General features: G+C 72.6%; 54 protein-coding genes, 1 tRNA gene and 1 riboswitch (2 of these 56 running past the window's edge). Of the genes, 28 read left to right on the top strand and 27 right to left on the bottom strand.

Going from position 1 to position 55,744, the window contains the following annotated elements:
• From P3H78_RS04985 to P3H78_RS04975, 3 genes are all read left to right on the top strand, one after another.
• On the top strand, positions 1–2,894 hold the 3' portion of the coding sequence (locus P3H78_RS04985; RefSeq protein ID WP_276107530.1) for a UPF0182 family membrane protein. 82 nt of this gene lie to the left of the window's left edge; 2,894 of the gene's 2,976 nt are visible here — the last part of the coding sequence; its start codon lies off the left edge, out of view; the stop codon is at positions 2,892–2,894.
• A 235-nt stretch (positions 2,895–3,129) separates the two neighbouring features.
• Positions 3,130–4,962, top strand: coding sequence for a tetratricopeptide repeat protein (locus P3H78_RS04980; RefSeq protein WP_276107529.1), 1,833 nt, complete (start codon positions 3,130–3,132; stop codon positions 4,960–4,962).
• A 77-nt stretch (positions 4,963–5,039) separates the two neighbouring features.
• A tRNA-Met gene (locus P3H78_RS04975) sits at positions 5,040–5,113 on the top strand.
• A gap of 178 nt (positions 5,114–5,291) precedes the next feature.
• Here the strand turns inward: P3H78_RS04975 and P3H78_RS04970 are convergent.
• From P3H78_RS04970 to hisN, 3 genes are all read right to left on the bottom strand, one after another.
• Positions 5,292–5,708, bottom strand: a complete 417-nt coding sequence (locus P3H78_RS04970) for a Fur family transcriptional regulator (RefSeq protein ID WP_276107528.1) — start codon at positions 5,706–5,708, stop codon at positions 5,292–5,294.
• Between the two features lie 163 nt (positions 5,709–5,871).
• A complete protein-coding gene (locus P3H78_RS04965) occupies positions 5,872–6,273 on the bottom strand; it encodes a CBS domain-containing protein (protein WP_276107527.1) in 402 nt (133 codons plus the stop codon).
• 189 nt (positions 6,274–6,462) lie between these two features.
• Positions 6,463–7,263, bottom strand: coding sequence for a histidinol-phosphatase (gene hisN, locus P3H78_RS04960; RefSeq protein WP_276107526.1), 801 nt, complete (start codon positions 7,261–7,263; stop codon positions 6,463–6,465).
• Positions 7,264–7,415: 152 nt separating this feature from the next.
• On the opposite strand from hisN, the gene P3H78_RS04955 reads away from it, so the two are divergent.
• On the top strand, positions 7,416–8,030 hold the full coding sequence (locus tag P3H78_RS04955; protein WP_276107525.1) for a TetR/AcrR family transcriptional regulator: 615 nt from the start codon (positions 7,416–7,418) through the stop codon (positions 8,028–8,030).
• 37 nt (positions 8,031–8,067) lie between these two features.
• Here the strand turns inward: P3H78_RS04955 and P3H78_RS04950 are convergent, their stop codons facing one another.
• From P3H78_RS04950 to P3H78_RS04935, 4 genes are all read right to left on the bottom strand, one after another.
• Positions 8,068–8,391 carry a DMT family transporter gene (locus tag P3H78_RS04950; protein ID WP_276107524.1) on the bottom strand — a complete coding sequence of 108 codons (324 nt, stop codon included), beginning with the start codon at positions 8,389–8,391 and terminating at the stop codon, positions 8,068–8,070.
• 121 nt (positions 8,392–8,512) lie between these two features.
• Positions 8,513–9,532: a ribosome small subunit-dependent GTPase A gene (gene rsgA / locus P3H78_RS04945; RefSeq protein ID WP_276107523.1), complete on the bottom strand. Its 1,020-nt coding sequence runs from the start codon at positions 9,530–9,532 to the stop codon at positions 8,513–8,515.
• Between the two features lie 10 nt (positions 9,533–9,542).
• On the bottom strand, positions 9,543–10,874 hold the full coding sequence (gene aroA, locus P3H78_RS04940) for a 3-phosphoshikimate 1-carboxyvinyltransferase (protein WP_276107522.1): 1,332 nt from the start codon (positions 10,872–10,874) through the stop codon (positions 9,543–9,545).
• 97 nt (positions 10,875–10,971) lie between these two features.
• Entirely contained in the window at positions 10,972–11,694 is a 723-nt protein-coding gene (locus P3H78_RS04935) for a M50 family metallopeptidase (RefSeq protein ID WP_276107521.1), read from the bottom strand.
• 50 nt (positions 11,695–11,744) lie between these two features.
• Here P3H78_RS04935 and P3H78_RS04930 point away from each other — a divergent pair, with 50 nt between their 5' ends.
• The 10 genes from P3H78_RS04930 (at position 11,745) to P3H78_RS04885 (ending at position 21,939) form a co-directional block, all read left to right on the top strand.
• Entirely contained in the window at positions 11,745–12,602 is an 858-nt protein-coding gene (locus tag P3H78_RS04930; protein WP_276107520.1) for an SOS response-associated peptidase, read from the top strand.
• Positions 12,603–12,612: 10 nt separating this feature from the next.
• Positions 12,613–13,251 (top strand): alpha/beta hydrolase family protein, encoded by a 639-nt coding sequence (locus P3H78_RS04925; RefSeq protein WP_276107848.1) that lies wholly within the window; start codon positions 12,613–12,615, stop codon positions 13,249–13,251.
• A gap of 307 nt (positions 13,252–13,558) precedes the next feature.
• Positions 13,559–14,242: an RNA polymerase sigma factor SigR gene (gene sigR, locus P3H78_RS04920; RefSeq protein ID WP_276107519.1), complete on the top strand. Its 684-nt coding sequence runs from the start codon at positions 13,559–13,561 to the stop codon at positions 14,240–14,242.
• On the top strand, positions 14,239–14,547 hold the full coding sequence (gene rsrA, locus P3H78_RS04915) for a mycothiol system anti-sigma-R factor (protein ID WP_276107518.1): 309 nt from the start codon (positions 14,239–14,241) through the stop codon (positions 14,545–14,547). Before sigR ends, rsrA begins: the two co-directional genes overlap by 4 nt.
• A 209-nt stretch (positions 14,548–14,756) precedes the next feature.
• A complete protein-coding gene (locus P3H78_RS04910) occupies positions 14,757–16,091 on the top strand; it encodes an HD-GYP domain-containing protein (RefSeq protein WP_276107517.1) in 1,335 nt (444 codons plus the stop codon).
• Positions 16,088–17,326, top strand: coding sequence for an HD domain-containing protein (locus tag P3H78_RS04905; protein ID WP_276107516.1), 1,239 nt, complete (start codon positions 16,088–16,090; stop codon positions 17,324–17,326). The genes P3H78_RS04910 and P3H78_RS04905 overlap by 4 nt, the downstream gene beginning before the upstream one ends.
• Positions 17,327–17,431: 105 nt before the next feature.
• Positions 17,432–18,412: a tetratricopeptide repeat protein gene (locus tag P3H78_RS04900; protein ID WP_276107515.1), complete on the top strand. Its 981-nt coding sequence runs from the start codon at positions 17,432–17,434 to the stop codon at positions 18,410–18,412.
• A gap of 116 nt (positions 18,413–18,528) precedes the next feature.
• Positions 18,529–19,179 (top strand): peptide deformylase, encoded by a 651-nt coding sequence (def, locus tag P3H78_RS04895; protein WP_276107514.1) that lies wholly within the window; start codon positions 18,529–18,531, stop codon positions 19,177–19,179.
• Positions 19,180–19,474: 295 nt separating this feature from the next.
• The gene (gene cyc1, locus P3H78_RS04890; RefSeq protein ID WP_276107513.1) at positions 19,475–20,566 is read left to right on the top strand and encodes an epi-isozizaene synthase; all 1,092 of its coding nucleotides are present in this window, start codon (positions 19,475–19,477) and stop codon (positions 20,564–20,566) included.
• Positions 20,563–21,939 (top strand): bifunctional albaflavenone monooxygenase/terpene synthase, encoded by a 1,377-nt coding sequence (locus P3H78_RS04885; RefSeq protein WP_276107512.1) that lies wholly within the window; start codon positions 20,563–20,565, stop codon positions 21,937–21,939. Before cyc1 ends, P3H78_RS04885 begins: the two co-directional genes overlap by 4 nt.
• A 16-nt stretch (positions 21,940–21,955) precedes the next feature.
• Here P3H78_RS04885 and P3H78_RS04880 read toward each other — a convergent pair whose 3' ends face one another.
• A complete protein-coding gene (locus P3H78_RS04880; protein ID WP_276107511.1) occupies positions 21,956–22,921 on the bottom strand; it encodes a helix-turn-helix domain-containing protein in 966 nt (321 codons plus the stop codon).
• Between the two features lie 93 nt (positions 22,922–23,014).
• Between P3H78_RS04880 and P3H78_RS04875 the strand changes: the two genes are divergently transcribed.
• Positions 23,015–23,281 carry a hypothetical protein gene (locus P3H78_RS04875; RefSeq protein WP_276107510.1) on the top strand — a complete coding sequence of 89 codons (267 nt, stop codon included), beginning with the start codon at positions 23,015–23,017 and terminating at the stop codon, positions 23,279–23,281.
• Here P3H78_RS04875 and P3H78_RS04870 read toward each other — a convergent pair.
• The 5 genes from P3H78_RS04870 to P3H78_RS04850 all read right to left on the bottom strand — a co-directional run bounded on the left by P3H78_RS04870 (position 23,194) and on the right by P3H78_RS04850 (position 29,865).
• Complete coding sequence (locus P3H78_RS04870) at positions 23,194–24,207, bottom strand: ribonucleotide-diphosphate reductase subunit beta (protein WP_276107509.1); 1,014 nt, start codon at positions 24,205–24,207, stop codon at positions 23,194–23,196. The genes P3H78_RS04875 and P3H78_RS04870 overlap by 88 nt on opposite strands.
• The gene (locus P3H78_RS04865; RefSeq protein ID WP_276107508.1) at positions 24,207–26,582 is read right to left on the bottom strand and encodes a ribonucleoside-diphosphate reductase subunit alpha; all 2,376 of its coding nucleotides are present in this window, start codon (positions 26,580–26,582) and stop codon (positions 24,207–24,209) included. The genes P3H78_RS04870 and P3H78_RS04865 overlap by 1 nt, the downstream gene beginning before the upstream one ends.
• Before the next feature lie 124 nt (positions 26,583–26,706).
• Positions 26,707–26,845, bottom strand: a riboswitch (cobalamin riboswitch).
• A 167-nt stretch (positions 26,846–27,012) separates the two neighbouring features.
• Positions 27,013–28,641, bottom strand: a complete 1,629-nt coding sequence (gene mctP, locus P3H78_RS04860) for a monocarboxylate uptake permease MctP (RefSeq protein ID WP_276107507.1) — start codon at positions 28,639–28,641, stop codon at positions 27,013–27,015.
• On the bottom strand, positions 28,638–28,907 hold the full coding sequence (locus tag P3H78_RS04855) for a DUF3311 domain-containing protein (protein ID WP_276107506.1): 270 nt from the start codon (positions 28,905–28,907) through the stop codon (positions 28,638–28,640). Before P3H78_RS04855 ends, mctP begins: the two co-directional genes overlap by 4 nt.
• A gap of 193 nt (positions 28,908–29,100) precedes the next feature.
• Complete coding sequence (locus P3H78_RS04850) at positions 29,101–29,865, bottom strand: GntR family transcriptional regulator (protein WP_276107505.1); 765 nt, start codon at positions 29,863–29,865, stop codon at positions 29,101–29,103.
• Between the two features lie 449 nt (positions 29,866–30,314).
• Here P3H78_RS04850 and P3H78_RS04845 point away from each other — a divergent pair, with 449 nt between their 5' ends.
• The 4 genes from P3H78_RS04845 (at position 30,315) to P3H78_RS04830 (ending at position 35,011) form a co-directional block, all read left to right on the top strand.
• Positions 30,315–31,595 (top strand): extracellular solute-binding protein, encoded by a 1,281-nt coding sequence (locus P3H78_RS04845; RefSeq protein ID WP_276107504.1) that lies wholly within the window; start codon positions 30,315–30,317, stop codon positions 31,593–31,595.
• Between the two features lie 75 nt (positions 31,596–31,670).
• On the top strand, positions 31,671–32,657 hold the full coding sequence (locus tag P3H78_RS04840) for a carbohydrate ABC transporter permease (RefSeq protein WP_276107503.1): 987 nt from the start codon (positions 31,671–31,673) through the stop codon (positions 32,655–32,657).
• The gene (locus P3H78_RS04835; protein ID WP_276107502.1) at positions 32,654–33,496 is read left to right on the top strand and encodes a carbohydrate ABC transporter permease; all 843 of its coding nucleotides are present in this window, start codon (positions 32,654–32,656) and stop codon (positions 33,494–33,496) included. The genes P3H78_RS04840 and P3H78_RS04835 overlap by 4 nt, the downstream gene beginning before the upstream one ends.
• 9 nt (positions 33,497–33,505) lie before the next feature.
• Positions 33,506–35,011 carry a glycoside hydrolase family 3 protein gene (locus tag P3H78_RS04830; protein WP_276107501.1) on the top strand — a complete coding sequence of 502 codons (1,506 nt, stop codon included), beginning with the start codon at positions 33,506–33,508 and terminating at the stop codon, positions 35,009–35,011.
• Between the two features lie 58 nt (positions 35,012–35,069).
• On the opposite strand, the gene nagB is transcribed toward P3H78_RS04830, so the two are convergent.
• The gene (gene nagB / locus P3H78_RS04825; protein ID WP_276107500.1) at positions 35,070–35,855 is read right to left on the bottom strand and encodes a glucosamine-6-phosphate deaminase; all 786 of its coding nucleotides are present in this window, start codon (positions 35,853–35,855) and stop codon (positions 35,070–35,072) included.
• A gap of 650 nt (positions 35,856–36,505) precedes the next feature.
• On the opposite strand from nagB, the gene P3H78_RS04820 reads away from it, so the two are divergent.
• Complete coding sequence (locus P3H78_RS04820) at positions 36,506–37,972, top strand: sensor histidine kinase (protein ID WP_276107847.1); 1,467 nt, start codon at positions 36,506–36,508, stop codon at positions 37,970–37,972.
• 194 nt (positions 37,973–38,166) lie between these two features.
• Here P3H78_RS04820 and P3H78_RS04815 read toward each other — a convergent pair whose 3' ends face one another.
• Together P3H78_RS04815 and P3H78_RS04810 are read right to left on the bottom strand one after the other, a co-directional pair.
• Positions 38,167–38,424 carry a WhiB family transcriptional regulator gene (locus tag P3H78_RS04815; RefSeq protein ID WP_016639615.1) on the bottom strand — a complete coding sequence of 86 codons (258 nt, stop codon included), beginning with the start codon at positions 38,422–38,424 and terminating at the stop codon, positions 38,167–38,169.
• A 320-nt stretch (positions 38,425–38,744) separates the two neighbouring features.
• Entirely contained in the window at positions 38,745–39,713 is a 969-nt protein-coding gene (locus P3H78_RS04810; protein WP_276107499.1) for a diacylglycerol/lipid kinase family protein, read from the bottom strand.
• A 133-nt stretch (positions 39,714–39,846) separates the two neighbouring features.
• Between P3H78_RS04810 and P3H78_RS04805 the strand changes: the two genes are divergently transcribed.
• Positions 39,847–40,314, top strand: coding sequence for a hypothetical protein (locus P3H78_RS04805; RefSeq protein ID WP_276107498.1), 468 nt, complete (start codon positions 39,847–39,849; stop codon positions 40,312–40,314).
• A 31-nt stretch (positions 40,315–40,345) separates the two neighbouring features.
• On the opposite strand, the gene P3H78_RS04800 is transcribed toward P3H78_RS04805, so the two are convergent.
• The 3 genes from P3H78_RS04800 to P3H78_RS04790 form a co-directional block, all read right to left on the bottom strand.
• Positions 40,346–41,515 (bottom strand): RNA polymerase sigma factor SigF, encoded by a 1,170-nt coding sequence (locus tag P3H78_RS04800; protein ID WP_276107846.1) that lies wholly within the window; start codon positions 41,513–41,515, stop codon positions 40,346–40,348.
• A 17-nt stretch (positions 41,516–41,532) separates the two neighbouring features.
• Positions 41,533–41,946: an ATP-binding protein gene (locus tag P3H78_RS04795; protein WP_276107497.1), complete on the bottom strand. Its 414-nt coding sequence runs from the start codon at positions 41,944–41,946 to the stop codon at positions 41,533–41,535.
• Positions 41,947–42,193: 247 nt separating this feature from the next.
• A complete protein-coding gene (locus P3H78_RS04790) occupies positions 42,194–42,454 on the bottom strand; it encodes a UBP-type zinc finger domain-containing protein (RefSeq protein WP_276107496.1) in 261 nt (86 codons plus the stop codon).
• Between the two features lie 62 nt (positions 42,455–42,516).
• Here P3H78_RS04790 and P3H78_RS04785 point away from each other — a divergent pair, with 62 nt between their 5' ends.
• The gene (locus P3H78_RS04785) at positions 42,517–44,112 is read left to right on the top strand and encodes a Na+/H+ antiporter (RefSeq protein WP_276107495.1); all 1,596 of its coding nucleotides are present in this window, start codon (positions 42,517–42,519) and stop codon (positions 44,110–44,112) included.
• 133 nt (positions 44,113–44,245) lie between these two features.
• Here the strand turns inward: P3H78_RS04785 and P3H78_RS04780 are convergent, their stop codons facing one another.
• The gene (locus P3H78_RS04780) at positions 44,246–45,163 is read right to left on the bottom strand and encodes a 1-aminocyclopropane-1-carboxylate deaminase/D-cysteine desulfhydrase (protein WP_276107494.1); all 918 of its coding nucleotides are present in this window, start codon (positions 45,161–45,163) and stop codon (positions 44,246–44,248) included.
• A 298-nt stretch (positions 45,164–45,461) separates the two neighbouring features.
• Between P3H78_RS04780 and P3H78_RS04775 the strand changes: the two genes are divergently transcribed.
• The 4 genes from P3H78_RS04775 (at position 45,462) to P3H78_RS04760 (ending at position 49,489) form a co-directional block, all read left to right on the top strand.
• Positions 45,462–46,868 carry a family 2B encapsulin nanocompartment shell protein gene (locus tag P3H78_RS04775; RefSeq protein WP_276107493.1) on the top strand — a complete coding sequence of 469 codons (1,407 nt, stop codon included), beginning with the start codon at positions 45,462–45,464 and terminating at the stop codon, positions 46,866–46,868.
• Between the two features lie 115 nt (positions 46,869–46,983).
• On the top strand, positions 46,984–48,156 hold the full coding sequence (locus P3H78_RS04770; RefSeq protein ID WP_276107492.1) for a family 2 encapsulin nanocompartment cargo protein polyprenyl transferase: 1,173 nt from the start codon (positions 46,984–46,986) through the stop codon (positions 48,154–48,156).
• Positions 48,157–48,387: 231 nt separating this feature from the next.
• Positions 48,388–49,038: a GNAT family N-acetyltransferase gene (locus P3H78_RS04765; protein ID WP_276107491.1), complete on the top strand. Its 651-nt coding sequence runs from the start codon at positions 48,388–48,390 to the stop codon at positions 49,036–49,038.
• 226 nt (positions 49,039–49,264) lie between these two features.
• Entirely contained in the window at positions 49,265–49,489 is a 225-nt protein-coding gene (locus P3H78_RS04760) for a hypothetical protein (RefSeq protein ID WP_276107490.1), read from the top strand.
• A gap of 23 nt (positions 49,490–49,512) precedes the next feature.
• Here P3H78_RS04760 and P3H78_RS04755 read toward each other — a convergent pair whose 3' ends face one another.
• The 3 genes from P3H78_RS04755 to sodN all read right to left on the bottom strand — a co-directional run bounded on the left by P3H78_RS04755 (position 49,513) and on the right by sodN (position 51,208).
• A complete protein-coding gene (locus P3H78_RS04755) occupies positions 49,513–49,929 on the bottom strand; it encodes a VOC family protein (protein ID WP_276107489.1) in 417 nt (138 codons plus the stop codon).
• Positions 49,930–50,177: 248 nt separating this feature from the next.
• Positions 50,178–50,588, bottom strand: a complete 411-nt coding sequence (locus tag P3H78_RS04750) for a helix-turn-helix transcriptional regulator (protein ID WP_276107488.1) — start codon at positions 50,586–50,588, stop codon at positions 50,178–50,180.
• 224 nt (positions 50,589–50,812) lie between these two features.
• Positions 50,813–51,208, bottom strand: a complete 396-nt coding sequence (sodN, locus tag P3H78_RS04745) for a superoxide dismutase, Ni (protein ID WP_276107487.1) — start codon at positions 51,206–51,208, stop codon at positions 50,813–50,815.
• A gap of 145 nt (positions 51,209–51,353) precedes the next feature.
• On the opposite strand from sodN, the gene sodX reads away from it, so the two are divergent.
• Positions 51,354–51,788, top strand: a complete 435-nt coding sequence (sodX, locus tag P3H78_RS04740; RefSeq protein ID WP_276107486.1) for a nickel-type superoxide dismutase maturation protease — start codon at positions 51,354–51,356, stop codon at positions 51,786–51,788.
• Here sodX and P3H78_RS04735 read toward each other — a convergent pair.
• On the bottom strand, positions 51,692–52,321 hold the full coding sequence (locus P3H78_RS04735; RefSeq protein ID WP_276107485.1) for a CGNR zinc finger domain-containing protein: 630 nt from the start codon (positions 52,319–52,321) through the stop codon (positions 51,692–51,694). The two genes, sodX and P3H78_RS04735, sit on opposite strands and share 97 nt — an antisense overlap.
• A 100-nt stretch (positions 52,322–52,421) precedes the next feature.
• Between P3H78_RS04735 and P3H78_RS04730 the strand changes: the two genes are divergently transcribed.
• Positions 52,422–53,198 (top strand): class I SAM-dependent methyltransferase, encoded by a 777-nt coding sequence (locus P3H78_RS04730; protein WP_276107484.1) that lies wholly within the window; start codon positions 52,422–52,424, stop codon positions 53,196–53,198.
• Positions 53,199–53,257: 59 nt separating this feature from the next.
• Here P3H78_RS04730 and P3H78_RS04725 read toward each other — a convergent pair whose 3' ends face one another.
• The 3 genes in view from P3H78_RS04725 to P3H78_RS04715 are tightly spaced (at most 50 nt apart) and all read right to left on the bottom strand, a layout consistent with a single transcriptional unit that may run on beyond the window.
• A complete protein-coding gene (locus P3H78_RS04725; RefSeq protein WP_276107845.1) occupies positions 53,258–54,010 on the bottom strand; it encodes an amino acid ABC transporter ATP-binding protein in 753 nt (250 codons plus the stop codon).
• A gap of 50 nt (positions 54,011–54,060) precedes the next feature.
• A complete protein-coding gene (locus P3H78_RS04720) occupies positions 54,061–54,996 on the bottom strand; it encodes an amino acid ABC transporter permease (RefSeq protein ID WP_276107483.1) in 936 nt (311 codons plus the stop codon).
• A 33-nt stretch (positions 54,997–55,029) separates the two neighbouring features.
• Positions 55,030–55,744, bottom strand: partial view of an ABC transporter substrate-binding protein gene (locus tag P3H78_RS04715; protein ID WP_276107482.1) — the 3' portion only. Its footprint extends 239 nt past the window's final position; the window shows 715 of its 954 coding nt (coding positions 240–954); its start codon lies beyond the right edge, outside the window; the stop codon is at positions 55,030–55,032.

Genomic DNA, 55,744 nt, shown 5'->3' with positions numbered 1-55,744 from the left:
GCGCCAGGACCCTGCTGACGACGCTCGGGGTCCTGGCCGTCCTGGGCATGGCGTTCACCATGTTCGCGGGCTTCTGGACGGACTGGCTGTGGTACCGCTCCGTGCACTACTCGTCCGTGTTCACGACCACCCTGTGGACCAAGATCGGGCTGTTCGCCGTCTTCGGCCTGCTGATGGCGGCCGCGGTCGGCTTCAACATCTGGCTGGCGCACCGTATGCGGCCCCCGCTGAGCGCGATGTCCACGGAGCAGCAGAGCCTGGACCGGTACCGCATGGGCATCGCGCCTTTCAAACGGTGGCTGCTGTGCGGGATCACCGCGCTGGTGGGCCTGGTCGCGGGCGCCTCGGCCGCGAGCCAGTGGCGCACCTGGCTGATGTGGGTCAACGGCGTGCCCTTCCACCAGCAGGACCCGCAGTTCCACCTCGACGTCTCCTTCTACGCCTTCGACCTGCCCTGGTACCGGTTCCTGATCGGCTTCGGCTTCGCCGCCACGATCCTGTCCCTGATCGCGGCCGCGCTCACGCACTACCTGTACGGCGGGCTGCGCGTGACCAGCCCCGGCGCGCGCGCCACGTCCGCGGCGACCGGGCACCTGTCGGTGCTGCTCGGCGTCTTCGTGGCCCTGAAGGCGGTGGCGTACTGGCTCGACCGGTACGGGCTCGCGGTGAAGTCCAGCGACTTCAAGGCCGCCGGCAACTGGACGGGCCTGCGGTACGTCGACGCCAACGCCTACCTGCCCGCCAAGACCATCCTCTTCTGCATCGCCGTCATCTGCGCGCTGCTGTTCTTCGCGGCCCTGTGGCGGCGCACCTGGCAGCTGCCCGTGATCGGCTTCGGCCTGATGGTGCTGTCGGCGGTCCTCATCGGCGGCCTCTACCCGGCGATCGTCCAGAAGTTCCAGGTCCAGCCGAACGAGCAGGCCAAGGAGGCCCCGTACGTCGCCAAGAACATCAAGGCGACGCGTGAGGCGTACGGCATCGACGACACCAAGGTGTCCGAGTACGCCGGCGAGAGCGCCACCAAGGACAGGACGAAGCTGCGCGACGACGTCGACTCGGCGGCCAGCATCCGCATCCTCGACCCGAACATCGTCTCGCCCACGTTCCAGCAGCTCCAGCAGATGCGGAACTACTACACCTTCCCCAACAACCTGGACGTCGACCGCTACACGAAGGACGGCAAGGTCCAGGACACGGTGGTCGGCCTGCGCGAGCTGAACCTCGCGGGCATCCCGAAGAAGAACTGGATCAACAACCACTTCCGGTACACGCACGGCTACGGCGTGGTCGCGGCCAAGGGCACGGAGGCGGACGCCAACGGCCGGCCCGTCTTCACCGAGTCCGACCTGCCCTCCACCGGGCAGCTCGGGACGTACCAGCAGCGGGTCTACTACGGCGAGAAGACCACCACCTACTCCATCGTCGGCGGTCCCCAGAAGGAGATCGACTACTCCGACGACAACGGCGAGAAGACCACCAGCTACCGGGAGAAGAGCGGCGTCAGCCTCTCCAGTCCGGTCAACCGCGCCGCGTACGCGGTGGCCCTCGGGGAGCCGCAGATCCTCTACTCCGGTGCGATCGGAGAGGGCTCGCGGATCCTGTACAACCGCACCCCCAAGGAGCGTGTCGAGGCGGTCGCCCCGTGGCTGACCATCGACGGCGACGCCTACCCCGCGGTGGTCGACGGCCGGATCCAGTGGATCGTCGACGCCTACACGACGACGAACGGCTATCCGTACGCCTCCCGCACCACCCTGGGCGACACCACGGCCGACTCGCTGACGTACAACAACAACCAGCGCGCGGTCGTCGCCCAGCAGAACCAGGTCAACTACATCCGCAACTCGGTCAAGGCCACCGTCGACGCCTACACCGGACAGGTCAAGCTCTACCAGTGGGACACCGAGGACCCCGTCCTGAAGACCTGGATGAAGGCGTTCCCCGGCACGGTGCATCCCAAGGGCGCCATCTCGCCGGAGCTGATGGCCCATCTCCGGTACCCGCAGGACCTGTTCAAGGTCCAGCGCGAGTTGCTCACCCGCTACCACGTGCAGGACGCGCAGACCTTCCTCAGCGGCAGCGAGGTGTGGCAGGTGCCGAACGACCCGACGAACAAGTCGGGCAACGCGGTGCCGCCGTACTACCTGACCATGAAGATGCCCGACCAGACGGCCCAGGCGTTCTCGCTGACGACCACCTTCACCCCGAACGGCCGGGACAACCTCAGCTCCTTCATGGCCGTCGACTCGCAGGCCGGCACCCGGGACTACGGCCAGATCAGAGTCCTCAAGCTGCCGACGAGCAAGACCGTCGACGGGCCGAAGCAGGTGCAGAGCCAGTTCAACTCGAACTCGCAGCAGAACATCGCCGAGTTCGTCCGCCTCATCCGGGGCGGCGACTCCGAGATCGAGTACGGCAACCTGCTGACGGTCCCGCTCGACGGAGGACTGCTCTACGTGGAGCCGGTCTACGTACGCGGCGGTGGACTCAAGTACCCGCTGCTGCGCAAGGTGCTGGTCACCTACGGCGGCAGCACGGCCTTCGAGGACACCCTCGGCAAGGCGCTCGACGCGGTGTTCGGCGCGGAGGGGCCGCCCGCGGACACCGGCACGGGCCGACCACCCTCCGCGGGCAACCCGACCGCCGAACAGGCCCTGCAGGACGCCCAGAAGGCGTTCGACGACGGTCAGGCGGCCCTGAAGAAGGGCGACTGGCAGGCGTACGGCCAGGCCCAGCAGGACCTCCAGGACGCGCTCAAGCGGGCCCAGCAGGCGCAGTCCCGGGCGGACAGGACCGCGGGAGGCAGCGGGGGCAGTGCCGGCAAGGGCGGTGGGACCCCCTCGGCCACCCCGGCCCCGGGCCGCAGCCCGGGTGCCGCACCGAGCGGCGGCTGAACCGCGCCGACCGGCCGGGCCGCCGGCCGGCGGCGCGCAGGGCCCGGATCCCCGAGGGGATCCGGGCCCTCCGCTTGTGCGAACGGATGTGCCGACCTGCCGAGCGGCCGCGCCGGTGTGGGGAGTTGGGCCATCTGTGTTTGACTTGTCTCTCTGTGGGCATGTCGACAAAACGCTGAAGTGACCTCGATGGCTGCGGTATACCAGGTGTACCCGGGTTGCGGGTGGTGCGACGATGGACGTTATGGGGGACAAGGCAACTCTGTTCGAGACAGGGCGATTTGTGCAGCCTTCCGATCCTGACGAGATCGGGGGCGAGAACCGGGACGAGACCGGTGAGGCCGCCGACGAGGCCGCCGAGGAGGTGCGCCGTCGGCTCGCCGCCGAGGCCGGCGACGTCGAGGCCATGAGCGTGCTCGGCGCCATGCTGCTGCGCCGGGGCGACCTCGACGCGGCCGAGCCGCACCTGCGGGCCGCCACCGCCGCGGGCGACCGGGCCGCGGCCAACAACCTGGGGGTCCTCCTGCACTCCCGCGGCTACGCCGACGAGGCCGCGGGATGGTGGCGGATCGCCGCCGTCGCCGGCTCGGCGGCGGCGGCGCACGCGCTCGGCCGGCACCACCGCGAGCGCGGCGACGAGCCGGCCGCGGAGTACTGGCTGCGCCAGTCCGCCCAGCAGGGCCACGTGCTGGGCGCCTACGCGCTCGCCGACCTCCTGGAGCACCGCGGGGACGCCGGCGCCGAGCGCTGGCTGCGGGTGGCCGCCGAGTGCGGGCACCGCGAGGCCGCGTACCGGCTGGCCCGGGAGCTGGACCGCAGGGCCGCGGGGGACTGCGAAGGTGACAACGGTGTCGGCCGCGCCGAGGAGGCCGAGCAGTGGTACCGGCAGGCCGCCGCGCGCGGCCACCGGCAGGCCGCGCTGCACCTCGGCACGATCCTGGAGCGGCGCGGCGACCTCAAGGAGGCCGGGCGCTGGTACCTGACCTCCGCCAAGGACGGCGAGGCGCGGGCCGCCTGCGCGCTCGGCTTCCTGCTCCGCGACGCCGGGGACGGCGACAGCGCCGCCGTGTGGTGGCTGCGGGCCGCCCAGGACGGCGACGGCAACGCGGCGAACGCACTGGGCGCGCTGCACGCCGAGCGCGGCGAGACGCAGACCGCCGAGCGCTGGTACCGGGCCGCCCTGGACGCGGGCGACGTGAACGGCGCCCACAACCTCGGGCTGCTCTGCGCCGAGCAGGGCCGGACCGGCCAGGCCGAGCAGTGGTACCGGCGGGCGGCCTACGCGGGCCACCGCGAGGCGGCGAACGCGCTCGCGATCCTGCTGCTCCAGGGCGCGGACACGGCGGGCGCCGAGCCGTGGTTCTCCAAGGCCGCGGAGGCGGGCAGCGTCGACGCCGCGTTCAACCTCGGGATCCTCCACGCCGGGCGGGGCGCGGACGCCGAGGCGCTGCGGTGGTACGAGCGGGCGGCCGCGTCCGGCCACACCGAGGCGGCGCTCCAGGTGGGCATGGCCCGGTTGCACGAGGGCGACGAGCGCGAGGCCGAGCGGCATCTGCGGTGCGCGGCCGGCGGCGGGAGCGCGGAGGCCGCGTACCGGCTGGCGGCCGTGCTCGACGCCCGCCGCCCGCCGGTGCCCGCCCATGAGCTCGGCGAGTCCGCGGTGCACGAGAAGACCGAGTGCGAGGAGTGGTACGAGCGGGCGGCCTCCCAGGGGCACCGGCGGGCCCAGGTGCGCGTGGGCATGCTGGCCGCGGCCCGGGGGGACGTCGTCGAGGCGGCGCGGTGGTACCGGGAGGCGGCGGAGGCCGGCTCCCGCAACGGCGCGTTCAACCTCGGGCTGCTGCTCGCACGCGAGGGCAGCGAGCCGGAGGCCGCCGTGTGGTGGACGCGGGCCGCCGAGGCCGGACACGGCCGCGCGGCGCTGCGTCTGGCCCTCGTGTACGCCCGGCGCGGCGAGCTGTCCGAGGGGCAGCGGTGGGCCGACCAGGCGGTGCGGCTCGGCCCGGCCGAGGTCGCGGAGCGCGCGGCACGCCTGCGGGACGCCCTCAAGGAGGAGCTGTCGGCGTAGCGCCGGCTCCCGCGGACGGTCCCCGGGGAAGCGATTTGCATCCCGCGCCGACGATCACGTAGTGTTCCATCTGTCGACGCGGGGTGGAGCAGCTCGGTAGCTCGCTGGGCTCATAACCCAGAGGTCGCAGGTTCAAATCCTGTCCCCGCTACTGAAGGCCGAGGGCCGGAATCCGAAAGGGTTCCGGCCCTCGGTCGTTCCCGGCGTCCTCCATGCCCGTGCCGGAGTCGCCCCCGTCCGCACGCAGCGTGGACGGGCCGCGCACAGCACGGAACCCCGGCTCCTCGCGGGTGCCGGGGTTCTTCGTCGGAGCCGGGGGTGGTGGCCCGCTAGGCCGAGGCGCAGTCCGGGCACAGGCCGCGGTAGGTGACCTCGACGTCCGAGACGCTGAAGCCGAAGCGCTCCGAGTCGGGGAGGTCCGTGAGCGGGTCGCCCGTCGGGTGGACGTCACGGATCGCGCCGCAGCGTGCGCAGACCAGGTGGTGGTGCGGCCGGTGCGCGTTCGGGTCGTAGCGCTTGGCGCGCCGGTCGGTGGAGACCTCGAGGACCTCGCCCAGCGAGACCAGCTCGCCCAGCGTGTTGTACACGGTCGCCCGGGAGATCTCGGGCAGCTTGGCGGCGGCCCGGGAATGGACCTCGTCGGCCGTCAGATGGACGTGGTCGCCGTCGAGGACCTCGGCCACCACGCGCCGCTGCGCGGTCATGCGCCATCCGCGTCCACGCAGCCGTTCCAGAAGGTCACTCATGCCGTCCAGACTAGCAGGAGGCGGGTCAGATCCCGAACGGGTGTGATTTTGGAGAACGCCTCGAATTAGACACGATCCATGTCGATCCGGGTCGTGTTCCGGGCGGGCCGGAGCCCGTGGTGGGGCCCGGCCCGCCCGGCCGGTCAGAGGGTCGCCCGGCCGGTCAGAGGGCCGCCGCGGCGGCCGGCCGGTGGGCCGGGGCCCAGCAGCGGATGACGTCGCGGACCGAGACGATGCCCGCCGGCTCGTCCCGGTCGAGGACGACGAGATGGCGGAAGCCGCCGTGCGTCATCGCGCGGGCCGCCTCCTCCAGGGTCCAGGAGGGGGAGGCGAAGACGACCTCGGTGGTGGTGTGGGCGTGGACGTGCTCCCGGTCCGGGTCCTGGCCCAGCCCGACGGAGTTGAGGATGTCGCGTTCGGTGAGGATGCCGATGCCGCCGGCGTCGGGGTCGAGCACCACGGCCGCGCCGACGCGGCGTGCGGACATCAGGGCGGCTGCCTGGCGGAGGGTGTGTGCGGGGCCGACGGTGAGGATCACCGTGCTCATGGCGTCACGGACGAGCATGGACTGGAGCCACCTCCTACCGGAACCCGCGCACGCGGGCGTGTGGCCGCACGTGCGCGGATTCACAAGTTCACAAGTGAGGGAACTCTCAGAGTCGCAGGAACCTCAGACCTCAACAAGAGGGCGCGCGTGGCCGGCCGGGGGCGCGCGACGCACGGGTGTACCGCTCAGCGGCGCCCCGAGTACCGCTCAGCGGTGCGTGCCGAGCGCGGCCAGCAGTTCGTCGTGGAGGAGGCCGTTCGACGCGGCCGCGTTGCCGCTGTGCGGGCCCGGCCGTCCGTCGAGGCCGGTGAAGGTGCCGCCCGCCTCCGTGACCACGATCGCGTTCGCGGCCATGTCCCACAGCGACAGCTCCGGCTCGGCGCAGAGGTCCACGGACCCCTCGGCGACCATCATGTACGGCCAGAAGTCCCCGTAGGCGCGGGTGCGCCACACCTGTCGGCTCAGGTCCAGGAAGTCGTCGAGCCGGCCCCGCTCCTCCCAGCCGCCGAGCGAGGAGTACGCGAAGGAGGCGTCCGCCATCCGCGCGACACGGGACACGTGCAGGCGGGAGGCCTGCGACAGGCTGCGCCCCGCGAAGGCGCCGTGGCCCTTGGCGGCCCACCAGCGGCGGCCCAGCGCCGGCGCCGACACCACGCCCACGACCGGCTGGTAGCCGCCCGCGCCGGCCTCCATCAGCGCGATCAGCGTCGCCCACACGGGGACCCCGCGGACGTAGTTCTTGGTGCCGTCGATCGGGTCGACGACCCAGCGGCGGGGGCCGGTGCCCTCGACGCCGTACTCCTCGCCGAGGACGGCGTCGCGGGGGCGGGCGCGCTGCAGATGACCGCGGATGATCTCCTCCGCCGCCTTGTCCGCCTCGCTCACCGGAGTCATGTCCGGCTTGGTCTCCACCTTGAGGTCGAGGGCCTTGAAGCGGTCCATGGTCGCGGCGTCGGCGGCGTCCGCGAGGACATGGGCCAGACGCAGGTCGTCGAGGTAGTCGGGCATGTGACGAACCGTATCCGCCCCGGTCCGGGCAGGGCCACACCGGGCCGCCGCCCGCGCGTGCGGACCGCCCGCGCTCCACCGCGCCCGCGAACCCTTGACAGTGCTGCCGGGCGCGTCAAATCTGGGCGCAGAGCCGCTCGCCCGGGGAGGCGATGATGCCTGCAGCGCGGGAATCCCTGCTGGACGCCGCCCGCACGGCGCTGGTACGCCGCCCGTGGTCCGCCGTGCGCATGGTGGAGGTGGCGGCCGCGGCCGGGGTCTCCCGGCAGACGCTCTACAACGAGTTCGGCAGCAAGGAGGGCCTGGGCCGCGCCCTGGTGCGCCGGGAGGCCGACGCCTATCTCGCCGGCGTCGAGCGCGCCCTCGCCGCCCCCGTCGACCCCGGGGAGCGGCTCGTCGCGGCGGCCGAGTGGACCACGGCGGCCGCCCGGGACAACGCGCTGGTCCGGGCCGCGCTCACCGGCTGCTGGAGCGCGCGGATGCCGGCCCCCACGCTGTCGGCGGTGCCGTCGGCCGCCGCCGCGGTTCCCGCGCAGCGCCGGGCGGACGGACCGCTGCCGTCGCCCACCGACCTCGTGGCGCTGGTCCGTGACCGCGCCGTGGCCCACCTGGCCGGGGCGGGCGGGTCCGGGGCGGACACCGCCGACCTGGCCCGCACCTGCGAGCTGGTGGTCCGGCTGGCCCTGTCGTGCGTGGCGGCCCCGCCGCCCGGCGAGGGCGGGGTGGCCGAGCTGGTGCGCGGCACGCTGCACCGGCGGCCGGTCTGAGCGGTCCGGGCAGTCCGTGCGGGCGGGGCCGGTCCGGTCAGTGCGCGGAGCCGGACAGCTGGAGACCGATCACGCCCATGATCACCAGGCTGATCGAGACGATCTTCAGCGTGGACACCAGGTCGCCGAGGAAGACCATGCCGTAGATGGCCGTGCCCGCCGCCCCGATGCCGGTCCACACCGCGTAGGCGGGGCCGACGTCGAGCTTCTTGAGGGAGAGGGTGAGCAGGCCGAAGCTGCCGAGGGCGAAGCAGGCGAAGGCGACCGTCGGCCAGAACCGCGTGAAGCCGTGGGACAGCTTCAGGCAGACCGCGAAGCCGGTCTCCAGGATCCCGGCCACGATGACCAGCAGCCACGCCATGTGCTGTCCTCCCGTACGTCCGCGACCCGTGACCGCTGCGCCGGGCCGGGCGGGCAGGCCTGATCGGGCTCCGTGCGATTATGCACTTGCCGGGCGCGGACCCCGACAAACAACGCGGAGGTCAGTCGCCCTCCTTGCGCTCCCGGGTGGCCAGCAGCCGGCGCAGCGAGTAGAGGCGCGCGGGGTCCGCACGGCCCTCGGCGACCCACTCGTCCAGCGCGCAGTCCGGCTCGTCGTGGCCGCACGCCCGGGGGCAGCCCTCGGTGCCCGGCTCCAGGTCCGGGAAGGCGTGGATGACCCGGGACGGGTCGATGTGGGCGAGGCCGAAGGACCGGACGCCCGGCGTGTCGACGACCCAGCCGCCGTCGGCCGCGGCGCCGCCGAGCGGGAGCGCGAGGGCCGAGGTGGTGGTGTGCCGGCCGCGGCCCGTCACCGCGTTCACATGGCCCGTCGTCCGCCGCCGGTCCTCGGGCACCAGCGCGTTGACCAGGGTCGTCTTGCCGACGCCGGAGTGGCCGACGAAGGCGGTGACCTGGCCGGTGAGATGCTCGCGGACCCGGTCCGCGGCGCCGCCGCTCGCCAGCTCCTCGCGGCTGGTGACGACGTAGGGGATGTCCAGGTCGCCGTAGAGCTCCAGGAGCTTGTCCGGCGGGGCCAGGTCCGACTTGGTCAGCACCAGCAGCGGGGTGAGGCCGCCGTCGTAGGCGGCCACCAGGCAGCGGTCGATCAGGCGCGGCCGCGGCTCGGGGTCGGCGAGCGCGGTGACCACGGCGAGCTGGTCGGCGTTGGCGACGACGACGCGCTCGTAGGGGTCGTCGTCGTCCGCGGTGCGGCGCAGGACCGACGTCCGCTCCTCGATGCGCACGATGCGCGCGAGGGTGTCCTTGTCCCCGGACAGGTCGCCGACCAGGGCGACCCGGTCGCCCACGACGGCCGCCTTGCGGCCCAGCTCGCGGGCCTTCATCGCCATCACCGTGCGGCCGTCGACCAGGCAGGTCAGCCGGCCCCGGTCGACGGTGAGCACCATGCCCTCGGCAGCGTCCTCGTGCTTGGGGCGGATGTGGGTGCGGGGCCGGTTGCCGCGGCGGTTGGGGCGGCTGCGGATGTCGTCCTCGTCGGTGTGCTTGCCGTAGCGGCGCATGGCGTCGGTCCTATGCCCCGAGCATCCCGGCCCACAGCTCCGGGAAGTCCGGGAGCGTCTTGGCCGTCGTCGCCACGTTCTCGATGCGGACGCCGTCGACCGCCAGGCCGATGATCGCGCCGGCGGTCGCCATGCGGTGGTCCTCGTACGTGTGGAAGACCCCGCCGTGCAGGGGCCGCGGGCGGATGTGCAGGCCGTCGGCGGTCTCGGTGACGTCGCCGCCGAGCTCGTTGATCTCCTTGGTCAGCGCGGCCAGCCGGTCCGTCTCGTGCAGCCGCAGGTGGGCCACGCCCCGCAGGGTGGAGGGGGAGTCCGCGAGCGCGGCGACCGCCGCGATGCCCGGGGTCAGCTCGCCGACCTCGCTCAGGTCCACGTCGATGCCGTGCACCGCGCCCGAGCCGGTGAACTCCAGCCCCCGCTCGGACAGTTCGCAGGAACCGCCCATCTCGGTGAAGATCTGCCGCAGCCGGTCACCCGGCTGGGTCGTCCGCGCCGGCCAGTCCGGGACGACCACCCGGCCGCCGGTGACCAGGGCCGCCGCCAGGAACGGCTGCGCGTTGGACAGGTCCGGCTCCACGGTGAGGTCCCGGCCGAGCAGGGCACCGGGCGTGACCCGCCACACGTCCGGCTCGCCGCCCGACTCCGGGGTGTCCACCTGGGCGCCGACCGCGCGCAGCATGTCGACCGTCATCCGGATGTGCGGCATCGACGGCAGCGCCGAGCCGACGTGGTGGACCTCCACCCCCTGGTTGAAGCGCGGACCGGACAGCAGCAGGGCGCTGACGAACTGCGACGAGGAGGAGGCGTCGACGTCGACGCGGCCGCCCTCCAGGGCGCCGCCGCCGTGCACGGTCAGCGGCAGCGCGCCGCGGCCGTCGTCGTCGATCCGCGCACCGAGGTCGCGCAGCGCGTCGATCACACCGTGCAGCGGCCGCTCGTACGACCGAGGGTCGCCGTCGAAGCGGACGGGGCCGTCGGCCAGCGCGGCGACCGGCGGAAGGAAGCGCATGACCGTGCCCGCGTTGCCGACGTCGACCGTCGCCGGGCCGTGCAGGCCGGCCGGGATCACCCGCCAGGCCTCGCCGGATCCGCCCGGACCGGAGGAGCTGGAGGACACCGTCTCCTCGATGCCGACACCCATGGCCCGCAGGGCGCCCGCCATCAGCAGCGTGTCCCGGGAGCGCAGCGGACGGCGCAGCCAGCCCGGCTCGGAGGCGAGCGCGGCGAGCACCAGGGCGCGGTTGGTGACCGACTTGGACCCGGGCACGTGGACCGTCGCGTCGACGGCTCCGCTCGCGTGGGGGGCGGGCCAGAGGGCGGTGTGTGCGGGGTTTACGGTCATGGACCCACTTTAGTGGCAGGCGGCGACCGGAAATCCTGGCCCGCGGGCCCTGCACCGTGCGGGAACGCGGCCCCGGTGCCCCGTTCCGCTGGGGCCCTCACCCCTGGAGCAGCCAGCGGCCCCCGCCGATCAGCGAGCACAGCGACACCGTGTGGAACAGGAACAGCCACAGCGCCGCCGGGACGTTCGTCAGGCGCGACAGCTGGTCCGCGTCGGAGTCGCCGGCGCCCCCGCGGGCCCGCTTGGCCTGGAGCTCGAACGCCGGCCGCACCCCGCCCAGCAGCAGGAACCACACCACCGCGTACGCGAACGCCGCCTGCACCTGCGGCCCGGTCTGCCACGAAACCAGCACGAAGGTGCCGCCGGCCACCAGCACGGTCAGCGCCCCGTAGGCATTGCGGATCATCATCAGCATCGCCACCAGGAGTGCCGTGGCCAGCCACAGCAGCAGCGTGGTGCGGCCCGCGGACAGCAGGGCCGCGCCGCCGAGGCCGAGCAGCGGGGGAGCGGTGTAGCCGGCCGCCGCGGTCAGGATCATGCCGATCCCGTGCGGCTTGCCGCGGCTGACCGTCAGGCCGCTGGTGTCGGAGTGCAGGCGTATGCCGGTGAGGGTGCGGCCGGTGAGCAGGGCCACCAGCCCGTGGCCGCCCTCGTGGGCGATCGTGATCGCGTTGCGCGAGATCCGCCACAGCGTGTGCGGCACGACGACGACGAGCGCGGCGACCATGGTGGCGATCACCACCCACAGGGCGGGGGCGGGCTGGGTGCCGGTGAGGCGGTCCCATATGCCGGGCAGCGCTGTCGAGGCGAGGCTGTCCATGGATGCGAGTGGCTCCCTCGGGTCGGGTGAAGTCTGGCAGTGTTGCATGCATGTGCGGACGGTATGCAGCGAGTCGCGGACCAGAGGATCTCGCGGACGTCTTCGGGATCGGGACGGGGGGCCCCGTGTCGTCCCCGTCGCAGGGGGGAGCGGGGGAGCGGGAGCCCGAGGAGACCCTCGCGCCCGACTGGAACGTGGCTCCGACCAAGGAGGTCCACGTCGTCGTGGACCGCCCCCTGAAGGACGCCGGCGACGGCAGCCCGGTTCGCCGGCTGCGCACCCTGCGCTGGGGCCTGGTGCCGTCCTGGGCGAAGTCCCCCGAGGGCGCCGCCCGGATGATCAACGCGCGCGCGGAGACCGTGCACGAGAAGCCGGCCTACCGCCGTGCCTTCGCCGCCCGGCGCTGCATCGTGCCCGCCGACGGCTACTACGAGTGGGTCACCGGCACCCGGGAGCGGGAGCTGGAGGTCGAGGGCCGGCGCAAGCGGCCGCGCAAGCAGCCGTACTTCGTGACCCCGGCCGACGGCTCGGTCTTCGCGATGGCCGGGCTCTACGAGTTCTGGCGCGACCGCACCCTGCCCGACGACCACCCGCGGGCCTGGTGGGTGACCTGCTCGGTGATCACGACCGAGGCGGAGACGGCACCGCTGGCCGTCGCGCCCGCCGACGGCCCGCGCGCACTCGCCGACATCCACCCGCGGATGCCGCTGATGCTCACCCCGGACCGCTGGGACGCCTGGCTGGACCCGGCGCGCACGGACCCCGCGGAACTGCGCGCGCTGCTCGCCCCGCCACCCGAGGGCCTGATGCGCGCCTACCCGGTCGGCACGGCCGTCAGCAACGTCCGCAACAACGGCCCGGAGCTGCTGAAGGAGCTGGAGGCCCCGGAGGAGGGCACACTCTTCTGATGTGACGGACGTGACACCCGGGACCAGCGAGACCGTCGAGACCGACGCCGGCACCGCCCGCCTCACCTGGCACCGGGCGGACCGGGCCCGTCTGGTGCTGGCCCTCGGCCACGGTGCCGGCGGGGGCGTGGCGGCCCGGGACCTCCAGGCCCTGGCCCGCGAGCTGCCCCGGCACGGCGTGACCGTGGCCCTCGTCGAGCAGCCCTGGCGGGTCGCCGGGAAGAAGGTCGCCCCGGCGCCGAAGACCCTGGACACCGGCTGGCGCGGGCTGTGGCCCGCGCTGACCGCGCCGGGGCCGCCGGTCGTCGCCGGCGGCCGCAGCGCGGGTGCCCGGGTGGCCTGCCGCACCGCCTCCGAGCTGGGCGCGCACGCCGTCCTGGCCCTGTCGTTCCCGCTGCACCCGCCGGGCCGGCCCGAGCGGTCCCGGGCCGGGGAACTGCTCGGCTCCGGGGTGCCCACCCTCGTCGTCCAGGGCGGGAACGACCCGTTCGGGAAGCCGGAGGAGTTCCCCGCGGGCCCCCACGAGCTGATCGAGGTGCCCGGCGGCGACCACGGCTTCGCGGTCCCCAAGCGGGGCGCGCTCACCCAGGAGCAGGCCCTCGTCGTCATCACCGACGGCGTCGCCCAGTGGAGCGCGTCACTCGGGTGACGGGCGGGAATGCCGGAACCCCGGCCGCTGTTGGAGCTGACACAAGCGCCGGTGACCGGCGCCGCACGTCCGAGGAGAGGAAGTCCGCCGCATGGGTTCGACCATCTGCCCGCCCTCCCACCACCCCGTGGACGGGCTGCGTCCGGCAGAGATCGATGCGCGCCGCAGCGGCCGCGCCGACCTGGACTGGACCGTGCTGCACACGGCCAGGGCCACCGCTTTTCGGGCGGCGGACGGACCGGATCGTCGTCTATCCTCCGAAACGAGCGGGACCGCTGTCGGCGGCCCTGCGACATCGCTTGAGGAGGTGGGTCCGGTTCCCGGTACCGACGCAGGGACCGACAACGGCCAGGCGGAGCAGCCCGAGGGCCGGGGCACGGGCGCGGAGACGACCGCGGAGCGCAGCGCGCGCTTCGAGCGGGACGCGCTCGAATTCCTGGACCAGATGTACTCGGCCGCGCTGCGGATGACCCGCAACCCCGCCGACGCCGAGGACCTGGTGCAGGAGACCTACGCCAAGGCGTACGCGTCCTTCCACCAGTTCCGCGAGGGCACCAACCTGAAGGCCTGGCTCTACCGGATCCTCACCAACACCTTCATCAACTCGTACCGCAAGAAGCAGCGTGAACCCCAGCGCAGCGCGGCCGAGGAGATCGAGGACTGGCAGCTCGCCCGCGCCGAGTCGCACATGTCGACCGGACTGCGCTCCGCGGAGTCGCAGGCGCTGGACCACCTGCCCGACTCGGACGTGAAGGAGGCCCTCCAGGCGATCCCCGAGGAATTCCGCATCGCCGTGTATCTGGCGGACGTGGAGGGCTTTGCGTACAAGGAGATCGCGGACATCATGGGGACACCCATCGGTACGGTGATGTCCCGGCTGCACCGGGGCCGCCGGCAACTGCGCGGCATGCTCGAGGACTACGCCCGCGAGCGGGGCCTGGTCCCGGCAGGCGCCGGGGAGTCGGACGAGGCGAAAGGGTCGGGCTCATGAGCTGCGGAGAGCCGCACGAGACGGACTGCAGTGAGGTACTCGATCACCTCTACGAGTTCCTCGACAGTGAGATGCCGGACCTGGACCGCTCCAAGTTCCAGCAGCACTTCGAGGAGTGCTCGCCGTGCCTGGAGAAGTACGGCCTGGAGCAGGCCGTGAAGAAGCTCGTGAAGCGGTGCTGCGGTCACGACGACGTCCCGTCCGACCTGCGCGCCAAGGTGATGGGCCGGATCGACCTGATCCGCTCCGGCCAGATTCCCGAGCGCGACGCGGCCGCCGCGCCGGTGACTCCGTCGGAGTCCTGACCGGACGCCTCGACCGGGCACCCTGACGGGGCGTCCTTACGGGACGGCGTCCGCCCGCGCCCGGCGTCCGTGCCGCTCCCGCTCGGACTCCACCGGATTTTCAGCGGGATTTCACTCGAATGTGCTAATTGGCGGGCAGCCCGCCCGCAGGTGCCCCGGTGCCTCCTACGCTCCCCAGCCGTGGACAGGCATGACCGGGGAGGGCCGTCATGGAGGCGATTCCGCCACGGGCGCGCGCATGCGTCGCCTGCGTGGTCCTCGGCGCCCTGCTCTGTCTGCTCCCCCTGCCGTCGCTGCACACCCCCTGGTGGGCGGTCCTCCTGCTCGCCGCGGTGTACGCCGCCGGCGAGGAGGTCGCCCGGCGGCGCTTCGGCGGCACCTTCTACCCCGTGCTGCTCGCCGCGGCCTTCCTGCTCCCGCCGCCCGCCGCCGCGCTCGTCCCCCTGCCGGCCGCCGCGCTCGTCCGGGCCGGACGGCGGCCCGAGGGACTGCGGCGGACCTGGCGGGCCGCCCAGCTCGCCGTAGCCGTCTGGGCGGCCGCCCGCGTCCACTGGGCCTGCGGCGGCCGCGACGCCGTCGTGCGCTCCGACGTCGCCCGCGCCCTGCTGCCCGCCGGGGCCGCGGTATTGGCGTTCTGCCTCGTCCTCACCGTGCTCGACGGCTGCATGCGCGCGGCGGCGCCGGCCGGGCGGCCGGACGCTCCGGTGCCGCGCGGCACCGCCCCCCTGAGGGCCTGGCGCGGCCTCTTCCTGCGCTCGCTCGCCCCGGTCGCGGTGCACGGGCTCGCCGGGCTGATGATGGCCGTCCTGTGGCGCAGTCCCTACGGGCCGGTCGCCGCCCTGCTGGTGCTGCTGCCGATGGGCGTGTCCTGGTGGGTGTACGCCCAGTACCACCGGGAGCGGGCCGCGCACCGGGCGACCATCCGCGCACTGGTCCAGGCCGTCGACATCAAGGACGGGTACACCCGCGGCCACAGCGAGCGGGTCGGCCAGGCCTCCATGATGATCGCCCGCGAACTCGGCCTGGACGACGAGCGCGTCGAGGTGCTCCGCTTCGCCGGGATCCTGCACGACGTCGGCAAGCTCGGCGTCCCCACCCGGCTGCTGCGCAAGGACGGCCCGCTGACCCCCGAGGAGCGGCGGGTGATCGAACTCCACCCCGAGTACGGCCACGAGATGGTCCGCGGCATCTCCTTCCTCGGCGAGGCCCGGTCGGCGATCCTGCACCACCACGAGCGCCTCGACGGCAGCGGCTACCCGTACGGACTGACGGGCCTGCAGATCCCGGAGTGTGCGCGCGTGGTGGCCGTCGCCGACGCCTTCGACGCGATGACCTCCACCCGCTCCTACCGCAGGGCGCGCCCGGTCGGCGCCGCGCTCGCGGAACTGGAGCGGTGCGCCGGGGCGCAGTTCGACCCGCGGATGGTCGCCGCGCTGGTCCGTGCCCTGGACCGCGACGGCTGGCACCCTGCGGTCACCGCCGGGGACGGGTCGGCCGCGGTGCCCCCGCCGCCCGTGCCGGGCCCGCAGGAGGCGCGGCGATGAGACCGCCCTCCCTCACGGTCCTCATCCGCGGTTCCGCCCTGCTGGTCGCCCTCGCCGCGGTCGCCGCCACCCTGCTCGACGGGCTCCACGAGCGCGGCGCCGCACTCGCCTTCGGACTGCTGGTGCTGCTCGGGGAGCTCACCCGGTGGACGGGGGAGGGCGTCCGGGAGGCCGCGCCGCTCGGGGCCGCCGGGGCGCTGTCGTACGCGCTGCTCGGCGAGGACGCCGGGCGGCCCACCCACCACGGTCCCCTCCAGGCCGTCGCGGTCGTGCTGGCCGTCTCCCTGCTCGGCAGCGTCCCGCACATCGCGCGCGGCCACCGCCGCGTGCCGGACCACCTGGCGCGCCGGACCCTCACCGTCGCCTTCGCCGCCGTCTGCTTCCAACCCCTCTGCGCCGGGGGGACCTTCCGCGCCGGGGGCGGTTCCGCCCATGCGCTGCTGCTGCTCGCCCTGCTGGTGCTCACCGTCCTGTGCGACGCCGTGCTCGGCGCGGCGCTGGCCCACTGCCGCACCCGCTGGCCGTTCGGCCCGCTGCTGCGGGAGGAACTGCGCGGACTGCCCGGCGTCGGCTCCGCGGTCTGCGCGACCGGCGCGGTGATGGCCCTGGCGGTCGCCGTCGTCGGGCTGTGGGCGCTGCCCGTGTTCTCGCTGCCCCTGCTGCTGACCCAGTTGTCCTTCCGCCGGTACGCCGCCGTGCGCACCACCTACCGGCAGACCATGGCGTCCCTGGCGCGCGCCACCGAGGTCGCCGGGTACACGCCGGCCGGGCACGCCCGCCGGGTCGCCGCGCTGAGCCGGGCGGTCGGGCGGGACCTGGGGCTCGCCGAGCCGGAGCTGACCGTGCTGGAGTACGCCGCGCTGATGCACGACATCGGGCAGCTCAGCCTGGTCGACCCGGTGCCGGCCGGAGCCACCTCCGGGCTGCCCGCCGAGGAGCAGCGCCGGATCGCGCTGCTCGGCGGGGCCGTGGTCCGCCAGACCGGGGTGGACGCGGCCGTGGCCGTGGTCGTCGAGCGGCAGGCGGACCCCTACCCGGACCAGCCGCCGGCGGCGCGGATCGTGCGCGCGGTGAACGCCTACGAGGAGAAGTCCCGGGATGCGGGTCCCGGCGGTGCGCTGGCCGCCCTGGAGGCACTGCGGCTGGCCACCGCGGGCGACTACGCCCCCGACGTGGTGGAATCGCTGGCCCGGGTACTCTCGCGGGACTGTCTGACCTTGCCGGCAACGGGGTAACCCATGGGTAATGAGCGCCCTTCCAACCGTACGTGGTTGGATGCGAAGGAAAGGGTGTCCGGGGGCACAAGCCAGCCCACAGAACGGAACTGGCAGGCGGGAATCGTGAGGATCTTCGGCAAGGGACGGCACCGGCCCTCCGCCTCGTGGCGGCAGGCCACCGACCGCGCGTTCACCCTGATCGGGGACGGCCGGTACGAGGACGCGGGCGCACTGCTGACGCGCGCCGCCGACCTGGAGCCCTGGCTGGCGGAGTCCTGGTTCAACCTGGCGCTGCTGCACAAGTTCCGGCACGACTGGGAGCAGGCCCGGGCGGCGGGGCTGCGGGCCGTGGCGCTGCTGGAGAAGGAGACCGGGGCGCCCGACTGGTGGAACGTCGGCATCGCGGCCACCGCGCTGCAGGACTGGCCGCTGGCCCGGCGCGCCTGGCAGGCCTACGGCCTGCGGCCGCCCGGCGGTGCGGCCGCGTCCGGGGAGCCCTCCGGCATGGAGCTGGGAAGCGCGGCCGTGCGCCTGTCGCCGGAGGGCGAGGCCGAGGTCGTGTGGGGGCGCCGGCTGGACCCCGCGCGGATCGAGGTGCTGTCCATCCCGCTGCCCTCGTCGGGGCGGCGCTGGGGGGAGGTCGTGCTGCACGACGGCGTGCCCCACGGGGAGCGGACCACCGCCGCCGGGCACACCTACCCCGTCTTCGACGAGATCGAGCTGTGGGCCCCGTCGCCCGTGCCGACCTGGGTGGTGCTCCTGGAGGCCGCCACCGAGGCGGACCGGGACGCACTGGAGCAGCTCGCCGCCGACGCGGGCTTCGCCGCCGAGGACTGGTCGTCCTCCGTGCGGCTGCTGTGCCGGATGTGCTCGGAGTCACGGATGCCGTCCGACGAGGGCGACGGCGTGCACCTGGATCCGCACGACCACAGCGAGCCGGGACACCCCGGTCCGCTGGGCCACCGCACCGACGGGCAGCTGTGGGTGCCGGAGCGGGAGTGCGGACTGGCGGCGCCGGCCGCGCTGGTGCGGGGGCTGCTGGACGGGTGGGTGGCGGACAGCCCCGACTCGCGGGACTGGCGGGATCTCGAGGAGGTCTGTTAGCGGAGCCGGGGCCGCGCGGCCGCCCGCGCGCTGTTCCGCGCGCCCGGGCAGGCCAGGCCCCCGTACCCTGTAACCGCATCACACCCCTGTTTTTCCGAGGAAGGCACACGTCGGTCATGGCGCAGCAGGACACCGATCAGCAGCACGCGGGCGTGCTCCCCGTCGACGACGAGGGCTTCGTCGTCGACACGGAGGACTGCGAGGAGCGCGAGACGGCGTGGCGCGAGGGCGGCACCTCGCGGCCGATCACGGTCGTGGGCAACCCCGTGCTGCACAAGGAGTGCACGGACGTCACCGAGTTCGACGACGAGCTCCGGCAGCTGGTCGCGGACATGTTCGCCAGCCAGCGCACCGCGGAGGGCGTGGGCCTGGCCGCCAACCAGATCGGCGTCGACCGGAAGGTCTTCGTCTACGACTGCCCGGACGACGAGGGCGTGCGGCACGTCGGCGTGATCTGCAACCCGAAGCTCGTCGAACTGCCCGCCGACCGGCGCCGGCTGGACGACAGCAACGAGGGCTGCCTGTCCGTGCCGACGGCCTACGCGCCGCTGGCGCGCCCGGACTACGCCGAGGTGACCGGCCAGGACGAGCGGGGCAACCCGGTGCGGGTGCGCGGCACCGGATACTTCGCCCGGTGTTTGCAGCACGAGACCGACCACCTGTACGGCTACCTCTACATCGACCGGCTGTCCAAGCGCGAGCGCAAGGACGCCCTGCGGCAGATGGCCGAGAACGAGCCGCGCTACCCCGTCGTCGCCAACGACTGAGACACGGGCCGCCCTTCGGGGCGGGAGTACCGCGACCTCACGGCGCCCCGCCGGCATCCCGCCGGCGGGGCGCCGTTCGTGTGTGCGACGCACATTCGATCCGGCACACACCTTCATCGATTCATATTCAGTCACACAAGGGGATATTCGCGGCATCACGGGATGGTGGGTCCGCCAAATCCGTTCCCAGAACGGTCAGTTGTGGTGCTGAATGGTGAGAGCGGGGATACGCGACGGCGTGCGCCCGGCACGGCGGACGGGGTGCACGCCACTGGCGGCTGAGAGGGGCTTGTTCGTGCCAGCTTTCCCACACAGCACCACTTCTGCATCGGTTCCCACGGCGGTGGCGGTCCCACCGTCCCTCGCTCTCCCGGCGATCGAGACCGCGTTTCCCAGGCAACTGCACCCGTATTGGCCCAGGCTCCAGGAGAAGACACGGCGCTGGCTGCTGGATAAGCGGCTCATGTCGGCGGAGAAGGTCCGGGAATATGCCGACGGACTGTGCTACACCGACCTGATGGCGGGGTACTACACCGGCGCCCCCGACGAGGTCCTGCAGGCGATAGCCGACTACAGCGCGTGGTTCTTCGTCTGGGACGACCGCCACGACCGCGACATCGTGCACCACCGGCCGGACGCCTGGGGGCGGTTGCGGCGGGAGCTGCACACGGCGCTCGACGCGCCCGGGGACCACCTGCGCCATCCGGACCCGCTGGTCGCGGGGTTCGCGGACAGCGTGGCCCGGCTGTACTCCTTCCTGCCGCAGAGCTGGAACGCCCGCTTCGCGCGGCACTTCCACGCGGTCGTCGAGGCGTACGACAGGGAATTCCACAACCGCACCGAGGGAATCGTCCCCACGGTCCGCGAGTATCTGGAACTGCGCCGACTCACCTTTGCCCACTGGATCTGGACCGACCTGCTGGAGCCGAGCGCGGGGATCGAACTCCCGGACGACGTCAGGAAGAACCCCGCGTATCGACGGCCGGCGCTGCTGAGTCAGGAATTCGCCGCCTGGTACAACGACCTCTGCTCATTGCCCAAGGAAATCGCGGGCGACGAGGTGCACAATCTCGGGATCAGTCTCATCAAACACGAGGGACTCGATCTGGAGGAGGCCGAGTCGAACATCCGGCGGCGGATCGAGGAATGCATCTCCGAATTCATCGTGGCGGAGCAGGAGGGATTACGCTTCGCCGACGGCCTCGCGGACGGCACGGTGCGCGGAAAGGAAATCAGCGTCGCCGTGCGGGCCTGCCTCGGCAATATGCGGAACTGGTTCAGCTCCGTCTACTGGTTCCACCACGAGTCCGGCCGCTACATGGTCGACAGCTGGGACGACCGGTCCACGCCCCCGTACGTCAACAACGAAGCGGCAGGTGAGAAATGACCGTCGAGTCAGTGCAGCCCGAGGACCGGACCGAGGCCGCGGGCCGGCCGGCCGAGCCGCCGCTCGCCGGCGGCGCCGTCCCGGCCCTCGGCCACGGTCTGAAGCTGGTCCGCGACCCGCTGGGCTTCATGGCCCAACTGCGCGACCACGGCGACGTGGTCCGTCTGCGGCTCGGCCCCAAGACGGTGTACGCCGTCACCGCGCCCGCCCTCACCGGGGCCCTGGCGCTCAGCCCCGACTACATCATCTCCGGGCCGCTGTGGGAGTCCCTGGAGGACCTGCTCGGCAAGGAGGGCGTGGCCACCGCGAACGGCTCGCTCCACCGGCGCCAGCGGCGCACCATCCAGCCCGCCTTCCGGCTCGACGCCATCCCCGCCTACGGCCCGATCATGGAGGAGGAGGCGCACGCCCTGACCCGGCGCTGGCAGGGCGCGGGGACGGTGGACTGCACCGCCGAGTCGTTCCGGATCGCCGTGCGCGTCGCGGCCCGCTGCCTGCTGCGCGGCGCGTACATGGACGAGCGTGCGGAGCGGCTGAGCGGGGCGCTCGCCACCGTGTTCCGCGGCATGTACCGGCGGATGGTGGTCCCGCTCGGGCCGCTGTACCGGCTGCCGATCCCGGCCAACCGCGAATTCAACCGCGCACTGGCCGATTTGCATCTCCTGGTGGACGAGATCGTCGCCGAGCGCCGGGCATCCGGTCAAAAGCCGGACGATTTGCTGACGGCATTGCTGGAGGCGAAGGACGACAATGGCGACCCGATCGGGGAGCAGGAGATCCACGACCAGGTGGTCGCGATACTCACGCCGGGAAGCGAAACCATCGCCTCCACGATCATGTGGCTGATGCAGGTCCTTGCGGAGCATCCGGAACACGCCGACCGCATCCGCGCCGAGGTCGAATCCGTCACCGGCGGCCGGCCCGTCGCATTCGAGGACGTCCGGAAGCTCACCCACACCAACAATGTCATCGTGGAGACGATGCGTTTGCGGCCCGCCGTATGGATATTGACGCGGCGCGCGGTCACCGACACCGAACTCGGTGGCTATCGCATTCCGGCCGGGGCGGACATCGTGTACAGCCCGTACGCGGTCCAGCGCGATCCGCGTTCCTATGCGGACCACCTGGAGTTCGACCCCGACCGATGGCTTCCGGAGCGGTCCAAGGACGTACCGAAATTCGCCATGAGCCCGTTCAGCGTGGGCAACCGCAAGTGCCCCAGCGACCACTTCTCCATGGCGCAGCTGAGTCTGATCACGGCGGTCATGGCGACCGGCTTCCGGCTGGAACAGGTGCCCGGGTCCCGCGATGCCACCCGGGTGGGCATCACCCTGCGTCCGCACCGGCTGCTCGTGCGGGCGCTGCCGCGGTAGCCGGCCCGGCGCGCGTTCAGGCGGCCTCGGGGCCCCTGAACGTGCGCCGGTAGGCGTGCGGGGTGGTGCCGAGGGCGCGGGCGAACTGGTGGCGCAGCGCCGCCGCCGTGCCGAAGCCGGTGCGGCCGGCGATCGCGTCCAGCGTCTCGTCCGTCGCCTCCAGCAGCTCCTGCACCCGCAGGACCCGCTGCCGCAGGATCCACCGGTAGGGCGTCGTGCCCGTCTCCTGCTGGAAACGGCGGGCGAAGGTGCGCGGCGCCATGTGCGCGCGGGCGGCGAGCTGCTCGACGGTGACCTCGCGGTCGAGGTGCTCCTCCATCCAGACCAGCACCTCGCCGACGGTGTCGCACGAGGACCTGGGCAGCGGCCGCTCCACGTACTGGGCCTGGCCGCCGTCCCGGTGCGGCGGCACCACCATCCGGCGGGCGATCCGGTTGGCGACCTCCGGACCCTGCTCCTTGCGCACGATGTGCAGGCAGGCGTCGATACCGGCCGCCGTGCCGGCCGAGGTGATCACCGGGCCCTCGTCGACGTAGAGCACGTCCGGTTCGATGACCGCACGCGGGTGGCGCAGGGCGAGGTCCCGTGCGTGCCGCCAGTGCACGCTGCACCGCCGCCCGTCCAGCAGCCCGGCCGCGCCGAGCACGAAGACCCCGGAGCAGACGCTCAGCACCCGCGCGCCCCGGTCCACCGCCCGCACCAGGGCGGCGAGCAGCTCGGGCGGATAGGAGCGGGTGGCGTAGGCGTCGCCCGCCGGCACGGCGATCAGGTCCGCCTGCTCCAGCCGGTCCAGGCCGTACGGCGTGGCGACACTGAGGCCGCCGACATGGGTGCCGAGCTGCGGGCCCTCGGCCGAGACCACGGCGAAGTCGTACGCCGGCAGTCCGTCGTCGCTGCGGTCGATGCCGAACACCTCGCACACGACGCCCAGTTCGAAGGGGTGCACGCCGTCCAGCAGGACGGCGGCCACGTTCTTCAGCATGCTCCCAGTGTGCCTCGCGAATGGCAGGAATTCGAGGGTGCGCGGCAGTCCTGCCACTCACGGTCAGGAGCGTCCGGCGCCACAGTGGTGTCCATGGATACGACACAGCTGCACGGCCTGATCGGAATGGTCGCCGTCCTCGGCATCCTTGCCCTCCTGGTCCTCCCCTCCGCGCTCGGCATCGCGCACGACCGGCGCGTCGACCGCCGGATCAGGGAGGCCCAGGAGGCCCTGGGCGGGGCCCGGCCCGCGGCCGGACCCCGCCGCCGGGATCAGAAGTCCTCGTCGAGGTCGACGGTGCCCTCCACCGCCACCTGGTACGCCGAGGGCCGCCGCTCGAAGAAGTTCGTCAGCTCCTGAACCCCCTGGAGCTCCATGAAGGAGAAGGGGTTCTCGGAGCCGTACACCGGGGCGAAGCCGAGGCGCACCAGACGCTGGTCGGCCACGCACTCCAGGTACTGCCGCATGGAGTCGGTGTTCATCCCCGGGAGGCCGTCGCCGCACAGGTCGCGCGCGAACTGGAGCTCGGCCTCGACGGCCTCCCGCAGCATGTCGGTGACCTGCTGCCGGAGCGCGTCGTCGAACAGGCCGGGCTCCTCCTTGCGGACGGTGTCGACCACCTCGAAGGCGAAGGACATGTGCATCGTCTCGTCGCGGAACACCCAGTTGGTGCCGGTGGCCAGTCCGTGCAGCAGGCCGCGGCTGCGGAACCAGTAGACGTAGGCGAAGGCGCCGTAGAAGAACAGGCCCTCGATGCACGCCGCGAAGCAGATCAGGTTGAGCAGGAAGCGGCGGCGGTCGGCCTGCGTCTCCAGGCGGTCCAGCTTCTCGACCGAGTCCATCCAGCGGAAGCAGAACTCCGCCTTCTCCCGGATGGAGGGGATGTTCTCCACGGCCGCGAAGGCGGCGGACCGGTCCTCCGGGTCGGGCAGGTAGGTGTCCAGCAGGGTCAGGTAGAACTGGACGTGCACGGCCTCCTCGAACAGCTGGCGCGACAGGTACAGGCGCGCCTCCGGGGAGTTGATGTGCTTGTACAGCGTCAGCACCAGGTTGTTCGCGACGATCGAGTCGCCCGTCGCGAAGAACGCCACCAGACGGCCGATGAGGTGCTGCTCGGCCGGGGACAGTTTCGCGAGGTCGGCGACGTCGGAGTGGAGGTCGACCTCCTCCACGGTCCAGGTGTTCTTGATGGCGTCCCGGTAGCGCTCGTAGAAGTCGGGGTAGCGCATGGGGCGCAGGGTCAGCTCGAAGCCCGGGTCGAGGAGGTTGGTGGTACGGGCGGTCATCACTGGCAGGCCTCGCAGGACTCGGGGTTCTCAAGGGAGCAGGCGACGGCGTCGGGGTCGGACACCTGCTGGACGGGGATGGGGGCCTGGGTCCGCGCCCGGCCCTGGGCCGCGCGGGCGATGCGGGTCGCCGGGCGCGAGCGGAGGTAGTACGTCGTCTTCAGGCCCTGCTTCCAGGCGTACGCGTACATCGAGGAGAGCTTCCCGATGGTCGGCGTCTCCAGGAAGAGGTTCAGGGACTGGGACTGGTCCAGGTACGGGGTGCGCGCCGCCGCCATGTCGATCAGGCCGCGCTGCGGGATCTCCCACGCCGTGCGGTACAGGTGCCGGACCTCCTCGGGGATCCAGGCGAAGTCCTGCACCGATCCGTTGGCGTCGCGCAGCGCCTCACGGGTACGGGCGTCCCAGACGCCCAGCTCCTTCAGCTCGTTCACCAGGTAGGTGTTGACCTGGAGGAACTCCCCGGAGAGGGTCTCGCGCTTGAACAGGTTCGAGACCTGCGGCTCGATGCACTCGTAGACGCCGGCGATCGAGGCGATGGTGGCGGTCGGCGCGATCGCGAGGAGCAGCGCGTTGCGCATGCCGACGGCGGCGACGCGCTCGCGCAGGGCCGCCCAGCGCTCCGGCCAGGTCCGCTCCACGTCGAAGTGGTCGGGGTGCAGGACACCGCGGGCCGTGCGGGTCTTCTCCCAGGCGGGCAGCGGGCCGTGGCGCTCGGCCAGGTCCGCGGAGGCCTCGTACGCCGCGAGCATGATGCGCTCGGCGATCCGGGTGGACAGCGCGCGGGCCTCCGGCGAGTCGAAGGGCAGCCGCAGCTTGAAGAAGACGTCCTGCAGCCCCATCGCGCCGAGGCCCACCGGACGCCACCGGGCGTTCGAGCGGCCCGCCTGCTCGGTGGGATAGAAGTTGATGTCCACCACGCGGTCCAGGAAGGTGACCGCCGTGCGGACCGTCTCGTCCAGACGCTCCCAGTCGACGTCCCCGTCCACCACGAACGCGCCGAGGTTGACCGAGCCGAGGTTGCAGACCGCGGTCTCGCCGTCGTCGGTGACCTCCAGGATCTCCGTGCAGAGGTTGGAGGAGTGGACGACGTGGCCCGGATCGGCGGTCTGGTTCGCGGTGCGGTTGGCGGCGTCCTTGAAGGTCATCCAGCCGTTGCCGGTCTGCGCGAGGGTGCGCATCATGCGGCCGTACAGGTCCCGGGCCGGCAGCGTCCGGCGGGCCAGTCCCGCGGCCTCCGCCCTGCGGTAGGCCGCGTCGAACTCCTCGCCCCACAGGTCGACCAGCTCGGGCACGTCGGCCGGGGAGAACAGCGACCACGGCCCGTCGGCGGCGACCCGGCGCATGAACTCGTCCGGGATCCAGTGCGCGAGGTTGAGGTTGTGGGTGCGGCGGGCGTCCTCGCCGGTGTTGTCGCGCAGCTCCAGGAACTCCTCGATGTCGGAGTGCCAGGTCTCCAGGTAGACCGCGGCGGCGCCCTTGCGCCGGCCGCCCTGGTTCACCGCGGCGACCGAGGCGTCCAGCGTCTTCAGGAACGGGACGACGCCGTTGGAGTGCCCGTTGGTGCCGCGGATGAGGGAACCGCGGGAGCGGATCCGGGAGTAGGCGATGCCGATGCCGCCGGCGTGCTTGGACAGGCGGGCCACCTGGAGGTAGCGCTCGTAGATGGAGTCCAGCTCGTCCTTGGGGGAGTCCAGCAGGTAGCAGGACGACATCTGCGGGTGGCGCGTGCCGGAGTTGAACAGGGTGGGCGAGGACGGGAGGTAGTCCAGGCGGCTCATGAGCCCGTAGAGCGCCGCGACCTCGTCGACGGACCGCGCGGTGTCGTCCTCGGCGAGGCCGCAGGCGACGCGCAGCAGGAAGTGCTGGGGCGTCTCGATCACCTGGCGGGTGATCGGGTGGCGGAGCAGGTAGCGGCTGTGCAGGGTGCGCAGGCCGAAGTAGCCGAAGCGGTCGTCGGCGGCCGGGTCGGCCAGTGCGTCCAGCCGGGCGGCGTGCAGTTCCACGAACGCGGCGGTCCGGTCGGCGACGAGGCCCTCCCGGTGCCCGACGGCGACCGACTCGGTGAAGGAGGCGACGCCCTGCGTGGCGGCCTCGGCGCGGATGCCGACGGTCAGCAGCCGGGCGGCCAGCTTCGAGTACGCGGGGTCCTCGGAGATGAGTCCGGCGGCCGCCTCGGTGGCCAGCTCGCGCAGCTCCGCCTCGTCGGCGCGGGCCGACCGCCCGCGCAGCGCGGCGGCCGCGACCCGGCCGGGGTCGGCGTCGGGGAGGTCGGCGGTCAGCCCGGTCAGCAGCCGCAGCAGCGCGGCTCCGGGGCCGTCCGCGTCGGTCTCGGCCGGTGTCGCTGAAGCCGGATCGGCTGGCGCGATGGTCACGTGGGGCTCTCCCTCGCTCGGCGCGGGGACCTCGGCGAGGGCAGGGGGCGGCACACGAGCGCGCGGGGCGTCGCGTCCACCGGCCCATTCCGCGAGGCCCGGACGTCAGGGCACCCGGACCGGACGGCCGGGCGCACTGTCGGCAGGTCCTCGGACTGACGCGAGTGCGGGCCCGTTCCAGGACGGACGCGCACAAGTACACCGTTGCGGGACAGTTCCGGATTCGCACCGGATTCCCCTGCGGCGACAGCGAGCATGAGCATACATCTTGTGCCGGGCTGCGGTGGCACCCCCAGATGTAGTGGCGTTGCCGTGTCGGAGCGTCAACTCATGGGTGAGGAGAGTGATGCCGCCGGACGGCGCCGGACATGCCGACGGGCCGCCGGAGGGGTCCGGCGGCCCGTCGGCCGGGTGCGCCGTGCGCGGTCCCTCAGTGCGCGGCGCCCGCCGTCGCCGGCGGCAGGTCCGTCTGCACGCCCGCGTCGCCGGCGTCCGCGGTGTAGTCCCCGGGCCGGGTCTCGTCGGTTCCCTCAGGGGCCTTCAGCGCCCGCAGGGCGAGTGTCAGGACCACCGAGACCACCACGTTGAGCACGAAGGCCGTCAGGCCGATGTAGCCGATCTCGCCGATGCCCGGGATCTCCTTCGCCGAACCGCCGAAGTGCTTCTGCGTCGGCGAGGCCACGCCGTAGGCCGCGGCCGTGCCGTAGACCATGCCGACCGCCCAGCCCGCGAGCAGCGCCCAGCGGTGGAACCAGCGGGTGAACAGGCCGCCGACCAGTGCCGGGAAGGTCTGCAGGATCCAGATGCCGCCGAGCAGCTGGAAGTTGATGGCCACCGTCTTGTCCATCGTCAGGACGAAGACCAGGGCGCCCACCTTCACCAGCAGGGACACGATCTTGGAGACCCGGGTCTCCTCCTGCGGTGTGGCGTCCGGCCGGATGAAGTCCTTGTAGATGTTGCGGGTGAACAGGTTCGCGGCCGCGATCGACATGATGGCCGCCGGCACCAGCGCGCCGATGGCGATCGCGGCGAACGCGACGCCCGCGAACCAGGACGGGAACATGTTCTCGAACAGCTGCGGGATGGCCAGCTGGCCGTTCTGCACCTTCACCCCGGCCGCGATCGCCATGAAGCCCAGCAGCGCCAGCAGGCCGAGCATCAGGGAGTACAGCGGCAGGATCGTGGTGTTGCGGCGGATGACCTCACGGCTGCGGGACGACAGGGTCGCCGTGATCGAGTGCGGGTACATGAAGAGCGCCAGCGCCGAGCCGAGGGCCAGGGTGGCGTACGTCCACTGCCCGGCCTCGGGGGGAGCGAGCGCGCCCCGGGGCTTGCCGGTGGCCGGGTTGGTCTGGGCGAAGGCCTGGCCGGCCTTGGTGAAGATCTCGTCGAACCCGCCCAGCTTGATCGGGATGTAGATGATCGCCACCGCGATGACGATGTAGATCAGCGCGTCCTTCACGAACGCGATCAGCGCGGGCGCCCGCAGGCCCGAGGAGTACGTGTACGCCGCGAGCACGCCGAAGGCGATCAGCAGCGGCAGGTCCTTGACGAACCAGTTGGTGGTGTCGCCGCCGCCGACGCCCATGACGTCCAGCACGGCCTGGATGCCGACCAGTTGGAGCGCGATGTACGGCATCGTCGCGAGGATGCCGGTGAGCGCCACCGCGAGCGACAGCCCCTTGGAACCGAACCGGCCGCGCACGAAGTCCGAGGTCGTCACGTACCCGTGCCGGTGGGACACCGACCACAGCCGGGGCAGGAAGGTGAAGATGAGCGGGTAGACCAGGATCGTGTACGGCACCGCGAAGAAGCCGGCCGCGCCCGTCGCGTAGATCGCCGCCGGCACGGCCACGAAGGTGTACGCGGTGTACAGGTCGCCGCCCAGCAGGAACCACGTGATCCAGGTGCCGAACGACCGGCCGCCCAGGCCCCATTCGTCGAGGCTGTGCTCGTTGTCCGACCGGCGCCAGCGCGCCGCGAGGAACCCCATGACGGTGACGAGGAGGAAGAAGAAGATGCAGACGCCGAGCGCGACGCCGTTCACGCCGTCCTTCATTCGGACGCACCCCCCTCGGCGGCCGGAGCGGTGCGGGTGCGCTGGTCGCGCCGCCACAGCTGGTGGGCGAGCACCGTGAGGCCCGTGGAGACGACCACCCAGAGCATCTGGTACCAGTAGAAGAAGGGGATGCCGGCGAGCGCCGGGTCCACCTTCGCGTAGGAGCCCACCCACAGCAGCGCCACGAACGGCGCGAGGAGGCACAGGGCGATGACGACCCGGACGGGCGTCACCACCACTCTGCCGGTATCCGGGGCATTCGACATCGGACGACTCCGTCCCCTCGCTGATCACCTGTGTAATGCGCAGGCAATCTAGGTCACGGTGTCTGGGCAGCGGAACCCCTCGTCCGCATAACGGTCCGGCCAACGGCCGCGGACGGCAGGCGAATCCCCCTTGAGGGTCCCTCTCCCGAGAGATCCGTCCACTTCCGTTCGAACCGGGGCCGACCCGGACGGGTCAGTCCTGGGGGCGCTTGAGCCGGGCGACGAACTTGTAGCGGTCGCCGCGGTACACCGAGCGCACCCACTCCACCGGCCGGCCCTGGCGGTCCAGCGAGTGCCGGGAGAGCAGCAGCATCGGCAGACCCACGTCGGTGCCGAGCAGGCCCGCCTCGCGCGGGGTGGCCAGCGAGGTCTCGATGGTCTCCTCCGCCTCGGCGAGGTGGACGTCGTAGACCTCGGCGAGCGCGGTGTAGAGCGAGGTGTACTTCACCAGGCTGCGCCGCAGTGCCGGGAAGCGCTTGGCGGACAGGTGCGTCGTCTCTATGGCCATCGGCTCGCCGTTGGCCATGCGCAGCCGCTCGATGCGCAGCACACGGCCCCCGGCCGTGATGTCGAGCAGCCCGGCGAGCCGGTCGTCGGCGGTGACGTAGCCGACGTCCAGCAGCTGCGAGGTCGGCTCCAGGCCCTGGGCGCGCATGTCCTCGGTGTAGGAGGTCAGCTGCAGCGCCTGCGAGACCTTCGGTTTGGCGACGAAGGTTCCCTTGCCCTGGATCCGTTCGAGCCGGCCCTCGACGACCAGCTCCTGCAGGGCCTGGCGGACGGTGGTGCGGGACGTGTCGAACTCGGCCGCCAATGTCCGCTCCGGCGGCACCGGCGTGCCGGGCGGCAGCGTCTCCGTCATGTCGAGCAGGTGCTTCTTCAGGCGGTAGTACTTGGGCACGCGCGCGGTACGGACGGTCGTCCCACTCTCGTTATCCGCACTGCTGACGTCGGTGCTCATGCTCTGCCTTCCCGGCTCCGGTGCCGAAGCGGCCGACAGACCCGTCGGCCGCGGCTCACATCGTGGCACGGCTTCGTGTGCCGGGCGGCCACCCGGACGCTCCGTGATCTCCTGTATACCGTCGAGGGCCGGGTTGGTCTAGTCCATACCCCCGGCCGGGGCGGTGGCCCGGCCCCGCGGGTCCGCCCGGATGTGTCCGCGGGCCGCCGGTGGTCCACCCCGGCCGGCCGCCCGTTTCGCCGGACGGGCAATGAAAGGTCCCTGCATATCGCGGTCCCGTAACGGACCGCGGAGGGCCGTCCGAACTCCCTTGACAGCCCTATTGGTCTGGGCCAAGCTCCCCCCTACTGGTCTACACCATTGGTCCAGTCCCGGCCCCACGGGCGGTGCGCGCTCAGCTCAAACCGCGGGGAGGCAGGGGGGTTTGTGGGATCCCTGAGGAGGGTGGCGTGAAGCGCAAGCTGACAGCCGCGATCGGTATCGCGGGCATGGTGGTCTCCATCGCGGCGTGCGGGAGCGGCAAGGACGGGGGAGCGACGGGCGGCGCGGACGCCAAGGAACTGACCGTCTGGCTCACCGTGGACGCGCAGAACAACTGGCCGGGACTGGTGAAGGCCGCCGACGCCGCTGTGCGGAAGAACCACCCCGGCCTCACGATCAAGCACGAGTACTACGGCTGGCCGGACAAGAACACCAAGCTGGACGCCGTCCTCGCCACCGACAAGGCCCCCGACGTCGTCGAGATGGGCAACACCGAGATGCTCGGCTACATGGTGAAGGGCGCCTTCGCCCCGGTCGACCCGGCGAAGTTCACCAACTCCGCCGCCTGGCTCGACGGCCTCAAGTCCTCGGTGACCTACGACGGGAAGACGTACGGCGTGCCCTACTACGCCGGCGGCCGCGTCGCCGACTGGCGCAAGGACGTCTTCGCGGACGCGGGCGTGAAGACCGTCCCGAAGACCTACCGGCAGCTCACCGCCGACCTGGACAAGGTGCAGAAGAAGCAGGGCGGCACGTTCAGCGCCTGGTACCAGCCCACCCGCGACTGGTACGCGGCCATGTCCTTCGTCTACGACGCCGGCGGCTCCATCGCCCGGCAGGAGGGCGGCCGGTGGAAGGGCGACCTCTCCTCGCCCGCGTCCCAAAAGGGCCTCACCGAGTTCAAGCGCGTCGTCGACACCTACATGCACGGCGACCGGACCAAGGACGAGTCCGACCGGTACATCGTCTACGGCCAGGGCAGGTCGGGCATGATCTTCGGCGCCGCCTGGGAGGGCGCCACCGCCGCCGACCCGAAGAACGACCGGACCGGCAAACTGAAGGACAACCTCGAGAACTTCGTGATGCCCGGCCCGTCCGGCAGGAACATGCCGGTCTTCCTCGGCGGCTCGGACCTCGCGGTCCCGGTGAAGTCCCGGGCGCAGGCGCTCGCCGCCGAATGGATCAACGCCTTCACCGGTCCGGCCGGCCAGAAGGGCCTGATGGCCAAGGGCAACCTGCCCAACAACAAGACCGACCTCGCGACCCTCAGGAACGACCCCGCGACGGCCGTCCCGGCCACCGCCGCCGAGTCCAACTGGTTCGTCCCGATGGCCCCCGGGTGGGGCCGGATCGAGAAGGCCCAGGTGCTGCAGACCATGCTGCAGGACATCGGCACCGGCAAGAAGTCCGTCGCGGACGCCGCCAAGGAGGCGGACGCCGCGATCGACAAGGTCGTCAACACCAAGTGACCCGGGTGCGGGGCCCCGTCCGCCGGCCGGGCCCCGCCTCCCGCACGACCGCAAGGGACCGCTGAGGAGCGCGCGATGAGTGCCGCAGACACGACCACCCCCGCCAAGGCGCCCCCACCGCGGCCGGCGCCCCCACCGGCCGCCGCCGCCCGGCCCCGCGGACGGCGGACCCCGGGCGCCGGCGCCACGCCCTGGCTGCTGCTCGCGCCCTGCCTGCTGATCCTGGCCCTGGTCATGGCGTATCCGCTGGTCCGGCTGGTCACCCTGTCCTTCCAGAAGTTCGGCCAGCCGCAGCTGTGGGGCTTCCAGCCCGCCGACTGGGTCGGGTTCGCCAACTTCTCCGCCGTGCTGGGCGACGGCGAGTTCTGGGCCGTGGTCCTGCGCACCGTCGTCCTCGCGGGCGGCAGCGTGCTCGCCACCATGGTGGGCGGCATGGCGGTCGCCCTGCTCCTCCGGCGGGTCTCCGGCTGGCTCAGGACCCTGATCAACATCGTGCTGGTGGTCGGCTGGGGCATGCCGGTGATCGTCGCCACCACCGTCTTCAAGTGGCTCTTCGACTCCGACTACGGCGTCCTCAACGCCCTGCTCAGCAAGGTGCCCGGGGTCGGGATGATCGGCCACAACTGGTTCGCGAGCGGGCCCGAGGGCCTGACCGTGATCATGCTGCTGGTGGTGTGGGGCGCCGTCCCCTTCGTGGTCATCACCCTCGGCGCGGGACTGACCCAGGTGCCCCGGGAGCTGGAGGAGGCCGCACGCCTCGACGGCGCCGGCGCCTGGGGCGTCTTCCGCTACGTCACCCTGCCCGTGCTCAAGCCGATCGTCGTGATGCTCACGACCCTGTCCGTCATCTGGGACATGGGCGTCTTCCCGCAGGTGTTCGTCATGCGCGGCGGCCACCCCGAGGCGGACTTCCAGGTCCTCAACACCTACTCCTACGACCGGGCCTTCGTGGTCGACGACTACGCGCAGGGCTCCGCCATCGCCCTGGTCACCGTGGTGCTGCTGCTCGGCGTGGTCGCCGTCTACATGCGCCAGATGCTGAAGATCGGAGAGGTCGAATGAGCACCCTCGCCCCGCCCGGCCGCCGCCGCACCCGGCTCGGCTGGAACCTGCTCGGCCTGGTCGTGCTCGTCACCGCCGGCTTCCCCCTGTACTGGATGCTCGTCACGGCCTTCAAACCGGCCGGGGACGCCATCGACCCCGACCCCGACCTGCTGCCCCGCAGCCTCACGCTCGGCAACTTCCGGCGGGCGCTCGACATCGCCGACTTCTGGGGGCCGGTCGGCCGCAGCCTCGTCGTGTCCCTGTCCGTCGTGGTCATCGGCATGATCGTCGGCATGCTGGCCGCGCTCGCCCTCTCCCGCTTCGTCTTCCGCGGCCGCCGCGCCGTCGTCGTCGGCATCCTGGCCGTCCAGATGGTCCCGCTGGTCGCCATGATCATCCCGGTCTTCCTGCTGCTGAACGACCTGGGGCAGTACGACCGGCTCACCGGCCTGATCATCACCTACCTGACCTTCGTCCTCCCCTTCACGGTGTGGACGCTGCGCGGGTTCATCGTCAACATCCCCCGGGAGCTGGAGGAGGCGGCCATGGTCGACGGCTGTTCCCGGACCGGCGCCTTCGTCCGGGTGGTCCTCCCGCTGCTCGCCCCCGGCATGGTCGCCACCTCGGTCTACGGTTTCATCCAGGCCTGGAACGAGTACCTCTACGCCCTGATGCTGCTGAGCCAGGAGCACCAGACCGCCACCGTCTGGCTCGGCAACTTCACCACCAAGCACGGCACCGAGTACGCGCCCATGATGGCCGGTGCCACGATGATGGCCGTGCCGATCGTCGTGCTCTTCCTCCTGGTCCAGCGAAGGATGGCCGCGGGCCTGACCGCGGGCGCCGTGAAGGGATAACGCCACCCGATGACGACATTCGCCCGCGGAACCGACACCCTCACCCGCGACGCGCTGACGGTCCTCCAGCCCGGCTTCACCGGGACAACGGCCCCCGACTGGCTGCTGCGCCGGCTGGGGGAGGGGCTGGCCTCGGTCGGGCTGTTCGGACGCAACATCGCCTCGCCCGCGCAGCTGGCCGCGCTCACCGCCCAGCTGCGCGCCGAGCGGGAGGACGTGCTGGTCGCGATCGACGAGGAGGGCGGGGACGTCACCCGCCTGGAGGTGCACACCGGCTCCAGCTTCCCCGGCAACCACGCCCTCGGCGCGGTCGACGACACGGGGCTCACCCGGGACGTGGCCCGCGAACTCGGCCGCCGCCTCGCGGCCTGCGGCGTCAACCTGAACTGGGCCCCCTCCGCCGACGTGAACTCCGATCCCGGCAACCCGGTCATCGGGGTCCGCTCCTTCGGCGCCGACCCCGCGCTCGTCGCCCGGCACACCGCCGCCTACGTCACCGGGCTGCAGAGCGCGGGCGTGGCCGCCTGCACCAAGCACTTCCCCGGGCACGGCGACACCGCCGTCGACTCCCACCACGCCCTGCCGCGCATCGACGCCGGCACCCGGATGCTGCACTCCCGCGACCTGGCCCCCTTCCGGGCCGCCGTGGCCGCGGGCACCAAGGCGGTGATGAGCGCGCACATCCTGGTCCCCGCCCTCGACCCGGACCGCCCCGCGACCCTGTCCCGCACGGTGCTGACCGACCTGCTGCGCGGGGAGCTCGGCCACACCGGCCCGATCGTCACCGACGGCATGGAGATGCGGGCCGTGGCGGACGCCTACGGCATCGAGCGCGGCAGCGTCCTGGCCGTCGCCGCGGGCGCCGACGCGATCTGCGTGGGCGGCGGCCTGGCCGACGACGAGACGGTACGGAGGCTGCGGGACGCCCTGGTGGCCGCGGTCCGTGCCGGCGAGCTGCCCGAGGAGCGGCTGGCCGACGCGGCCGACCGGGTGCGCGCGCTCGCCCGCTGGACCTCGGGTGCGGCCCGGGGCACGCGGGACGTCGCCGGCGACGACACGGTCGGCCTGCGGGCGGCCCGCCGCGCCCTGCGGGCCACCGCCCGGGACCCCTTCGTGCCGCTCGCCGCACCGCCCTACGTCGCCGCCCTGACCCCGGTCGCCAACATCGCGGTGGGCGACGAGACCCCGTGGGGCGTGGCCGCGGAGCTGTGCCGGCTGCTGCCCGGGACCGGGACCGGCGGCTTCACCGGCACGGACGCGGGCGGCGCGGCGCTCGCGGCGGCGGGTTCCCGGCGGGTGGTCGCCGTGGTGCGCGACGAGCACCGCCACCCCTGGATGGCGGCGGCGCTCGACACCCTGCTGGCGGCCCGCCCGGACACCGTCGTCGTGGAGATGGGCGTCCCCGAGGCGGCCCCGCGCGGCGCCCTCCACCTGGCGACCCACGGCGCGGCCCGGGTCTGCGGCCTCGCCGCGGCCGAGGTCATCGCGGGCGTGCCGGTGAGGGGGCGGGCGTAGCGGGACGGGCGCGGCCGTGGGCGGCGCCCCCATGACGGCGAAGGCGTGTGATCCGGGGTCAGAGGCCCTGCCAGTGCGGCTTGTCTGCGTAGGTGTGCCGGAAGTAGTCGGCGAGCTTCAGCTTGGCGGCCGCGGGCTCGTCGACGACGACCGTGGCGTGCGGGTGGAGCTGCAGGGCCGAGGCGGGGCAGACCGCGGCGACCGGGCCCTCCACGGTCGCGGCGACCGCGTCCGCCTTGCCCTCGCCGGTGGCCAGCAGCACCAGGTGCCGTGCCTCCAGGATCGTCCCGATGCCCTGGGTGATGACGTGGTGGGGCACCTGGTCCACGTCCCCGTCGAAGAAGCGCGCGTTGTCGGCCCGGGTCTGCTGGGTGAGCGTCTTGATCCGGGTGCGGGAGGCGAGGGACGAGCACGGCTCGTTGAACCCGATGTGCCCGTCGGTGCCGATCCCGAGCAGCTGGAGGTCGACCCCTCCGGCCTCGGCCAGCGTCCGGTCGTAGGCCGCGCACGCCGCCCGGACGTCCTCGGCCGTGCCGTCGGGCCCGAGGAAGCCGTCCATGCCGATCCCGAGCGGCTCCAGCACCTCGCGCCGCAGCACCGAGCGGTAGGACTCGGGGTGATCCGCGGGCAGCCCGACGTACTCGTCGAGCTGGGCGATCCGGGCCCGCGAGGCGTCCACGGCACCCGAGCGCACCTTCGCCGCCAGCGCCTCGTACACGGGCAGCGGGGTCGAACCCGTGGCGACGCCGAGCAGGGCGTCCGGCCTGCGTCCGAGCAGCTGCGCCATGGCCTCGGCGACGAGCTCGCCACCCGCGGCGGCGTCCGGAACGATGACAACTTCCACGCTGGGGCCTGCCGATCTGGGGAGAGCTGACCGGACCCGGTCAGGAGGGCCGTGTGGTTTAGACCAATCTAACAGAGCGGGGCCCTCCGGAGGAGGTGCGCGCCGCGCCGGGCGGGCCGGGCGGAAATTGCCCCGCCCATCCGGTCCCGCCGGTGGTCCGGGCGGGCTAGGCTGCGTCCTGGAAGCCGGTACCTCCGGCACCGGTCCGGCGGACCCCTGTGGGACTGCCGTCCGGTGAAGAAACCACAACAACCGTCCTCCCGCACATGGACAGCCCCGAGTGGTCTAGTCCAGAATGCGGCGACGAACCTCGCACGGCGCACCCCGCGCGGCACCGCCCGGGCACCCCGTGCGACGCACGAGCCTCCGCCTTCCCCGCACAGGAGGGCGGACCGAGGAACCGGTGCTCTCTGCCCTGACGGCCCCGGCTCCTCTCCTTCGGCCGACCGGGACCGCACACCCCGCGGCCGATATTGCTCCGGGCTGCGGTGCCGGGAGGGCTGAGGGTCCCTCCCAGGCGCCGCGGCCCGCGGGTGTCTCCGGGGCCGGATCCCCCGGACGGCGCCGTCCACGCCCCCGCGCCCCGAGGCGGCCTCGGCCGGTTTCGAACGACGGCCGAACACCCGGGTACGCTCGCAGACGTGCCCTCCATGAACGAACTCGTACGCCAGCACACGGCCCTCGACGACTCCGACCTCGAGTGGCTCCACCTGCTGGTCTCGGAGTGGCAGCTGCTCTCCGACCTGTCCTTCGCCGACCTGGTCCTGTGGGTGCCCACCCGGGACGGCACCCGCTACGTCTCCGTGGCGCAGATGCGGCCCAACACCGGGCCGACCTCCTACCAGGACGACATGGTCGGCCACCTCGTCCCGCGCGGCCGCCGCCCGATGCTGGACGCGGCGCTCGACGAGGGCCGGATCGTGCGCGAGGGCGACCCCGAGTGGCGCGAGGAGGTCCCCGTCCGCGTCGAGTCCATCCCGGTGCGCCGCGAGGGACGTGTACTCGGTGTCATCGCCCGCAACACCAATCTGCTCACCGTGCGCACCCCGAGCCGGCTGGAGCTGACGTACCTGCAGAGTGCCTCGGACCTCGCGCAGATGATCGCGGCCGGCTCCTTCCCCTTCCCGGACCAGCAGGTCGACATGGACGCCTCGCCGCGCGTCGGCGACGGGCTGATCCGGCTCGACGTCGACGGCGTCGTGCAGTACGCCTCGCCGAACGCGCTCTCGGCGTACCACCGGCTCGGGCTGGCCGCCGACCTGGTCGGGCACCACCTCGGCCGGACCACCGCCGAACTCGCCCCCTCCCGGGGTCCGGTGGACGAGGCGCTGGTCAAGCTGGCCAGCGGCTGGGCGCCCCGCGAGTTCGAGATCGAGGCGCACGACGGCGTCATCCAGTTCCGGGCGATCCCCCTCAAGCCCAAGGGGACCCGCATCGGTTCCCTGGTGCTGCTCCGGGACGTCACCGAACTGCGCCGCCGCGAGAGGGAGTTGATCACCAAGGACGCGACCATCCGGGAGATCCACCACCGGGTGAAGAACAACCTCCAGACGGTGGCGGCCCTGTTGCGGCTCCAGGCCCGGCGCATCGGCTCCGAGCGGGGCCGGGAGGCGCTGGAGGAGGCGGTCCGCAGGGTCGGATCGATCGCCATCGTGCATGAGACGCTGTCCCAGAACCTGGACGAGCGGGTGGAGTTCGACGAGATCGCCGACCGGGTGCTGTCGATGGTCGCCGAGATCTCGCCGGGCCGGGTCACCGGCCGGCGCAGCGGGCGGTTCGGCATCCTGGACGCGGAGGTCGCCACTCCGCTGTCGATGGTGCTGACCGAGATCCTGCAGAACGCCCTGGAGCACGGCTTCGGGCCGGGCGAGACCGGCACGGTGGAGGTCTCCGCGGTGCGCGGCGGCACCACCCGCGAGGCCCGGCTGCTCGTCACCGTCCAGGACGACGGGGTCGGCCTGCCCCAGGACTTCGACCCGCACCGCTCGGGCAACCTCGGCCTGCAGATCGTGCGCACCCTGGTCGAAGGCGAGTTGGGCGGCACCTTCGACATGGTCCCGGCTCCGGAGCGCGGCACCCGGGTGATCCTCGACATCCCTGTCCGCGCCCACAAGTAGCGCGCCGCGCGCGGCGCTTGGCGGGGTCCGCGAAGCGCCGCGCACAGCAAAGAGCCCCGGACCGGGGTACGGTCCGAGGCCAGTGCTCGCTGTATGACAAGCGCGGGGGGTACTGCGCGCTGCGGCTCGGGGGCGGGAGATGCATACGCTCCGTATGCGCCGCCAAGCTCAAGCTGTCCGTGGGGCGGACTGGGTCAGGCGGAGGCCTGACGGGCCCGGTTGCGGGCGGCGCGGCGCTTCATCGCACGACGCTCGTCCTCGCTGAGACCACCCCAGACGCCGGAGTCCTGACCGGACTCGAGCGCCCACTGCAGGCACTGCTCCATAACCGGGCAGCGACGGCAGACGGCCTTGGCTTCCTCGATCTGCAGCAGCGCAGGACCGGTGTTGCCGATGGGGAAGAAGAGCTCGGGGTCTTCCTCGCGGCAAACGGCGTTGTGACGCCAGTCCATGGCTGCTACCTCTCCTTGGTATGACATGCGGGTTGCTTGTGAATGTGAACGCTTTCACGAATCCCTCAACAAGTGAAGGGCCGACCGTCAGGCTTCCCTGGCGTGGTCCTGTGGATTGAAGAGGGGTTCCGGCGATCTCCGGGGCCCTGTGTGGTGGCCCGTCCCGATCGCCACGTAGAGACTCGCAAACCTCGGCGGCGGATACAACCCCTTCAAGAAAGTTTTTTTTGATTCCTCGGTGTCGACTAGGTCACAGCCGTACTTCCATGGGGTGGACCCTGGCCTAAACGTTCGAGTGAAAGGACTTTGGCCTCTTCCACTCACACAATCACACGCAGTGCACGGCGTACGCCTGTGAACGTCACGCTCGTCCGGAGCCCCAGGTGGTCGCCGTCCATCTGCAGGGGCAGCGGCACCTTCGAATGCAAGGTGAAGCCGTCGAGGTCGTGCAGTGAGACCGCATGCCTGCCGTGCGGTCCCCGCTCTGGGGACGAAGTGAGCAACTGGGTGCCATACCGGGCGGCCGCGGCGATGGACAGACGGCTGAGACCGAGTACGTCGAGCCCCGTGTCGAACGAGGCGCCGGGCGAGGTGTACATCGGACGGTTGCCGAGATACGTCCAGGGCGAGGTGTTCGAGACTATGGCCACCACCAGGTCCGTGACCGGATCCTCACCGGGCCGCTCCAGCGTCACCGCCCCGTGCCGGCGGCTGGGCCCGCCGAGGAACTGGCGGACGACCTGCCGGACGTAGAGGGCGTGCGTCGACCTCCGGCCGCGCTCGCGCTGCTGCTCCACCCGCCCGACCACGCCCGCGTCGAAACCGAGCCCGGCGGTGAAGGTGAACCAGCGCTCCGGGACCGCCGCGTCCTCCGTCCCCGGGGTTCCGGCCGCGAGCCCCAGCCCGACGGTCCGCTCCCGGCCGGCGGCCAGCGCGTCCAGCAGGGCGCCGGTGGCCTCCACGGCGTCGTTCGGCAGGCCCAGGGCGCGGGCGAAGACGTTGGTGGAGCCGCCGGGGACCACGGCGAGGCGGGGCAGCCGCTCGAGGTCGGGTCCGCGGTGCAGCAGCCCGTTCACCACCTCGTTGACCGTGCCGTCGCCGCCGAGGGCCACGACCAGGTCGATGTCGTCGCTGTCCGCGGCCTGCCGGCCCAGGTCGCGCGCGTGGCCGCGGTACTCGGTGGTGACCGTCTCCAGCTTCATCTCGCTGGCGAGCGCGTGGATCAGGACATCGCGCGTACGTGCGCTTGTGGTGGTTGCCGCCGGGTTGGCCACGAGAAGTGCACGCATGAAGGGCAGCGTACCTACTGGGTGGTACCGGGCCCAGAGCGAGGTAGGGATCCGGTAAGACGGGTAAGACGGGAAGGGGCGGAGGGCGTGAGCCCGGACACGGGCGGACGGGGCCCCGGGCTACTCTTCAGAGGTGAGCAGTGAGCAGACCCCCGCCCCCCGCACCACGGACGACGCCGCGGACCCTGCCGGACCGCGCCCGCGGCGGCTGACCGCTGCGGCCGCGCTCTCCGCGCTGGAAGGGCTCGCGCTCGTCGTCGCCGGGATCTGGATGCTCGTCCTCGGCGCCGGAGCCGACGGGGGAGACCGGCAGCAGGCCGTCGCCGGCGGCGTCACGGTCCTCGTGCTCGCCCTGCTGCCGCTCCTAGCGGCCCGCGGGCTGATGGCCCGCCGCAGCTGGAGCCGGGGACCGGCGGTCATCACGCAGGTCATCGCACTGCCCGTGGCCTACAGCCTGCTCCAGGCCGACAGCGTGGCCATCCCGGCCGGCATCGCGCTCGCCGTCGTGGCGGTGGCCTCGCTGGTGCTGCTGGTCCACCCGGCGACGACACGGGCCCTCGGGATCAAGGGCCCGGGCCGGGCCCAGGAGGACAAGAGGTAGGACGGGGCGCGCCCGCGGCAGGTGCCGGGGCCTACTCCTCCACCAGCAGCTTCTCCCGCAGCTGGGCCAGCGTGCGGGCCAGCAGGCGCGAGACGTGCATCTGCGAGATGCCGACCTCCTGCGCGATCTGCGACTGGGTCATGTTGCCGAAGAAGCGCAGCAGCAGGATGCGCTTCTCGCGCGGCGGCAGGTCCTCCAGCAGCGGCTTCAGCGACTCGCGGTACTCCACGCCCTCCAGCGCCAAGTCCTCGGCGCCGAGGGTGTCCGCCACCGCAGGGGACTCGTCGTCGGTGTCCGGCACGTCCAGCGAGAGCGTGGAGTACGCGTTCGCCGACTCCAGCCCCTCCAGGACCTCCTCCTCGGAGATCGCCAGCTTCTCCGCCAGCTCGTGCACCGTGGGGGAGCGGCCGTGCAGCTGGGACAGCTCGGCCGTCGCCGTGGTGAGCGCGAGCCGCAGCTCCTGCAGCCGGCGCGGCACGCGGACCGCCCAGCCCTTGTCGCGGAAGTGCCGCTTGATCTCGCCGACGACCGTCGGGGTCGCGTACGTGGAGAACTCCACGCCGCGGTCCGGGTCGAAGCGGTCGACCGACTTGATCAGCCCGATGGTGGCGACCTGGGTGAGGTCGTCCAGCGGCTCCCCGCGGTTGCGGAAGCGGCGCGCGAGGTGCTCCACGAGCGGCAGGTGCATGCGGACCAGCCGGTTGCGCAGCTCCGCGTACTGCGGGCTGCCCTCCTTCAGCGCACGCAGCTCGACGAACAGCGCGCGTGCTCCGCTGCGGTCCTGGGCGCCGTGCGGCGTGCCGTGCGCACCGGGCGCGCTCTGCGCACCGTCCTCGGAGTTCCGCTCGTGCTCGCTCATCGTCCCGCCCGTCGCCCTTCCCCGAGCCCGCGCCTCGGATCCTCCCGGGGAGACCCCGCTCCGCGCCGGTGGAGACGCACCCGGCGCGACCTCGCCCGGGTCCTGCGGCTCCTCGCCCGGGACGCCGGGCACCGGGGGATCGTCCTGCGGATGCGGCCTGGCCTGCTCGGGGATGCCGTCGACGCCGGGCGCCGGGTGCCGGGGACCGGCCGGACCGCCGCCTCCCGGGCCGCCGGCCCCTCCCGTTCCCCCGCCGTCGCCCGGACGGGGGGACTTCCCTGCGCGGGGCGGGGTCGTGCCCCCGCCCGGCAGCTTCCGCGTGCCGCGCTCGTCGTCCCGCACCGGCCCGTCCCCGTTCCTCACGCCGGCCCGGGTCCCGCGCCGCGCTGTTTGTAGAGGCTGATGGACACGGTCCTGTCCTCGTCCACCGCCGAGGAGACCTTGCCCGCGAGGGCGGACAGGACGGTCCAGGCGAAGGTGTCGCGCGAGGGGGCGTGACCGTCCGTGGTCGGCGCCGAGACCGTGACCTCGAGCGAGTCGTCGACGAGCCGGAAGACGCAGCTGAGCACCGAGCCGGGCACGGCCTGCTGGAGCAGGATCGCGCAGGCCTCGTCGACCGCGATGCGCAGGTCCTCGATCTCGTCGAGGGTGAAGTCCAAGCGGGCGGCGAGACCGGCCGTGGCCGTACGCAGCACCGACAGGTAGGCACCCGCAGCCGGCAGCCGGACTTCCACGAAGTCCTGGGTCGCGGGATCGCCTGCGATCTGGGACACCCTCACCTCCAAGGTGGTACAAGCTTCATAAGGGCCAGGGGTCGCCCCCCGGTCAACGCGATACGTGGTGCAGCGGTGACGCTACCGCGCTCTCGACATTCCTGTCCCGGGACCCCAACCCTTGCTGTCACTCATAGTAAAACTACGGATACGCTCCGTGGCTAGAGGTCTGCGGGCCCCAAAAGGGAACAGCATGCGCCGGGTTGACGTACCCAGGCGTCGAAGGGCCGAACCGTCCGGGAACCGGTCACAGGAGCACGTGGTCCACGAAGCACCAGCGCCACTCCTCACCCGGCTCGAAGGTCCGCATCACGGGGTGGCCGGACGCCTCGTGATGCCGTGTCGCGTGCTGTCCCGGCGAGGAGTCGCAGCAGCCGACATGGCCGCAGGTCAGGCACAGCCGCAGCTGCACCGGGTGCGTGCCGTTCGCCAGACACTCCGGACACGTCTCGCTCAGGGCCCCCGGCTCCGGATGCGGCAGCGTGCCCGCGTGCGTGCACTGTTTCATGATTGCCAGATTACGACGGGCGCGCGGGTGACCGCGCGGAAAACCGAGGGCGGGCGAGGACGATGGACGTGATGCCGCTGCTGTTGCTGGTGGCGGGCAGCGCCGCGGTGGCCGGGGCGGCCCGGCGCACCCCGGTGCCGGCGCCGCTGCTGCTGGTCGCCGCCGGGCTGGCGGCCTCGTACGTCCCCGGGGTGCCGGACTACACGCTGGAGCCGGAGGTGGTGCTCCCGCTGGTGCTGCCGCCGCTGCTGTACACCTCCGCCCTCGACAGCTCCTACCTGGACCTGCGCGCACAGCTGCGGCCGGTCGCCCTGCTGTCGGTGGGGTACGTGCTGTTCGCGACCTTCGTGGTCGGGTGGGCCGTCTACCGGCTCGTGCCGGGCATGCCGCTGACGGCGGCGCTGGTGCTGGGCGCCGTCGTCGCCCCGCCGGACGCGGTCGCCGCGACCGCCGTCGCCCGCCGGGTCGGACTGCCCTCCCGGATCACGACGATCCTCCAGGGCGAGTCCCTCCTGAACGACGCCACCGCCATCACCGCCTACCGGGTCGCCCTCGCGGCGGCCGTCGGCGCGGGCGCGACCTGGGCCGGCGGCGTGGGCGCGTTCCTGCTGGCCGCGGTCGGCGGTGTCGGTGTCGGCCTGGTCCTGATGGCCCCCATCCACTGGCTGCGCACCCACCTGAAGGAGCCGCTGCTGCAGAACACGCTCTCCCTGCTGATCCCGTTCGTCGCCTACGGCGTCGCCGAGCAGCTGCACGCCTCCGGAGTCCTCGCGGTCGTCACGGTGGCGCTCTACCTCGGGCACCGCGCGTGGGAGGTCGACTTCGCCACCCGGCTGCAGGAGGACGCGGTGTGGAGGATGGTCGCCTTCCTCCTGGAGTCCGCGGTCTTCGCCCTGATCGGTCTCCAGCTCCAGGTCGTCCTCAAGGGGCTCGGCGCGTACGAGGGGACGGACGCCGCCCTCTACGCGGTCGTCGTCTTCCTGGTGGTCGTCGCGGCCCGGTTCGTGTGGGTGTACCCCGCCGCGTTCGTGCCCCGGCTGCTGTCCCGGCGGATCCGGGAGCGGGAGGAGAACCCCACGTGGAAGGGGGCCATGGTCACCGCCTGGGCCGGCATGCGGGGCGTGGTGTCGCTGGCCATCGCCTTCTCGATCCCGCTCACCGTGCACGGCGGCGCACCCTTCCCGCAGCGCAACCTGGTCCTGTTCCTGACCTTCACCACGGTCATCGGGACGCTGGTGCTCCAGGGGCTGACGCTGCCGCCGCTGATCCGGCTGCTGAGGTTCCCCGGCCGGGACGCGCAGGCCCAGACCCTCGCCGAGGCCAACGCCCAGGCGCAGGCGTCCCGGGTCGCCGAGGAGCGTCTGGAGGAGCTGCTGGCCGACGAGCGCAACGCGCTGCCCCCGCCGCTCGCCGACCGCCTCCGCTCGGTCCTGGAGCGCCGCCGCAACGCGGTGTGGGAGCGGCTCGGGCAGGTCAACCCGGTCACCGGCGAATCCGTCGACGACACCTACCGGCGGCTGTCCGCGGAGATGATCAACGCCGAGCGCGAGGTCTTCGTCCGGCTGCGGGACGGCCGCTACATCGACGACGAGATGCTGCGGACGCTGCTGAGGCGGCTCGACCTGGAGGAGGCGGCGGCCTACCGCGAGGCGGCCTGAGCCCGCGGGTCCGGGCGACCGCCGGGCGCGGCGCGCACGGTGCGCACGGCCGGCGGCGCGCGGGGGCGGTCGGGTGCGTCCGGCCGGTGGTGCGTGCGGCCGGCCGTCCGTACGGGGTCCCGCGTCCCGCGGGTCAGGCGGGATCGGGGAAGGGGCGGCCCGTGACGACCGCGGCGAGCGTCGTCCCGCGCGGGAAGGCGCCCTCGCCGGCGAGGACGGCCAGCCCGAACAGCATCTTCGCCACGTACAGGCGTTCGACCGGGACACCATGGCGGTCGCCGAAGTCCGCCGCGAAGGCCTCCAGTGCGGCGGTGGTGCGGGCGTAGCCCCCGCAGTGGAAGCGGTCGTCCAGCGACCAGGTGCCGCGGGGGCCGCCGAACGCCCGCTCCTGCAGGGCACGCACCTCGTCCCCGAGGAAGCCGCCCTTCAGGACGGGTGTCCCGAGCGCCCGCGCGCCGGGGGGCAGCCCGGCGGCCAGGCCGGCCAGGGTGCCCCCGGTCCCGCAGGCGACCGCGACCACGTCGGCCCGCCCCCGCAGCTCCTCCCCGAGGGCGCGGCAGCCGCGCACGGCCAGGTCGTTGCTGCCGCCCTCGGGCACGACGTGGGCGCCCTCCTCGCCGAGGGCGCCCAGGATCGCCGCGAGGGTGTCCGGCTCGGTCTTGCGGCGGTACGTCGAGCGGTCGACGAAGTGCAGGCGCATCCCGTCGGCCGCGCACCGGGCCAGGGACGGGTTGAGGGGGCGGTCGGCCAGCTCCTGGCCGCGCACCACGCCGACGGTCGGCAGCCCGAGGAGCCGGCCCGCGGCGGCGGTGGCCCGCAGGTGGTTGGAGTACGCCCCGCCGAAGGTGACGACGGTCCTGCCGTCCGCCGCCGCCAGGTTGGGCGCGAGTTTGCGCCACTTGTTGCCGATCAGCTCCGGGTGGATCAGGTCGTCGCGCTTGAGGAGGAGGCGCACGCCGTGCCGCGCGAACCGTTCGTCGGACAGCTCCTGCACGGGCGAGGGCAGCCGGGGGGCGAGGGCGCCGGGGCCCGGCGCGGCGGAGCGGATCATCCGACCATTGTCACCGCGGGTGGCCGAAACCGGCACCCGGCGCCCCTCGCCGAACGGCCCCCGCCGGCCCCGTCCCGGCGCCGCGCGCACGCCCCCGCCGCACCGCGCCCGACCCCCGTGACCTGCGCTCCGGCCGGTACGGCGCCCACGCCGGACGGCGTCTCTGCCCCTGTCCGGGGTGATCCATTCCCGCTCTTTCGGGTAATGGTACGGACACACTGCGTGATGAAAGGCTGTTGCCCGCAGATCGATGCCCGGCGCAGGTCGATGCCGGGCACGAAAGGGAGGGCAATTCTCTATGTCGGTAGGCGAAGAGGTCCGCGCGGAGCAGACCCGGTCCCAGCAGAGTCTCGGCACCACCGCCGCGCGGAACCTGGCCACCACCACCAAGTCCGTTCCCCAGATGCAGGAGATCAGCTCGCGCTGGCTGCTGCGCATGCTGCCCTGGGTCGACGTGCAGGGCGGCACGTACCGGGTGAACCGGCGGCTGACCTACACCGTCGGGGACGGACGCATCACCTTCGTGAAGACCGGCGACAGTGTCGAGGTCATCCCCGCGGAGCTCGGTGAACTGCCGGCGCTGCGCGCGTTCGAGGACGAGGAGGTGCTCTCCGAGCTGGCGCAGCGCTGCCGCCAGCGCGAGATCGGCGCGGGCCAGGTCATCGCCTCGTTCGGCAACCAGGCCCACGAGGTGTACCTGCTCGCGCACGGCAGGGTCGAGAAGATCGGCACCGGCCCCTACGGCGACGACCAGATCCTCGGCTTCCTCGCCGACGGCGCCTACTTCGGCGAGCAGTCGCTGCTCGACCCGGACGCCATCTGGGAGTACACGGCCCGCGCGGTCACCGCGTGCACCGTGCTGATCCTGACCCGGCACGACTTCGAGCAGGTCGCCGAGCGCGCCGACACGCTGCGCGCCCATCTCCAGCAGCAGCGCTCCATCCCCTCCCAGCGCACCAACAAGTTCGGGGAGAAGGCGGTCGAGCTCGCGGCGGGCCACAGCGGCGAGCCGGACATCCCGCACACCTTCGTCGACTACGAGGCCCGGCCCCGCGAGTACGAACTGAGCATCGCCCAGACCGTGCTGCGCATCCACAGCCGCGTGGCCGACCTGTACAACCAGCCGATGAACCAGACGGAGCAGCAGCTCCGGCTCACCGTCGAGGCGTTGAAGGAGCGCCAGGAGCACGAGCTGATCAACAGCCGCGAGTTCGGCCTGCTCCACAACTGCGAGTACGACCAGCGCCTCCAGCCCCACGACGGCGTGCCGAGCCCGGACGACATGGACGAGCTGCTGAGCCGGCGCCGCGGCACCAAACTGTTCCTCGCCCACCCGCGGGCGATCGCCGCCTTCGGGCGCGAGCTCAACAAGCGCGGACTGGTACCGGAGACCGTCGACATGGGCGGCAACCGCATCCCGACCTGGCGCGGAGTGCCGATCTTCCCGTGCAACAAGATCCCGGTCACCGAGGCCCGGACGAGCTCGATCATCGCGCTGCGCACCGGCGAGGAGGACCAGGGCGTCATCGGCCTGCGTGCGAGCGGGATCCCCGACGAGATCGAGCCGAGTCTGTCGGTGCGGTTCATGGGCATCAACGAACAGGCCGTCATCAACTACCTGGTCACCGCCTACTTCTCGGCGGCGGTCCTCGTCCCCGACGCCCTCGGCGTCCTGGAGAACGTCGAGGTCGGCCGTTGGCGCTGACACCTTCCGCCCGCCCGCGGTGTCCGCGACCGCGGGGCCGGGTACACCCTGGGGGTACGTGCCGGGGTCCGGCAGCGACCGTGCCGTCGTCCGCGGACCCGCCGAGGGGGATCGGATGGCCGAGTACATGACCGAGACGACACAGCGCCCCGCGGGGGCGGGGGGAGCGGCGGCGACGCCCGCCGGGCCGCCGGGCGAGGAGCACGGGGAGGCGCGTGCCCTGTGGTCCGTGGGCAGACAGCGGAGCGGCTCTGCGGACACCGCCGACGGGCACGACGCGCCCGCGATCCTGGACCGAGCCCGTTCGGTGGTCGACCCGGAGCTGCGGGCGGCGGTGGCGTCGCTGCCGGCCGCGCTGCGCCGGATCGCGCGCTACCACTTCGGCTGGGAGCACGCGGACGGCACCCCGGCGGCCGAGCACGGGGGCAAGGCGATCCGCCCGGCCCTCGTCCTCACCGCGGCCGCGGCGGTCGGCGGCCCCGAGGCCCGGACGGCCGCGGCGCGGGCCGCGGCGGCGGTGGAACTGGTCCACAACTTCACGTTGCTGCACGACGACGTGATGGACCGGGACGCCACCCGCCGGCACCGCGCCACCGCCTGGACGGTGTTCGGTGACCCGGCGGCGATCCTGGCCGGGGACGCCCTGCAGGCACTGGCCCTGCGGGTGCTCGCCCAGGACCCGCACCCGGCGTCCCCGGCGGCCGCCGCCCGGCTCGCCGCCTGTGTGGTGGAGCTGTGCGAGGGCCAGCAGGCGGACACCGCCCTGGAGCGGCGCGACCCCCGCGAGGTCACGCTCGGCGAGGTGCTCGCCATGGCCGAGGCCAAGACCGGTGCGCTGCTGGGGTGCGCCTGCGCCCTCGGCGGGCTCTACGCGGGGGCGGCCGAGGACGACGTCGAGGCGCTGGACGCCTTCGGGCGGCAGGCGGGACTCGCCTTCCAGCTCATCGACGACGTCATCGGCATATGGGGCGACCCGGGCCGCACCGGCAAGCCGGCCGGTGCCGACCTCGCCGCCCGGAAGAAGTCGCTGCCCGTCGTCGCCGCGCTCACCTCGGGCACACCGGCGGCCGAGGAGCTGGCCACGTTGTACGCGAGGCCGTACCGGGAAGGAGAGACGGAGCGGACGACGCTGGCCGTGGAGCGGGCCGGCGGCCGGGACTGGGCACAGACGGAGGCGGCCGACCTGATGGGCCGGGCCGTCGGCGAACTGGCCCGGGCCGTCCCGGACCCGGTTCGCGCGGGCGGACTGCTCGCCCTGGCCGAGTTCGTGACCAGACGCACCAGCTGAGAGCGCTCCACCACCGCCGCGCCGGCCGACTCCGGTCCCGGCCCGGCGGCCCGAGGACCCGGCGTCCCCGGCCCCGTACGGCACCTGACCCCGTGCGGAGGCCGGAGGCTCCGGCCGGGTGGGTCCCGCACTTCCCCACGGTGTGCGGGCCCCGCCCTCTTCTCCCCGCCGGCACCGGCTACGCTCAACGCCCGTACATGCGAAACGGGTTGAGCCAAGGGGACGGGTGGGATGGGCGTGGCGATCCGGACGGCGGACGAGGGCGACCGCGAGCTGGTCGTACGGCTCCTCGACGAGGCCTTCCAGAACGACCCGGTCAGCAGCTGGGTCTTCCCCGGGGCCGACCACCGCCGCGCGACCCACCACCGGCTGATGGCCGCCTTCACCGACACCGTGCTCGCCGAGGGACGGATCGACCTCACCGAGGACGGCGCCGGATGCGCGCTGTGGCTCATGGTGCCGGCAGGCGACCCCTCCGCCGCGCCCGGGCCCGCCGCGTCCGAACCCGGCACGGGCGGGGACGGCGTCGAGGGCAGCACGGCCAAGGAGGCCGCGCGGCTGCGCGAGACCGTGGACCCGGACAACGAGCGGGTGGAGCGGATCGCCCGGCTGATGGCCGAGGCGCACCCCGCGGACCGCGCCCACGCCTACCTGTGGATGATCGCCGTCACCCCCGCCCGCCAGGGCGAGGGCGTGGGCGCCGCCCTCGTCCGGCACGCCCTCGACCGCTGCGACGGCGAGCGCCTGCCCGCGTATCTGGAGGCCAGCAGCGCACGCAGCGTGCCGCTCTACGAGCGCCTGGGCTTCGCCCCCACCGGGCACACCCTCGATCTGCCGGACGGCCCGCGGATGTGGCCGATGTGGCGCGAGCCGCGCGGCTGAACCGCCCCACCGCCACCGCCCCGCAGGGCCCGCGGGCGCCCGGCCGTTACGACACCCGCCCCGCACCACCGGCACGTGCCGACGGGCCATCGGCTCCCGGCCTCGGCGGCCGCGGTCTTGCAGGCCGTCGCCGCACCGCCGCTTGGTCGCAGGCCGGACTGAAACCGCCCGGCGGCACCGGTCGCCCTCGCGGGCGCGCGGCCCGCGGCCGTCCTAGCCTGAGGGCATGGACAGCGCAGAGCAGCACGTCTGTCCCGTCTGCGGGCAGCCCGTCGCGTCGGTCGTCCGGAAGTACAAGACCCTGGGCGCGTGGGTGCCGCGCTGGGGCCCCGGCCCGTGCCGCAACCCGGCGTGCGCCTCCGGGCCCGAGCCGACCGCCCCGGCCCCGGACACCCCCGAGCCCGCCCCGCCCGACCGCCCGGCGGCCCCACGGGAGCCCCCGCACGCCTGACGGCCGGGAACCGCCGCCCGTCCTCAGTCCGCCGGGCGCTGCATGAAGCGCAGCAGGTTGCCCGCGGGGTCGCGGAAGGCGCAGTCCCGGACGCCGTAGGGCTGGTCCATGGGCTCCTGGACGACGTCGGCGCCGTGCTCGCGGACGCGGTCGAAGAGCGCGTCGCAGTCGGCGGTGGTGAAGATGACCCCGCGCAGCACGCCCTTGGCCAGCAGCTGGGCCATGGCCTCCTTGTCGGCGGGGGAGGTGTCCGGGTTCGCGGCCGGCGGTTCCAGGACGATCTCCACGTCGGGCTGGAGCGGCGACCCCACGGTCACCCACCGCATCCCCTCGAACCCGACGTCGTTGCGGACCTCCAGGCCCAGGACGTCGCGGTAGAAGGTGAGCGCCTTGTCGTGGTCGTCGACGGCGATGAAGCACTGGCGCAGTTTGAGGTCCATGCACTCACGCTAGTGCTGTGACCGAGAAGGTTCACCGGCTCGCGGCGTCCGGCACGGCACCTCGCTGCGTCGTCGCCTCACCCGGGTACATCCCCGTGCGTGGGCGACGCTCCGTCGTGCGATGCTCACCCGCAGCCTGAACGGCGTGGGAGGTGCCCCCGGCACCGGACGCCGCGAGCATCCCGGCACACCCCTCCGGCCACGGCACTGGCCGCGCCGCGCGGGCGGGGCAGGCGCGACGCGGGTCCTCAGGGCAGGCGCGGCGCGGGCTTGCGGCCCGGGCGGGTGAAGGTGCGGGCGACGCACGGCGGGATCACCGCGCTGTCCTCGTGGCGCCGCGCCCGGTAGGCGCTCGGGGTCTCGCCGACCAGCTCCGTGAAGCGGGAGCTGAAGGAGCCCAGCGAGGTGCAGCCCACGGCCATGCACACCTCCGTGACGCTCAGGTCGCCCCGCCGGAGCAGGGCCTTCGCCCGCTCGATGCGCCGGGTCATGAGATAGCCGTAGGGCGTCTGCCCGTAGGCGGCCCGGAAGCTGCGCTGGAAGTGCCCCGGCGACATCAGCGCACCGCCCGCCAGCTCGGTCATGTCCAGCGGTTCGGCGTACTCGCGGTCCATCCGGTCCCGGGCCCGCCGCAGCCGTACCAGGTCTTCGGGCGTCATGCGGCCAGCATGGCACGCCCACCGCCGCCCGTACCGGGGCACGGGCGGCCCCATGGCCGCGAGGGAGCGGTCCGGCGTCCGGCGGCACCGCACCGCACCCGAGGGCGGGCCGCAACGACCGCACCCGGCCCCCACGGCCGCCAGTGCGGCGGGCCGGGGACCGGGTGCGGTCGGCGGAGACGCTGCGGCCCGGTGGAGCCGCAGGCCGAAGGCGTGATCGAGGATCAGGCCTTCTTGGTCTCCCAGAAGATCTTGTCGATCTGGGCGATGTAGTCCAGCGCCTTCTGGCCGGTGGCCGGGTCGGTGGAGCCCTTGGCCGCGGACAGCGCCTTCAGGGCGTCGTTCACCAGCTGGTGCAGCTCCGGGTACTTCTCGAAGTGCGGAGCCTTGAAGTAGTCGCTCCAGAGCACGGAGACGTGGTGCTTCGCGAGCTCGGCACGCTGCTCCTTGATGACGGTGGCGCGCGCCTGGAAGTGCGGGTCGTCGTTGCCGGCCATCTTCTCCTGAACGGCCTTCACCGACTCCGCCTCGATGCGGGCCTGGGCCGGGTCGTACACACCGCAGGGCAGGTCGCAGTGCGCGCTGACCTTGACCTTGGGGGCAAACAGGCGGGAAAGCATGGAGCATTCCTTCCTCGTGATCGTCTTCTCAGGTGGGACATTACTCCCTGCGAGAGGTGTTTTCGCGAGTGCCCCCATGGGCTTAGGACAAAAGTCCGGGGTGAGACTGAGACTGGTGGAGGAAGAACCGGGGAGGTGCCGGGTGATGCCGGAGCTGTCGCAGGAGACCGACCGCAGGGGAGTGGCGCTTCCGTTCGGCCTGGCGGAGGTCACCGGGCCGTCCATGGTCCCGACGCTGCACCACGGCGACCAGCTGCTGGTGCAGTACGGTGCGCGGGTCCGGCCCGGTGACGTGGTCGTCCTGCGCCATCCGTTCCAGCAGGACCTGCTCGTCGTGAAGCGCGCCGCCGAGCGGCGCGAGGGCGGCTGGTGGGTGCTCGGGGACAACGCCTACGCGGGCGGGGACAGCACCGACTACGGGGCGGTTCCGGAGGACCTGGTCCTCGGCAGGGTGCGGTTCCGCTACCGGCCGCGGACGCAGGGTCAGCGCTCGCCGCTGGCGCTGGTGCGCTGGGCGCTCTCCGCGGCCAGGCCGGTGCTGGCCGACCGGTCGGCCTCCAGGCGCTTGCGGGCACGGTAGGCCGCCACGTTGGCGCGGGTCGCGCAGCGGTCCGAGCAGTAGCGCCGCGACCGGTTGGTCGAGGTGTCGAGGTAGGCGTTGCGGCAGGGTGCGGCCTGGCACATGCCGAGCCGGTCGACGCCGTACTCGGTGAGGTGGAAGGCCAGCCCCATCGCCGCGATGGCCGCGTAGCCCGCGGTCGCGTTGGACGGGTGGTCCGCCAGGTGCATGTGCCACAGCGGGCGGTCGTCCTCGTCTCGGTGGTCGTGCCCGGAGATCTGCGGGCTCACCGGGAACTCCAGCAGCAGCGAGTTGAGCAGGTCCACCGCGAGGGTCTCGTCGCCCTCGTCGGCGGCCTCGAAGACCGAGCGGAGCCGCCCCCGCACCGAGCGGAACCGCGTGACGTCGGCGTCCGTGGCCCGCCGGGCCGCCGACGCGTTGCCGCCGAACAGGTCGCGGATCGCGTCGACCGAGGTCAGATCGTCCTTGCCCCGGGCCGGCTCCTCGCTGTTCACGAGACGGACGGCGTAATCCGAGTAATAGGCCAGTTCCACTTGTAGTCCTTACCGAGGCCCTCTATGGTCATGGAAGCGGTCGGGTAACAGCCGATCGTGGTTTCAGGGTATTACGCATCGGGGCTGGGGAAGGGGAGACATGACGGACACGGGTACACACGTGACGGCATCGGGCACCGACTGGGCGGCCTGGCAGGAGAGCTGGGACCGGCAGCAGGAGTGGTACATGCCCGACCGCGAGGACCGCTTCCGGGTCATGCTGGACATGGTGGAGGCCGTCGCCGGCTCCGCCCCGCGCGTCCTCGACCTGGCCTGCGGCACCGGCAGCATCACGTCCCGGCTGCTCGCCCGCCTCCCCGGCGCCACCAGCACCGGCGTCGACCTCGACCCGGCGCTGCTCGCCATCGCGGAGGGCACCTTCGCGGGCGACGAGCGGGTCACCCTCGTCACCGCCGACCTGAAGGACCCCGACTGGCGGGCCGGGCTGCCGCACGACTCCTACGACGCGGTCCTCACCGCCACGGCCCTGCACTGGCTGCACGACGGGCCCCTCGCGGCCCTCTACGGCCAGGTCGCCGAACTCGTCCGCGACGGCGGCGTCTTCATGAACGCGGACCACATGATCGACGAGTCGACCCCCCGGATCAACGCGGCCGAGCGCGCCCTGCGCCACGCTCGCATGGACCGGGCCAAGGACAACGGCGCCCTCGACTGGGCCGAGTGGTGGCAGCTGGCCGCCGCGGACCCGGCGCTGGCCGGCCCCACGGCCCGCCGCTTCGAGATCTACGGCGAGCACGCCGACGGCGACATGCCCTCCGCCGCGTGGCACGCGCGCGTCCTGCGCGAGCACGGCTTCGCCGAGGCCCGCCCGGTGTGGTGCTCCCCGTCGGACACCCTCCTGCTGGCCCTGAAGTAGGCGGCCGTGCGAAAGGGGCGGTACGGGAGGACCCGTACCGCCCCTTTTCGGCGGTGCCGTCAGAGGACCTTCGACAGGAACGACTGCGTGCGCTCGTGCTGGGGGTTCGTCAGCACCTCGCGCGGGTGGCCGGACTCGACGACCACCCCGTCGTCCATGAAGACCAGGCTGTCGCCGACCTCGCGGGCGAAGCCCATCTCGTGGGTGACGACGACCATCGTCATGCCGGACTCGGCCAGGTCCCGCATGACGTCGAGGACGTCACCGACCAGTTCCGGGTCCAGGGCCGAGGTCGGCTCGTCGAACAGCATCAGCTTGGGGTCCATGGCCAGCGCCCGGGCGATCGCCACCCGCTGCTGCTGGCCGCCCGAGAGCTGCGAGGGGTAGTGCCCCGCCCGGTCGGCCAGGCCCACGCGCTCCAGCAGCTGCATCGCCCGCTCCCGGGCCGCACTCCGCTGGGCGCCCTTGACCTGGACCGGCGCCTCGATGACGTTCTCCAGGGCGGTCATGTGCGGGAACAGGTTGAAGCGCTGGAAGACCATGCCGATGTCCCGGCGCTTCATGGCGACCTCGCGGTCGCGCAGCTCGTAGAGCTTGTCGCCCTGCTGCCGGTAGCCGACCAGCTCGCCGTCGACCCACAGCCGGCCGGCGTTGATCTTCTCCAGGTGGTTGATGCATCGCAGGAACGTCGACTTGCCGGAGCCGGAGGGGCCGATGAGGCAGAACACCTCGCCGGGCTTCACCTCCAGGTCGATGCCCTTGAGGACCTCGACCTGGCCGAAGGACTTGTGCACGCCCTCGGCCCTGACCATCGCCACGGACGCGTCCCGGACGGCGGCGCCGGACGTGGTGAGCTTCTCGGTCATGCCGTGGCCTTCCTGCTGGAGAAGGACGTCAGGTGCGCCCTGACCTTCTGCCACGGAGTCGCCGGCAGGCTGCGGCTGGACCCCCGGGCGTAGTAGCGCTCGATGTAGTACTGGCCCACGCTGAGCACGGACGTCATGAGCAGGTACCAGGCGGCGGCCAGGAAGTACATCTCCACCGGCGAGCCGGAGGTCTGGCCGATGTCCTGAGCCACCCGGAACAGCTCGGAGAACTGCACGACGGACACCAGCGAGGTCGTCTTCAGCATGTTGATGACCTCGTTGCCCGTGGGCGGCACGATCACCCGCATCGCCTGCGGGATCACGATGCGGCGCAGCGTCCTGGCGTGGCTCATGCCCAGCGCGTGCGCCGCCTCGGTCTGGCCCTCGTCGACGGCGAGCAGACCGGCCCGGCAGATCTCCGCCATGTACGCGGCCTCGTTCAGGCCGAGGCCGAGCAGCGCGGTCAGGAACGGGGTCATGAAGTCCGACCACTGGTCCTTGTAGATCGGCCCGAGGTTGATGTACTCGAAGACCAGACCCAGGTTGAACCAGACCACGAGCTGCACCAGGACCGGCGTGCCGCGGAAGAACCAGATGTAGAACCAGGCGATGGACGAGGTCACCGGGTTCTTCGACAGGCGCATCACCGCCAGCAGGATGCCGCCGGCGATGCCGATGGCCATGGACAGCAGCGTCAGCAGGAGCGTCTTGCCCACGCCCTGCAGGATGCGGTCGTCGAAGAAGTACTGCGGGATCGCGCTCCAGTTGATCTTGCCCTGGGCGAACGCGAAGACGATCGCGCCCAGCAGGCCGATCGCGACGAGGGCGGAGACGTACCGCCCGTAGTGGCGGACCGGAATGGCCTTGATGGCCTGGGGTCCGGCCGGGGGCGTGTCCTTGTGCCCCGCCGTCCTGTCGATGTCAGCAGTCACGGGTATTGCCTCTCAGCGGCCTTTCGGGGTCGGTCACTTGCCGCCGTTGACGGCGGACTCCTTGACCGCGCCGTCCTGGGCGCCCCACTTCTCGAGGATCTTCTGGTACTCGCCGCTCTTGATGACGGCGTTCACCGCGGCCTGCAGCGCGTCGCGCAGCTGCGTGTTGTTCTTGCCGACCGCGATGCCGTAGGGAGCCGCCTCGACCTGCTTGCCGACGATCTGGAAGTCCTTGCCGCCGCCGGACGTCTTCACCGCGTAGGCGGCGACGGGGAAGTCCGAGGAGGCCGCGTCCGCGCCGCCGGAGCGCAGGCGGGTCTGGGCCTGCTGGTCGTCGTCGAAGGCCTCGACGGTGAGCTTCTTGCCGCTCGGGCACTTCTTCGCCTCGGCCTTGGCGAGGTCCTCCGAGACGGTCCCGCGCTCCAGGGCGATCTTCTTGCCGCACAGGTCGGACCAGGTGGTGATGCCCTTGGTGTCGCCCTTGCGGGTGTAGATCGACACGCCGGCGGTCAGGTAGTCGACGAAGTCGACGCCCTCGCCGACCTTCTTGCCGGTGGTGGGGTCGATGCCCTCCTGCCGGCTCTTGTTGTCCGTCATCGCGGACATGGCGATGTCGTAGCGGCCGGAGCGGATGCCGGTGAGCAGCGCGTCGAAGGTGCCGTTCTCGAAGTCGACCTTCACGCCGAGCTGCTTGCCCATCGCGGCGCCGAGGTCCGGGTCGAGGCCGACGACGTTGCCGGAGCTGTCC

The organism is Streptomyces tropicalis, from assembly GCF_029269835.1.
GTDB classification, from domain to species: domain Bacteria; phylum Actinomycetota; class Actinomycetes; order Streptomycetales; family Streptomycetaceae; genus Streptomyces; species Streptomyces tropicalis.
This window is presented reverse-complemented; position numbering and strand designations above follow the sequence as displayed.

Coding starts and splice junctions, on each gene's coding strand:
- P3H78_RS04885 (WP_276107512.1), top strand. CDS start 20,563: ATGACCGTCGAGTCAGTGCAGCCCGAGGACCGGACCGAGGCCGCGGGC.
- P3H78_RS04785 (WP_276107495.1), top strand. CDS start 42,517: ATGGACGTGATGCCGCTGCTGTTGCTGGTGGCGGGCAGCGCCGCGGTG.
- P3H78_RS04790 (WP_276107496.1), bottom strand. CDS start 42,454: ATGAAACAGTGCACGCACGCGGGCACGCTGCCGCATCCGGAGCCGGGG.
- P3H78_RS04750 (WP_276107488.1), bottom strand. CDS start 50,588: ATGACGCCCGAAGACCTGGTACGGCTGCGGCGGGCCCGGGACCGGATG.
- P3H78_RS04765 (WP_276107491.1), top strand. CDS start 48,388: ATGGGCGTGGCGATCCGGACGGCGGACGAGGGCGACCGCGAGCTGGTC.
- P3H78_RS04955 (WP_276107525.1), top strand. CDS start 7,416: ATGATGCCTGCAGCGCGGGAATCCCTGCTGGACGCCGCCCGCACGGCG.
- P3H78_RS04910 (WP_276107517.1), top strand. CDS start 14,757: ATGGAGGCGATTCCGCCACGGGCGCGCGCATGCGTCGCCTGCGTGGTC.
- P3H78_RS04835 (WP_276107502.1), top strand. CDS start 32,654: ATGAGCACCCTCGCCCCGCCCGGCCGCCGCCGCACCCGGCTCGGCTGG.
- P3H78_RS04840 (WP_276107503.1), top strand. CDS start 31,671: ATGAGTGCCGCAGACACGACCACCCCCGCCAAGGCGCCCCCACCGCGG.
- sodN (WP_276107487.1), bottom strand. CDS start 51,208: ATGCTTTCCCGCCTGTTTGCCCCCAAGGTCAAGGTCAGCGCGCACTGC.
- aroA (WP_276107522.1), bottom strand. CDS start 10,874: ATGACCGTAAACCCCGCACACACCGCCCTCTGGCCCGCCCCCCACGCG.
- P3H78_RS04730 (WP_276107484.1), top strand. CDS start 52,422: ATGACGGACACGGGTACACACGTGACGGCATCGGGCACCGACTGGGCG.
- mctP (WP_276107507.1), bottom strand. CDS start 28,641: ATGAAGGACGGCGTGAACGGCGTCGCGCTCGGCGTCTGCATCTTCTTC.
- P3H78_RS04760 (WP_276107490.1), top strand. CDS start 49,265: ATGGACAGCGCAGAGCAGCACGTCTGTCCCGTCTGCGGGCAGCCCGTC.
- P3H78_RS04950 (WP_276107524.1), bottom strand. CDS start 8,391: ATGGCGTGGCTGCTGGTCATCGTGGCCGGGATCCTGGAGACCGGCTTC.
- def (WP_276107514.1), top strand. CDS start 18,529: ATGGCGCAGCAGGACACCGATCAGCAGCACGCGGGCGTGCTCCCCGTC.
- P3H78_RS04935 (WP_276107521.1), bottom strand. CDS start 11,694: ATGGACAGCCTCGCCTCGACAGCGCTGCCCGGCATATGGGACCGCCTC.
- P3H78_RS04970 (WP_276107528.1), bottom strand. CDS start 5,708: ATGAGTGACCTTCTGGAACGGCTGCGTGGACGCGGATGGCGCATGACC.
- P3H78_RS04820 (WP_276107847.1), top strand. CDS start 36,506: ATGAACGAACTCGTACGCCAGCACACGGCCCTCGACGACTCCGACCTC.
- P3H78_RS04755 (WP_276107489.1), bottom strand. CDS start 49,929: ATGGACCTCAAACTGCGCCAGTGCTTCATCGCCGTCGACGACCACGAC.
- P3H78_RS04810 (WP_276107499.1), bottom strand. CDS start 39,713: ATGCGTGCACTTCTCGTGGCCAACCCGGCGGCAACCACCACAAGCGCA.
- P3H78_RS04855 (WP_276107506.1), bottom strand. CDS start 28,907: ATGTCGAATGCCCCGGATACCGGCAGAGTGGTGGTGACGCCCGTCCGG.
- P3H78_RS04870 (WP_276107509.1), bottom strand. CDS start 24,207: ATGACCGCCCGTACCACCAACCTCCTCGACCCGGGCTTCGAGCTGACC.
- P3H78_RS04905 (WP_276107516.1), top strand. CDS start 16,088: ATGAGACCGCCCTCCCTCACGGTCCTCATCCGCGGTTCCGCCCTGCTG.
- P3H78_RS04780 (WP_276107494.1), bottom strand. CDS start 45,163: ATGATCCGCTCCGCCGCGCCGGGCCCCGGCGCCCTCGCCCCCCGGCTG.
- P3H78_RS04875 (WP_276107510.1), top strand. CDS start 23,015: ATGGATACGACACAGCTGCACGGCCTGATCGGAATGGTCGCCGTCCTC.
- P3H78_RS04850 (WP_276107505.1), bottom strand. CDS start 29,865: ATGAGCACCGACGTCAGCAGTGCGGATAACGAGAGTGGGACGACCGTC.
- P3H78_RS04830 (WP_276107501.1), top strand. CDS start 33,506: ATGACGACATTCGCCCGCGGAACCGACACCCTCACCCGCGACGCGCTG.
- P3H78_RS04980 (WP_276107529.1), top strand. CDS start 3,130: ATGGACGTTATGGGGGACAAGGCAACTCTGTTCGAGACAGGGCGATTT.
- sodX (WP_276107486.1), top strand. CDS start 51,354: ATGCCGGAGCTGTCGCAGGAGACCGACCGCAGGGGAGTGGCGCTTCCG.
- rsgA (WP_276107523.1), bottom strand. CDS start 9,532: ATGCGCCGCTACGGCAAGCACACCGACGAGGACGACATCCGCAGCCGC.
- P3H78_RS04725 (WP_276107845.1), bottom strand. CDS start 54,010: ATGGTCAGGGCCGAGGGCGTGCACAAGTCCTTCGGCCAGGTCGAGGTC.
- P3H78_RS04815 (WP_016639615.1), bottom strand. CDS start 38,424: ATGGACTGGCGTCACAACGCCGTTTGCCGCGAGGAAGACCCCGAGCTC.
- P3H78_RS04775 (WP_276107493.1), top strand. CDS start 45,462: ATGTCGGTAGGCGAAGAGGTCCGCGCGGAGCAGACCCGGTCCCAGCAG.
- P3H78_RS04770 (WP_276107492.1), top strand. CDS start 46,984: ATGGCCGAGTACATGACCGAGACGACACAGCGCCCCGCGGGGGCGGGG.
- P3H78_RS04930 (WP_276107520.1), top strand. CDS start 11,745: ATGTGCGGACGGTATGCAGCGAGTCGCGGACCAGAGGATCTCGCGGAC.
- P3H78_RS04880 (WP_276107511.1), bottom strand. CDS start 22,921: ATGCTGAAGAACGTGGCCGCCGTCCTGCTGGACGGCGTGCACCCCTTC.
- P3H78_RS04965 (WP_276107527.1), bottom strand. CDS start 6,273: ATGCTCGTCCGTGACGCCATGAGCACGGTGATCCTCACCGTCGGCCCC.
- rsrA (WP_276107518.1), top strand. CDS start 14,239: ATGAGCTGCGGAGAGCCGCACGAGACGGACTGCAGTGAGGTACTCGAT.
- hisN (WP_276107526.1), bottom strand. CDS start 7,263: ATGCCCGACTACCTCGACGACCTGCGTCTGGCCCATGTCCTCGCGGAC.